This is a genomic window from Gillisella taibaishanensis (assembly GCF_001938985.1).
In the GTDB taxonomy this organism is placed as follows: Bacteria; Pseudomonadota; Alphaproteobacteria; order Rhizobiales; family Rhizobiaceae; genus Allorhizobium; species Allorhizobium taibaishanense.
The window spans coordinates 342236-399906 of record NZ_MKIN01000022.1; the positions used below are offsets into that span (position 1 = coordinate 342236).

Annotated in this window: 51 protein-coding genes and 1 pseudogene (2 of these 52 running past the window's edge); 20 read left to right on the plus strand and 32 right to left on the minus strand. The window is 60.4% G+C overall.

Annotation, left to right across the window (positions count from 1 at the left end; genetic code table 11):
- The 5 genes from BJF91_RS12810 to BJF91_RS12825 all read left to right on the plus strand — a co-directional run.
- On the plus strand, positions 1-42 hold the 3' portion of the coding sequence (locus BJF91_RS12810; protein ID WP_075614896.1) for an SspB family protein. Its footprint begins 465 nt before the window's first position; 42 of the gene's 507 nt are visible here — the last part of the coding sequence; the start codon falls outside the window, past its left edge; it ends in the stop codon at positions 40-42.
- A 63-nt stretch (positions 43-105) separates the two neighbouring features.
- Positions 106-327, plus strand: a complete 222-nt coding sequence (locus BJF91_RS12815; RefSeq protein ID WP_075614897.1) for a DUF4169 family protein — start codon at positions 106-108, stop codon at positions 325-327.
- A gap of 145 nt (positions 328-472) precedes the next feature.
- Positions 473-715, plus strand: coding sequence for a ribbon-helix-helix domain-containing protein (locus tag BJF91_RS12820; protein WP_075615613.1), 243 nt, complete (start codon positions 473-475; stop codon positions 713-715).
- Between the two features lie 91 nt (positions 716-806).
- The gene (locus BJF91_RS24775; protein WP_139310682.1) at positions 807-1106 is read left to right on the plus strand and encodes a hypothetical protein; all 300 of its coding nucleotides are present in this window, start codon (positions 807-809) and stop codon (positions 1104-1106) included.
- Positions 1087-1329 (plus strand): hypothetical protein, encoded by a 243-nt coding sequence (locus BJF91_RS12825; protein WP_139310683.1) that lies wholly within the window; start codon positions 1087-1089, stop codon positions 1327-1329. The genes BJF91_RS24775 and BJF91_RS12825 overlap by 20 nt, the downstream gene beginning before the upstream one ends.
- 107 nt (positions 1330-1436) lie before the next feature.
- Here the strand turns inward: BJF91_RS12825 and BJF91_RS12830 are convergent, their stop codons facing one another.
- The 6 genes from BJF91_RS12830 to pstS all read right to left on the minus strand — a co-directional run bounded on the left by BJF91_RS12830 (position 1437) and on the right by pstS (position 10727).
- A complete protein-coding gene (locus BJF91_RS12830) occupies positions 1437-5129 on the minus strand; it encodes an AsmA family protein (protein ID WP_075614899.1) in 3693 nt (1230 codons plus the stop codon).
- A gap of 69 nt (positions 5130-5198) precedes the next feature.
- Positions 5199-6608 (minus strand): FAD-binding oxidoreductase, encoded by a 1410-nt coding sequence (locus BJF91_RS12835; RefSeq protein WP_075614900.1) that lies wholly within the window; start codon positions 6606-6608, stop codon positions 5199-5201.
- A gap of 288 nt (positions 6609-6896) precedes the next feature.
- Positions 6897-7700 (minus strand): phosphate ABC transporter ATP-binding protein PstB, encoded by an 804-nt coding sequence (gene pstB / locus BJF91_RS12840; protein ID WP_139310730.1) that lies wholly within the window; start codon positions 7698-7700, stop codon positions 6897-6899.
- A 34-nt stretch (positions 7701-7734) separates the two neighbouring features.
- Positions 7735-8586 carry a phosphate ABC transporter permease PstA gene (gene pstA / locus BJF91_RS12845; RefSeq protein ID WP_075614901.1) on the minus strand — a complete coding sequence of 284 codons (852 nt, stop codon included), beginning with the start codon at positions 8584-8586 and terminating at the stop codon, positions 7735-7737.
- 7 nt (positions 8587-8593) lie between these two features.
- The gene (pstC, locus tag BJF91_RS12850; protein WP_075614902.1) at positions 8594-9571 is read right to left on the minus strand and encodes a phosphate ABC transporter permease subunit PstC; all 978 of its coding nucleotides are present in this window, start codon (positions 9569-9571) and stop codon (positions 8594-8596) included.
- 115 nt (positions 9572-9686) lie between these two features.
- Positions 9687-10727 (minus strand): phosphate ABC transporter substrate-binding protein PstS, encoded by a 1041-nt coding sequence (gene pstS / locus BJF91_RS12855; RefSeq protein ID WP_083943338.1) that lies wholly within the window; start codon positions 10725-10727, stop codon positions 9687-9689.
- A gap of 333 nt (positions 10728-11060) precedes the next feature.
- Here pstS and BJF91_RS12860 point away from each other — a divergent pair, with 333 nt between their 5' ends.
- Positions 11061-13589 carry an ATP-dependent helicase gene (locus tag BJF91_RS12860; RefSeq protein ID WP_075614904.1) on the plus strand — a complete coding sequence of 843 codons (2529 nt, stop codon included), beginning with the start codon at positions 11061-11063 and terminating at the stop codon, positions 13587-13589.
- 3 nt (positions 13590-13592) lie between these two features.
- Positions 13593-14342 carry an alpha/beta fold hydrolase gene (locus BJF91_RS12865; RefSeq protein ID WP_075614905.1) on the plus strand — a complete coding sequence of 250 codons (750 nt, stop codon included), beginning with the start codon at positions 13593-13595 and terminating at the stop codon, positions 14340-14342.
- 115 nt (positions 14343-14457) lie between these two features.
- Here BJF91_RS12865 and BJF91_RS25335 read toward each other — a convergent pair whose 3' ends face one another.
- The 5 genes from BJF91_RS25335 to BJF91_RS12890 form a co-directional block, all read right to left on the minus strand.
- Positions 14458-14739 carry a DUF6074 family protein gene (locus BJF91_RS25335; protein ID WP_075614906.1) on the minus strand — a complete coding sequence of 94 codons (282 nt, stop codon included), beginning with the start codon at positions 14737-14739 and terminating at the stop codon, positions 14458-14460.
- 151 nt (positions 14740-14890) lie between these two features.
- Positions 14891-15652 carry an amino acid ABC transporter ATP-binding protein gene (locus BJF91_RS12875; RefSeq protein ID WP_075614907.1) on the minus strand — a complete coding sequence of 254 codons (762 nt, stop codon included), beginning with the start codon at positions 15650-15652 and terminating at the stop codon, positions 14891-14893.
- Complete coding sequence (locus BJF91_RS12880) at positions 15649-16329, minus strand: amino acid ABC transporter permease (protein ID WP_075614908.1); 681 nt, start codon at positions 16327-16329, stop codon at positions 15649-15651. Before BJF91_RS12880 ends, BJF91_RS12875 begins: the two co-directional genes overlap by 4 nt.
- Before the next feature lie 183 nt (positions 16330-16512).
- Positions 16513-17280: an amino acid ABC transporter substrate-binding protein gene (locus BJF91_RS12885; RefSeq protein WP_407639889.1), complete on the minus strand. Its 768-nt coding sequence runs from the start codon at positions 17278-17280 to the stop codon at positions 16513-16515.
- A gap of 342 nt (positions 17281-17622) precedes the next feature.
- Entirely contained in the window at positions 17623-19956 is a 2334-nt protein-coding gene (locus BJF91_RS12890; RefSeq protein WP_075614910.1) for a glucose/quinate/shikimate family membrane-bound PQQ-dependent dehydrogenase, read from the minus strand.
- Positions 19957-20141: 185 nt separating this feature from the next.
- On the opposite strand from BJF91_RS12890, the gene pncA reads away from it, so the two are divergent.
- The 3 genes from pncA to panB all read left to right on the plus strand — a co-directional run bounded on the left by pncA (position 20142) and on the right by panB (position 22562).
- The gene (gene pncA / locus BJF91_RS12895; protein WP_075614911.1) at positions 20142-20774 is read left to right on the plus strand and encodes a bifunctional nicotinamidase/pyrazinamidase; all 633 of its coding nucleotides are present in this window, start codon (positions 20142-20144) and stop codon (positions 20772-20774) included.
- Positions 20775-20856: 82 nt separating this feature from the next.
- Entirely contained in the window at positions 20857-21738 is an 882-nt protein-coding gene (gene panC / locus BJF91_RS12900; protein WP_075614912.1) for a pantoate--beta-alanine ligase, read from the plus strand.
- Positions 21735-22562 (plus strand): 3-methyl-2-oxobutanoate hydroxymethyltransferase, encoded by an 828-nt coding sequence (panB, locus tag BJF91_RS12905; protein ID WP_075614913.1) that lies wholly within the window; start codon positions 21735-21737, stop codon positions 22560-22562. Before panC ends, panB begins: the two co-directional genes overlap by 4 nt.
- A 4-nt stretch (positions 22563-22566) precedes the next feature.
- Here the strand turns inward: panB and BJF91_RS12910 are convergent, their stop codons facing one another.
- The 3 genes from BJF91_RS12910 to BJF91_RS12920 are packed head-to-tail and all read right to left on the minus strand — an operon-like array spanning position 22567 to position 24766.
- The gene (locus tag BJF91_RS12910; protein ID WP_075614914.1) at positions 22567-22830 is read right to left on the minus strand and encodes a DUF2164 domain-containing protein; all 264 of its coding nucleotides are present in this window, start codon (positions 22828-22830) and stop codon (positions 22567-22569) included.
- Between the two features lie 59 nt (positions 22831-22889).
- Positions 22890-24002, minus strand: a complete 1113-nt coding sequence (locus tag BJF91_RS12915) for an aminotransferase class V-fold PLP-dependent enzyme (RefSeq protein ID WP_075614915.1) — start codon at positions 24000-24002, stop codon at positions 22890-22892.
- Positions 23999-24766 carry a tryptophan 2,3-dioxygenase family protein gene (locus BJF91_RS12920; RefSeq protein ID WP_083943294.1) on the minus strand — a complete coding sequence of 256 codons (768 nt, stop codon included), beginning with the start codon at positions 24764-24766 and terminating at the stop codon, positions 23999-24001. The genes BJF91_RS12915 and BJF91_RS12920 overlap by 4 nt, the downstream gene beginning before the upstream one ends.
- A gap of 141 nt (positions 24767-24907) precedes the next feature.
- Here BJF91_RS12920 and BJF91_RS12925 point away from each other — a divergent pair, with 141 nt between their 5' ends.
- The 4 genes from BJF91_RS12925 to BJF91_RS12940 all read left to right on the plus strand — a co-directional run bounded on the left by BJF91_RS12925 (position 24908) and on the right by BJF91_RS12940 (position 27101).
- A complete protein-coding gene (locus BJF91_RS12925; protein WP_075614916.1) occupies positions 24908-25372 on the plus strand; it encodes an Lrp/AsnC family transcriptional regulator in 465 nt (154 codons plus the stop codon).
- Positions 25373-25550: 178 nt separating this feature from the next.
- Positions 25551-26282 (plus strand): AzlC family ABC transporter permease, encoded by a 732-nt coding sequence (locus BJF91_RS12930; RefSeq protein WP_075614917.1) that lies wholly within the window; start codon positions 25551-25553, stop codon positions 26280-26282.
- Positions 26282-26584 (plus strand): AzlD family protein, encoded by a 303-nt coding sequence (locus BJF91_RS12935; RefSeq protein ID WP_075614918.1) that lies wholly within the window; start codon positions 26282-26284, stop codon positions 26582-26584. Before BJF91_RS12930 ends, BJF91_RS12935 begins: the two co-directional genes overlap by 1 nt.
- 316 nt (positions 26585-26900) lie before the next feature.
- The gene (locus BJF91_RS12940) at positions 26901-27101 is read left to right on the plus strand and encodes a hypothetical protein (RefSeq protein WP_139310684.1); all 201 of its coding nucleotides are present in this window, start codon (positions 26901-26903) and stop codon (positions 27099-27101) included.
- 27 nt (positions 27102-27128) lie between these two features.
- On the opposite strand, the gene BJF91_RS12945 is transcribed toward BJF91_RS12940, so the two are convergent.
- Entirely contained in the window at positions 27129-28964 is a 1836-nt protein-coding gene (locus tag BJF91_RS12945; protein ID WP_075614920.1) for an aminopeptidase P family protein, read from the minus strand.
- Between the two features lie 266 nt (positions 28965-29230).
- On the opposite strand from BJF91_RS12945, the gene BJF91_RS25020 reads away from it, so the two are divergent.
- On the plus strand, positions 29231-29395 hold the full coding sequence (locus tag BJF91_RS25020) for a hypothetical protein (RefSeq protein WP_156540976.1): 165 nt from the start codon (positions 29231-29233) through the stop codon (positions 29393-29395).
- A 216-nt stretch (positions 29396-29611) separates the two neighbouring features.
- Here BJF91_RS25020 and BJF91_RS12950 read toward each other — a convergent pair whose 3' ends face one another.
- The 3 genes from BJF91_RS12950 to BJF91_RS12960 form a co-directional block, all read right to left on the minus strand.
- Complete coding sequence (locus BJF91_RS12950) at positions 29612-30112, minus strand: GNAT family N-acetyltransferase (RefSeq protein WP_075615616.1); 501 nt, start codon at positions 30110-30112, stop codon at positions 29612-29614.
- 96 nt (positions 30113-30208) lie between these two features.
- Positions 30209-31081 (minus strand): 50S ribosomal protein L11 methyltransferase, encoded by an 873-nt coding sequence (locus tag BJF91_RS12955; RefSeq protein ID WP_075614921.1) that lies wholly within the window; start codon positions 31079-31081, stop codon positions 30209-30211.
- A 130-nt stretch (positions 31082-31211) separates the two neighbouring features.
- Positions 31212-31811, minus strand: a complete 600-nt coding sequence (locus BJF91_RS12960) for an SCO family protein (RefSeq protein ID WP_075614922.1) — start codon at positions 31809-31811, stop codon at positions 31212-31214.
- A gap of 487 nt (positions 31812-32298) precedes the next feature.
- On the opposite strand from BJF91_RS12960, the gene BJF91_RS12965 reads away from it, so the two are divergent.
- From BJF91_RS12965 to BJF91_RS12975, 3 genes are all read left to right on the plus strand, one after another.
- A complete protein-coding gene (locus BJF91_RS12965; RefSeq protein WP_075615617.1) occupies positions 32299-34308 on the plus strand; it encodes a methyl-accepting chemotaxis protein in 2010 nt (669 codons plus the stop codon).
- 1 nt (position 34309) lies between these two features.
- Positions 34310-34774 carry a chemotaxis protein CheW gene (locus tag BJF91_RS12970; RefSeq protein ID WP_015916481.1) on the plus strand — a complete coding sequence of 155 codons (465 nt, stop codon included), beginning with the start codon at positions 34310-34312 and terminating at the stop codon, positions 34772-34774.
- A gap of 480 nt (positions 34775-35254) precedes the next feature.
- Positions 35255-35596, plus strand: a complete 342-nt coding sequence (locus BJF91_RS12975; RefSeq protein WP_162843864.1) for a hypothetical protein — start codon at positions 35255-35257, stop codon at positions 35594-35596.
- Between the two features lie 333 nt (positions 35597-35929).
- Here the strand turns inward: BJF91_RS12975 and BJF91_RS12980 are convergent, their stop codons facing one another.
- From BJF91_RS12980 to BJF91_RS25570, 3 genes and pseudogenes are all read right to left on the minus strand, one after another.
- On the minus strand, positions 35930-36418 hold the full coding sequence (locus tag BJF91_RS12980) for a CreA family protein (protein ID WP_075614924.1): 489 nt from the start codon (positions 36416-36418) through the stop codon (positions 35930-35932).
- A gap of 66 nt (positions 36419-36484) precedes the next feature.
- The gene (locus tag BJF91_RS12985; protein ID WP_075614925.1) at positions 36485-37129 is read right to left on the minus strand and encodes a 3'-5' exonuclease; all 645 of its coding nucleotides are present in this window, start codon (positions 37127-37129) and stop codon (positions 36485-36487) included.
- Positions 37130-37315: 186 nt separating this feature from the next.
- Positions 37316-37900 (minus strand): annotated as a pseudogene (locus BJF91_RS25570) (methyl-accepting chemotaxis protein); the annotation flags it as partial.
- A 1650-nt stretch (positions 37901-39550) separates the two neighbouring features.
- Between BJF91_RS25570 and BJF91_RS12995 the strand changes: the two are divergent.
- A complete protein-coding gene (locus BJF91_RS12995; protein WP_075614927.1) occupies positions 39551-40141 on the plus strand; it encodes a GNAT family N-acetyltransferase in 591 nt (196 codons plus the stop codon).
- A gap of 173 nt (positions 40142-40314) precedes the next feature.
- Positions 40315-42339 (plus strand): DEAD/DEAH box helicase, encoded by a 2025-nt coding sequence (locus tag BJF91_RS13000; RefSeq protein WP_075614928.1) that lies wholly within the window; start codon positions 40315-40317, stop codon positions 42337-42339.
- Between the two features lie 77 nt (positions 42340-42416).
- Here BJF91_RS13000 and BJF91_RS13005 read toward each other — a convergent pair whose 3' ends face one another.
- The 11 genes from BJF91_RS13005 to BJF91_RS13055 form a co-directional block, all read right to left on the minus strand.
- A complete protein-coding gene (locus BJF91_RS13005) occupies positions 42417-43535 on the minus strand; it encodes a metallophosphoesterase (RefSeq protein ID WP_075614929.1) in 1119 nt (372 codons plus the stop codon).
- A gap of 326 nt (positions 43536-43861) precedes the next feature.
- On the minus strand, positions 43862-44155 hold the full coding sequence (locus BJF91_RS13010; RefSeq protein ID WP_075614930.1) for a hypothetical protein: 294 nt from the start codon (positions 44153-44155) through the stop codon (positions 43862-43864).
- Positions 44156-44547: 392 nt separating this feature from the next.
- Complete coding sequence (gene ligA / locus BJF91_RS13015; RefSeq protein ID WP_075614931.1) at positions 44548-46707, minus strand: NAD-dependent DNA ligase LigA; 2160 nt, start codon at positions 46705-46707, stop codon at positions 44548-44550.
- 58 nt (positions 46708-46765) lie between these two features.
- Positions 46766-47590, minus strand: a complete 825-nt coding sequence (locus BJF91_RS13020; RefSeq protein ID WP_075615618.1) for an endonuclease/exonuclease/phosphatase family protein — start codon at positions 47588-47590, stop codon at positions 46766-46768.
- 144 nt (positions 47591-47734) lie between these two features.
- A complete protein-coding gene (locus BJF91_RS13025) occupies positions 47735-49183 on the minus strand; it encodes a phospholipase D-like domain-containing protein (protein WP_075614932.1) in 1449 nt (482 codons plus the stop codon).
- 172 nt (positions 49184-49355) lie between these two features.
- Positions 49356-51029: a DNA repair protein RecN gene (recN, locus tag BJF91_RS13030; protein ID WP_075614933.1), complete on the minus strand. Its 1674-nt coding sequence runs from the start codon at positions 51027-51029 to the stop codon at positions 49356-49358.
- Between the two features lie 44 nt (positions 51030-51073).
- Positions 51074-51946, minus strand: coding sequence for an outer membrane protein assembly factor BamD (locus tag BJF91_RS13035; RefSeq protein ID WP_184412684.1), 873 nt, complete (start codon positions 51944-51946; stop codon positions 51074-51076).
- A gap of 468 nt (positions 51947-52414) precedes the next feature.
- The gene (gene lpxC, locus BJF91_RS13040) at positions 52415-53371 is read right to left on the minus strand and encodes a UDP-3-O-acyl-N-acetylglucosamine deacetylase (protein ID WP_075614934.1); all 957 of its coding nucleotides are present in this window, start codon (positions 53369-53371) and stop codon (positions 52415-52417) included.
- Positions 53372-53826: 455 nt separating this feature from the next.
- On the minus strand, positions 53827-55638 hold the full coding sequence (ftsZ, locus tag BJF91_RS13045; RefSeq protein WP_075614935.1) for a cell division protein FtsZ: 1812 nt from the start codon (positions 55636-55638) through the stop codon (positions 53827-53829).
- 105 nt (positions 55639-55743) lie between these two features.
- On the minus strand, positions 55744-57069 hold the full coding sequence (gene ftsA / locus BJF91_RS13050) for a cell division protein FtsA (RefSeq protein ID WP_075614936.1): 1326 nt from the start codon (positions 57067-57069) through the stop codon (positions 55744-55746).
- Positions 57066-57671, minus strand: the 3' portion of a protein-coding gene (locus tag BJF91_RS13055; RefSeq protein ID WP_075615620.1) for a cell division protein FtsQ/DivIB. The gene runs 315 nt beyond the window's last position; 606 of the gene's 921 nt are visible here — the last part of the coding sequence; its start codon lies beyond the right edge, outside the window; its stop codon occupies positions 57066-57068. The genes ftsA and BJF91_RS13055 overlap by 4 nt, the downstream gene beginning before the upstream one ends.

Consider the following 57671-nt stretch of genomic DNA (forward strand, 5'->3'; position numbering starts at 1 on the left):
GGCTCCGTCGTTTCGCTGGATGCTTTCCGCAAGAAGCACTAACTCTTTGTTTTTACGCATTTCCTGACTTAAACTCTGGAAATGCTTCAAGGCGGACCAGAAGCCATGAGCGCCGACGTCGTCAATCTTCGTCAGTTCAAGAAAGCCAAGGCGCGTGCCGACAAGGAAAAACAGGCGGATCAAAACCGCCTGACCTTCGGCCGCACCAAGGCGGAGAAAAAGCTGACAAGCGCCCTGAACGACAAGGCCCGCGCTGCTCTCGATCAGTCGAAACTGGAAGGCAAGCCTGCTGCTGAAGAGCGCGAAGCGGATGGCCAGGACAGCTAAGAACCGGGACGTATGCGCGCAAATCTGCCGGTGAACGCGGACTGCCCTCTTCAGGGTCTTAGTCACCTGTAGTCGAAATCACCGTGAAGCCGAGCAATCGCGCGGCACCATTGCTCCCTCTCCCAACCAGACGACCACGATGCCGCTGATCCGCAAACACTCCGTTTCTCTCAATGGCCACCGCACCAGTTTCTCGCTCGAAGACGCGTTCTGGCAGGAAATTCGTGACATCGCGGAGCATAGGACCATTCCAGTGGCCGCTTTGATCGCCGAAATCGACAGCAAGCGGTCAGCCGATTGCAATCTCTCCTCGGCCCTGCGACTGCACGTTCTGGACTGGATCCGGGGCAGACCCGTGCTGAGACATGATCCTTCAAATCCGGCATAGCCGAAAATATTATAGATTTCAGTAAATTGCAGACATTTCCATGCGTTTGAGACGTCGGTCTCGTCGCGTTTGACGGCATAGACGATCAAGCTTGGCAGCTCTTGTTGCCGATCGGAACATCGGCGGCACAGCAACCAATATAGATATAAAACATAAACAACTTGCCGTGAATGTTATAGGTAATAACGTTTCATTAGGAAACAATCGCTACGTTCAAGGCAGCGCTGAATGCTGCAGGACGCCCGGGATTGGTGCAGGTTTCCACCCGACACGCCCCCTCCAACAGCGCGGTATTCGTTTGAAAAAGGATTTCAAAGATGACAAGCGCAGTTTCCAACCAGATGCCTATGATGCCATTCATGATGGGCCGCATGCAGCATCGGCCGACTGAAGATGCGGCCAACTCCGGTTCTTCGACCTCGACCGCCTCCACCACGTCGACCAGCACGACCGCATCCGCCTCTTCGACCGATGCCAGCGCGGACGCAAGCGGCGCTGATGGTGCTGCTCCCCAGGGTTTTGAAGGCTTTGAGGGCAAGTTCCCGAATTTCGGCGGCGGCAACATGGGCGGCGGCTTCATGCCTCCTTTCGGCCAGCGCGAAGCCTTCATGTAATTTCAGATTTCGATCTCGATCAATCTGCAGCACCGCTCTGCCATGATGGCATAGCGGTTCTTTTTTGTCCTGATGCTACCAGCTGAGCCATTCAAAGCCGAAGCCGATCAGTGGACGCCGGGCAGCCCCTTGAACTCGAGCTTCAACCCGCCATCCCGCTCATCGGGCGACGTCTGTGGCGCAGGATTGGCCGCACCGCGGTCCGCCGCTCTTGCAGCCGCCTCCGCGGCCCGCGCTGCCGCGTCGGATGCCGCAGCCGCCTTGGCGCGCGCCGCAGCCCGCTCAGCGGCCAGCGCTTGATAGTAAACCACCTCACGGCGCAACCGCTGCTTTTCCAAGATCGCTGCCTGCAGCATCTCCACCCGGCGCCGCTCCCGCTCCAAAGCCTGCTGCGAGAAGTAGCTGGCGAGTTCATGTACATCTGTCTTTACGTCAGGTGCCGCAAGCGATCCGCCAAGCTGAAGATGCATGGCAGGAGCCGAATCGTCGCCCTTGTCTGGGGCTGGTTGACCCGCATCGGTCTTGCCACCTGCATCGGCGGGTTCCGGGGTAAAGGCAACACGGATGTCGCCGTCCAATGCACCAGAATCAAGAGCCACGCCGCCGCTGCCATCCAGCACCGCGCCATCGAGCTTGGACTGGAGGTCCTGCAACCGCAGTTTTCCATCACTGACGCCGAAGCCGGCTGTAAGGTCGCCTATCCGGGCCGGAGCCCGCGCCAGCAGCGGCTTCAGCGCCGCCATGACCTGTGCAGATGTGATTTCGCCGGTTGCTGCCTCAAAACCGGACGCGAGCGCCGGATATCCGCTGAGGTCGAAGCGCGGCACGACCAGCCCTCTAAGATCAATTTTGCCTGAACCGTTCAGGGAGGCGAGCAGTCCCTCAGGGCTCGTGCCGCTTCCCTCCGTCGTCAGGTGGAGCTTACCGCGACCGGAGACGTCGGGCCATACCGCCGAGAGATCGGCATCGGACACATCGAGCGCGCTGCGTAGGAAGGCGGTGCCCTGGTTGTTGGCAAGCGACACGCGGCCGGCCAGCTTGCCACCGACCCAGCCTGAGGAGAGATCCTCAAGCGCCATGGCGCCATCAACCAGTGTCAGACGGCTGGAAAAATCGCTCGCTGCCGGCAGCGGTGCGAGTTCGGCACGTTGCGCCTTGAGGCCCAGGTTCATCTGCAAATCGCCCCAGACGGAGGCTGGCAGCTTTGCTGCAGAAACGCCACCAGAGGGATCGTCCAGCTGGCCGATCAACGTCGAGGCCAGCCAGTCGAGGTCGAGTGTGTTAAAGGCGAGCGTGCCGCTGAGCTTGGCGGAGGACGCGGTCGGCTCCAGGGTCAGCGCACCCGAAAGATCGTCGCCGGCGATCTTGCCCTTGATGTCGGCAATCTCGGTTTTGCCGGCAGTGCGATCGATGGCACCAGTCAGCGCCACCGGCAGGCCGGTATCGACGCCGGGGAGGCTCACGGCATTCATGATCAGCAGTGGCCCGATGTCGTCGCTGGTCAGCTCAACCTGGCCTTTGCCTTGCAGGAACAGATCAGCGCCGAGGTTGACGATCCCGTCCAAGTCAAGATGGGTGGCACCAGCATCCAGCGATGCCTGTCCTTCGGCCGGGGCCGCGCCCTTCTGCTTCAATTGCACGCCAAGCTTGGCGCCGCCATCCATGGGAACCGGCAGCGGGTCGAAACCGATCTGGCCGAGAAGTGCCGAGGGCTCATCATTAGTAGCGCTCAGAGAAAAGCTCTTCTCAGCATCGTCGAACACATCGAACAGGCTATCCTGCCGATAACGGGCGTCAAACGCCGTGCCATTGGATTTGCCCTGCAGGCCGATCTCCAACCCACCATATTTGGCGTCGCCGAACTGGGCGTTTGCCACCAGATCGGTATCGGAGAACCAGTGCCCGCTCGCAGCAAGCCTTGCCAGCAGCGGATGATCAGGCAACTGCTTGTGCAACATGGCAAGGACGCCGCTCATATCGCCGGCATGCATAATGACTTGCGCCTTGCCGTTATAGTCGGCCAGCGAGCCGGTGGCCTCGCCCGTTGCCTTCAGGCTGGCGCCGGCGAGATTGCCGATATCGAGTTTGCGAACCGAAAACCCGCCGTCCTTGTAAGTAAACAATCCATCGACATCGCGTGCTGTCACGCCGAAAGCCGAGAAGGCATCGACCTTGATCTTGCCGGCGATCTGATGGTCGAGCAGGGCATCGTCGGTCGCTTCGCCCGAGACCAGGGAGGCCAGCGCCCGCGTTGCATCGAAGTCGAAGGCATTGCCGGAGAGGTCAAAGGACAGGCTCGGCATGGCGCCATCGACCGACTGGCGCTCAAGACGACCATGGAGGCTGGCGGGACCGACGGCCAATTCCAGCTTATCGAAGCGCTGCAAGTCCGAGGTCAACGAGACATTGGCCGAGAAGCCTGCCGTGCGCAATTGCCGGATCGCCGGATCGACATCGCCGGATAGCCAGGAGGCTAGGCCCGAGGGTTGGCTAGAGGCAACGAGCAGAGATCCATTAAACGAAGCCTGACCCTTGAGCTGCAATCGGCCAGAGGCTTCCGCCTGGGTGCGGCCGGGCAGAATGGCCACGGCTTTGTCCACCTGCCAGCCGGTCCCGGCCGGGCGCAGGTCGAGGGTAATATCGCGGATCACGGTGTCGCCGGCAACGATGGCCGGCAGCTTCAGGCTGGCGCGACCGGGCACGTCGGGGATAGGGATCTGGTCTGCGAGCGCAATCAACGACTGGATACGCTGGCGTGCGGAATTCTGCACCTGCCGGCCGGTCTTGCCCTTCGGCAGATTGGGGGTCAGCTTGTCCACATCGATCTGCTGGCCCTCGGCGGTCAACAGGAATTCCGGCGCCTTGCCGGTATCCAGCGTCGCCTCGCCGGTGATGACATAGGGCTGATCGGTGGCACCGACTTCCATGCGATATTCGGCGATCCGCACCCGGTCGTCCGACAGCTCGAACTTGCCCTTGATGCGCGGCGGCGGCACCGGCTTAGTTGCGGCGGGTGTGACTATCCCGGCATTGGCCTGATCGTCTTCGCCGGCGGGTTGGGGGCGCAAGGCGGCCATGAACGTGCCCTGCAAGGTCGGGCGCTTGTCCACCAGGGCCAGATCGCCGGACAGATCGACATCGACGGGCGTGGCGTCCGGCAGAACACGGATCTTGATCGGCACAGTGCCCTTGGCGGCATCCGGCTGCAGGCTAGACAGCGAAAAGCGACCGGATTGGCCATCCAGTGCGCCCTGCCCCATCACCGTCCAGGGGCCAGCCAGCGACCGCGCAGCCATATCGGCATCGAGCCCGGTGATCTGCCGCGTGCGGCCGGTCTGTTGATCGACGATGGTGACGGCACCGCCGACCACAGCCACCTTTTCCAGAACCACCGTGCGGCCCGGCAGGCTCGGGCGGCTGCCTTGCAGCCAGTCCAGCGAGCCGTCAGGCAGGATACGGATGCGCACGCTCGGCTGCTCCACCCGCATGGCAAAGATCCGCGCCTCGCCGGACAGGAAGGGTGCAAGCTCCGCATCCATCGAGAAACGCGCTACATGCGCCAGTTCCTTGCCATCGGTGCCGGGACCGACCGTCACGTCATTCATGGTCACAGAGGGAAAGGGCAGGATGCGGGCCTCGACAGCGCCATGCACCACAACTTTCTTGCCGAGCAAGCGGCTCGCCTGATCCTCGAATTCCCGCCGGAAATCCGTCCAGTTGACGAAGAGCGGCGCCAGAAGCGCTGCAAACAGCGCCACCACAACCAAACCGCCAAGCGCAATGAACAGCCTGCCTAGCACTGAAACTCCATTCCTCGTTTGCCAACCATCAGGGTAACGGCCTGATGGTCATAACTTGGGGCGCCGGCATCAAAGCCGAAAGATCTTGCCCGGGTTGAAAAGATTGTCGGGATCCAGTCCCCGCTTCACCTGACGCATAACGTCAAGCGCGCCGCCAAGTTCGGCTTCGAGATAGGACATCTTGCCCTGGCCGACGCCGTGCTCGCCGGTGCAGGTGCCATCCATGGCGAGCGCCCGCGTATTCAGCCGCGCCATGAAGGCCTCGACCTTGTCGACATTATCGGCATCCTTATCGTCAAACAGGATCAGCAGATGGAAATTGCCATCGCCGACATGACCAACAATAGGCGCGAGTAGCCCGGTCTCGGCGATATCGGCTTGCGTCTCGGCTACGCATTCCGCAAGCCTTGAGATCGGCACGCAGACATCGGTGGACAGGCCCGCGAGATCAGGTGCCAAGGCCCTGCCCGCCCAATAGGCATTGTGCCGCGCCTTCCACAGTTGCGCGCGCTCCTGCGGATCTGACGTGAAGCGCAGGTCTTCGGCGCCGTATTCCTCGGCAATCGCCGCAAACTGCTCCGCTTGCAGGGCAACGGTCTGTTCGGTGCCGTGAAACTCCAGAAACAGCGTCGGCTTTTCGGCCAGACTCAAGTTGGAATAGGCATTGCAGGCCCTGACCTGCATGGCATCAAGCAGCTCGATCCGCGCCACCGGAATGCCCATCTGGATGGTCATGATCACGGCGTCGCAGGCCGATTTCACGTCCGCAAAGGCGCCGACACCGCCACCGATCTTTTCAGGAATGCCCTGAAGCTTGACCGTAACAGAGGTGATCACCCCAAGCGTGCCTTCCGACCCCACGAATAGCCGCGTGAGATCATAGCCCGCCGAGGACTTGCGCGCCCTATGCGCAGTGCGGATCTCTTCGCCATTGGCGGTAACAACCGTCAGCGCCAGCACATTGTCCTTCATCGTACCGTAGCGCACCGCATTGGTGCCCGATGCCCGCGTCGAGGCCATGCCGCCCAGCGTCGCATTGGCACCGGGGTCGATCGGGAAAAACAGGCCGGTATCGCGCAGATAGGTATTCAGCGCCTCACGCGTCACGCCCGGCTGTACAGTGCAGTCGAGATCCTCGGCATTGACCTCAAGCACCTTGTCCATCCGAGAAAAATCGATGGAAATGCCGCCATGGGCCGCATTTACCTGCCCCTCCAGCGAGGAGCCGATGCCGAAGGGCACCATCGGCACCTTATGGGTGGCGCAGGTCTGCACCACCGTCTTCACATCCTCGGCGCTTTCGACGAAGACGACACCGTCAGGCAATTGCGCCGGCAGATAGGTGGTGGTGTGGGCATGCTGCTCGCGAAAGGATTGGCCAGTCTGTAGCCGCTCGCCGAACTGCTGTTTCAGCAGATCGAGAACAAGCGCAATGCCCGCCTCGTTGCGCGCGCCCGCGACCACATCCTTCCTGCTCATGCCTATCTCCTGCCTTACGACGACGCAACGTTAGAGTATTTAGTCGTTTCACGGAAACGCCTAAATACTCTAACGTTTTGTTTTAACGCATTTCCAGACGCAAAACCGCTAAACACTTTTGCTGGAAATACATTGTTTCAACGCATTTCCGAACGCAAAACCGCTAAACACTTTTGCTGGAAATGCTCTAGCCGTGTGCAGGTATGGCCAGCGCGCGCCGGCTTGTCCAGCCATGGCACGCGAATTCCCCGTCCTGTTCCTCGTGCTCAGCCGTCCTGTTCCTCGTGCTCAGCCAAAGCGGCCGGTGACATAGTCGCCGGTGCGCTGGTCGCGTGGGGCGCTGAAAATTGTCTCGGTGCTGTCGAATTCAACGAGTTCGCCGAGATACATGAAGGCGGTGTACTGCGAGATGCGCGCCGCCTGGTGCAGGTTGTGGGTGACGATGGCGATGCAATAGGTCGCCCGCAGCGTCTCGATCAGCTCTTCCAGCTTGCTGGTCGAGATCGGATCAAGCGCAGAGGCCGGCTCGTCGAGCAGCAATACCGAGGGCTTCACGGCAATTGCGCGGGCAATGCATAGGCGCTGCTGCTGTCCGCCGGACAGGCCAAGCCCGCTCTGATGCAGCTTGTCCTTCACCTCGTTCCACAAGGCGGCTTCGCGCAATGCCGCCTCGACGCGGTCGTTCATCTCGGCCTTGGAAATCTTTTCGTAAAGCCGGATGCCAAACGCAATGTTCTCATAGATCGACATCGGAAACGGCGTCGGCTTCTGGAACACCATGCCGATCTTCGCCCGCAGCCGGTTTAGATCTTCGGAAGGATTGAGAATGTTGCGCCCGTCCAGTAGCACTTCGCCCGTGACCTTCTGGCCCGGATAGAGATCATACATCCGGTTGAAGATCCGCAGCAGCGTCGATTTTCCGCAACCCGAAGGGCCGATGAAGGCGGTTACGGTGCGGTCGCGCAAGCTGATATCGACCTCTTTGATCGCCTGATAGCCGTTCTGGTAGAAGAACGACAGCTGCCGGGCCTCCACCTTCACGGGGCGATCGAGATCATCAGGATTGAAAGCCTGCAGCGGTTTGCGGGTCATCACATCGCCCATTCCAGCGCTCGACATTTGCATTTTATCGTTCCTTCCGTTGGAAGAGCCGGCCCGCAGACAAGGTGCGTGCCAGGATATTCAGGATGAGGATCGTCACCGTGATCAACAGCGCACCGCCCCAGGCCAGCCGCTGCCAATCCTCGTAAGGGCTCATGGCGAACTGGAAAATCACCACAGGCAGGTTGGCGATCGGCTGGCTGAGATCGGATGTCCAATATTGGTTGTTGAGCGAGGTAAACAGCAGAGGCGCGGTCTCACCGCTGATGCGGGCAACAGCCAGCAGCACGCCGGTCAGCATGCCCGAGCGGGCGCTGCGCCAGATCACCGAAGTCATGATCTTCCAGCGCGGCGTGCCGAGCGCGGCTGCCGCCTCGCGCATGGCATCCGGCACCAGCAGCAGCATGTCCTGCGTGGTGCGGTTGATGACAGGAATAGCGATCAGCGCCAGCGCGGCGGCCCCGGCATAGCCGGAGAAATGCTTGAACGGCACGACCAGCAGCGCGTAGACGAACAGGCCGATGATGATCGAGGGTGCAGCTAGCAGGATGTCGTTGATGAAGATCGCCACCATACCGAGCCTGGTGCCGCGGCCATATTCCGACAGATAGGTGCCGGCGAGAATGCCGATTGGCGTTGCCACAACCGTTGCCAGCAACGTCATCATGACGGAGCCGTAGATCGCATTGGCAAGGCCGCCATCCGATCCAGGCGGCGGCGTCATCTTGGTGAAAAGGTCGAGTGTTATCGCGGCAAGGCCGTTGCTGAACAGGGTCCAGAGAATGGCGGCCAGCACGGCAAGACCCACCATGGCCGAGGCAAAGGACAGGCCAAGGGCAATGCGATTGACGAGATAGCGGCGGGAGATGATCGACATGGGCGCCTCAGAAGCTCTCGCTGCGCCCGATCAGCCATTTGGCCAGGGCGAGCACCACGAAGGTGATGAAAAACAGGATGAGGCCGAGCGCCACCAGGCTGGATGTGTAGAGATCCGATGTCGCCTCCGAAAATTCATTGGCGATGGAGGCTGAAATCGTCGTGGCCGGTGCCAGCAGCGAGGTGGCGATCCGGTGCGAATTGCCGATGACGAAGGTTACCGCCATGGTTTCGCCCAGCGCCCGGCCAAGACCGAGCATGACGCCGCCGATCAGCCCGCGCCGCGTATAGGGCATGATGATGTGATAGACCACTTCCCAGGTGGTCATGCCCATGCCATAGGCCGATTCCCTGAGCAGGACAGGCACCGTGCCGAAGACGTCGCGCGTGACAGAGGTGATGAAGGGGATAATCATGATCGCCAGCACCAGGCCAGCTGTCAGAACGCCGATGCCATAGGGCGCGCCGCTGAACAATTGGCCGATCACAGGCAGATGGCCGAAGCTTGAGATCAGCGCCGGCTGGACGATCGACTGCATGATCGGCGTCAGCACGAAGAAGCCCCAGAGGCCGTAGATGATGCTGGGAATGCCGGCCAGAAGCTCGATGGCGGTGCCGATCGGCCTTTGCAGCACGGGCGGGCACATTTCGGTCAGGAAAATCGCGATGCCGAAGCTGACGGGAACACCGATCAGCAGACCGATGACAGAGGTGACCAGCGTGCCATAGATCGGGGCCAAGGCGCCGTAGATATCCTTGGCCGGGCTCCAGCGCTCGTTCCACAGAAAGTCGATGCCGAATTCACGCCAGGTCGGCAGGCTCTCGATCAAGAGCGAGGCGAAGACGCCGAGCAGCGCGATCATCACAAGCATGGCGCAGAGCCAGGTGGCACGAATGAAGATCGCATCGGCCAGGCGCACCCGCCGGGCGGCGGCAGCGGCCTTGTCGTCCTCGCGCAGCACGGTCGGCGATTGGATGGCGGTCATAGAGAACCCATTTTGGCGAAACCACTTGAAAGAAGCGAACGGTGCCGGTCTTCAACATACGGAGACAGCGGGCGACGATGGCCCGCTGCTCTTAACAGGTTGAAAAGGCGGGCAATTACATTGCCTTGAAGACCGGCTTGCCGTCCTTCTGGATCTCGTCCCAGGACTTTTCGATCAGGGTCACGACCGGCTTCGGAATAGCGACATATTCCAGGGCCTTAGCCTGCTCGCTACCGTCCTTGTAAGCCCAGGCGAAGAACTTCAAGGCCGCTTCGGTTGCGTCCTTGTCGACCGGATCCTTGTGGATCAGCACCCAGGTCGAGGCAGCAATCGGCCAGCTCTTGTCGCCCGGCTGATTAGTGATGACGAGGTTGAAATTCTTGGCATGCGCCCAGTCGGCATTGGCGGCTGCGGCAGCAAAGCTGTCGAGCGAAGGTTCGACAACCTTGCCGGCCTCGTTCTTCATCTTGGCATAGCCAAGCTTGTTCTGGATTACATAGGCATATTCGTTATAGCCGATAGCGCCAGCGGTCTGCTTGACCGTGTTGGCGACGCCTTCAGAACCCTTGGCACCAACGCCAACCGGCCATTCGACGGCGGTATCCGAGCCGATCTTGCTCTTCCACTCAGGCGAAACCTTGCTCAGGTAATCGGTGAAATTGAAGGTGGTGCCGGAACCGTCAGCGCGATGCACGACGACGATTGCCTGTTCAGGCAGCTTCACGCCCTTGTTGAGCGCAGCGATGGCCGGATCGTTCCACTTGGTGATCTCACCCATGTAGATGCCCTCGAGCACCTTGCCGTCGAGCACCAGTTCGCCCGGCTTGACGCCTTCGATATTGTACATCGGCACGATGCCGCCCATGACCATCGGGAACTGGGTCAGGCCGTTCTTGGTGAGTTCCTCGTCGCTCAGCGGCTTGTCGGTGGCGCCGAAGGTCACGGTCTTGGCTTCCACCTGCTTGATACCGCCGCCCGAGCCGATCGACTGGTAGTTCAGGGCAACGCCGGTCTTGGCCTTGTAGGCTTCGCCCCACTTGGAGAAGACGGGATAGATGAAGCTCGAGCCGGCGCCGGCGATATCGGCAGCGTATGCGGTGCCGGTGAAGGCAACCGAAAGGGCGGCGAGCGCGACGCCGGTGGCGATGTTTTTCATGAAATTCATCGGAATAATCCCCGTTTTGAAGAGCGGTCGCTCCAGCCCCAGCGGCTTTTCAAGCGATTGCTTCTTGGGGTTAAGTGCGTTCCGTGAAGCTTTCGTGACAGGGGCTCCAGTCCCACCTGTGATCACGCGGCTGTGATCAGGCGAGATCGACCGCCTGTCGGTCTCCCATCTCGGCGCACTCGGCTTTACCGCCGTAGTCGGAGCCGCGTTTTCATGAGGTCCAGCAAATATTGATGGGTAAACAGTCGGGAATCGACCAGAAAACAGAATGAAACAAGAACGTTTCTTCTGGCCTTTCGGGGTAGAATCACTACATTGGAGGCCATGACCAGTGGATTTGACGATATTCCCTTCTTCGACGAAGAGCCTTTGCCTCGCAATCCGGGGCCTCGCAATCCGGCGCCGGGCCAGCAGGCGAGCCCGGCAGCAGGACAGACGAAGGAAGGTGACGCGAAGGCTCCCCCACCCGGGCTTGGCGCGGGACTCGGTATTGCCGCACGCGCCATGGCTGCGCGCGACCAGCACCGTGCGCCGGATTATCTCGCCGGTCTGAACCCGGAACAGCGCGAGGCGGTGGAATCGCTCGATGGTCCCGTCCTGGTTCTCGCTGGCGCCGGCACCGGCAAGACGCGGGTGCTGACGACCCGCATCGCCCATATCCTGGCAACCAACCGGGCCTTTCCAAGCCAGATCCTGGCGGTGACCTTCACCAACAAGGCGGCGCGCGAGATGAAGGAGCGCGTCGGGCATCTCGTTGGCGGTGCCGTCGAAGGCATGCCCTGGCTCGGCACTTTCCACTCCATCGGCGTCAAGCTGCTGCGCCGTCATGCCGAGCTGGTGGGCCTGACCTCCGACTTCACGATTCTCGACACCGACGACGTGGTGCGGCTGATCAAGCAGCTGATCCAGGCCGAGGGGCTGGACGACAAGCGCTGGCCGGCCAAACAGTTTGCCGCCATGATCGACGGCTGGAAGAACAAGGGCCTCGACCCCGCACAGATCCCCGAGGGCGACGCCCGCGCCTTTGCCAATGGTCGCGGCCGCGAGCTCTACACCGCCTACCAGAACAGGCTGAAAAGCCTGAATGCCTGCGATTTCGGCGATCTGCTGCTGCACCCGATCCGCATGTTCCGCGCTAATCCTGATGTGCTCAAGGATTATCACCAGCGGTTCCGCTATATCCTGGTCGACGAGTATCAGGACACCAACACCGCCCAATATATGTGGCTGCGGCTTTTGGCACAGCGCGCCGCAGGCCCGGTCAATGTCTGCTGCGTCGGTGATGACGATCAGTCGATCTATGGCTGGCGTGGGGCGGAAGTGGACAATATTCTGCGCTTCGAAAAGGATTTTCCAGGCGCGAAGGTTATCAAGCTGGAGCGCAACTATCGCTCGACCGAGCATATTCTGGGGGCCGCCGGCTTCCTGATTGCCCATAACGAGGGACGGCTCGGCAAGACCCTGTTTACCGACCGGGTCGATCCCAATGATGAAAAGGTAGTGGTGCATGCCGCCTGGGATTCGGAAGAGGAAGCCCGCGCCGTTGGCGAGGAAATCGAGCAGCTTCAGCGCAAGCAACACAAGCTGAACGACATGGCCATCCTGGTCCGCGCCTCCTTCCAGATGCGCGAATTCGAAGATCGGTTCGTGACGCTTGGCCTCAATTACCGCGTCATCGGCGGCCCGCGCTTCTATGAGCGGCTCGAAATCCGCGATGCCATGGCCTATTTTCGCATGGTCTGCCAGCCCGCCGACGACCTCGCGTTCGAGCGGATCGTCAACACGCCGAAGCGCGGTCTGGGCGACACCACCGTGCGCACCCTGCACGACTATGCCCGCGCCCGCGATATTCCCATGCTGGCAGCGGCCTCCGAGATCATCGAGACCGACGAGCTGAAGCCGAAGGCGCGCAAGGCGCTGTTTGATGTCGTCACGGATTTCCGCCGCTGGCAGGACCTGCTCGAAACCACACCGCATACCGAACTTGCCGAGCAGATCCTCGACGACAGCGGCTATACGGCGATGTGGCAGAACGACAAATCGGCGGAAGCGCCGGGCCGGCTGGAAAACTTGAAGGAACTCATCCGCTCGATGGAAGCCTTCGAGAGCATGCGCAGCTTCCTTGAGCATGTGTCGCTGGTTATGGATGCCGAGACCAACGAAAATCTCGACGCCGTCTCGATCATGACGCTGCATTCGGCAAAGGGCTTGGAGTTTGAGACGGTGTTCCTGCCCGGCTGGGAGGAAGGACTATTTCCACACCAGCGCGCGCTGGACGAAGGCGGCCGCGCGGCGCTTGAGGAAGAGCGCCGGCTTGCCTATGTCGGCATCACCCGCGCCAAGCGCCGCTGCCATCTCTGGTTCGTCTCCAACAGGCGCATCCACGGCCTCTGGCAATCTACCATGCCCTCGCGCTTCCTCGACGAGCTGCCGCCCGCCCATGTGGAAGTGGCCGAAGCCGAAACCAGCTATGGCGGCTATGGACGTGGCGGCTACGGCCAATCGCGCTTCGACAAGCAGGAACCGTTTGCCAATTCCTATTCCACTCCCGGCTGGAAACGCGCCCAGGCCAACAAGACCGACGCCACCCGCGACAACTGGGGCTCGCGCTCCGGCCACGCCGTGGAACGGATCGGATACGGCGAAAGCGGCCCACGCGGCCAGACCATCGAAGGTCAGCTTGTAGCGAAATCCACCAGCAACGAACCTTCAAAATTCACCGTCGGTGACCGGGTCTTCCATATCAAGTTCGGCAACGGCAACGTCGCCGTCGTTGAGGGCAACAAGCTGACGATCGATTTCGACCGGGCCGGTCAGAAGCGCGTACTGGATGGGTTTGTGGAGCGGGCTTGAGCTATGAAATTTGCTACTGTTACGGATAATGGCGCCCGCATCGGCTATGTCGAGCTTGCGGGGCTAGAACCGGTTCGCCTCTTCATTCATGGCCTCGGAAGCTCGGCGCTCGCTTATTTCACGTCAATCGCGGCTGATCCTTTGCTCTTCGGCAGTCGAAGCCTGCTCGTCGATCTGCTCGGTTTCGGCATTAGCGACCGTCCTCAGGACTACGACTACACAATCGATCGGCAGGCCGAAAGTCTGGCACGTTTGCTCGATAGCCTTCGCCTGTCGAATGTCGACGTGATTGCTCATAGCATGGGTGGTTCGATTGCCGTTGCGCTCGCGGCCTCACGGCCCGATCTTGTCGGACGTCTGGTTCTGTGCGAGCCAAGCCTAAAGCCGACGTCCCGGCTAAGGGTGGAGGCTTATACGGAACAGGCTTTCATAGAAGAGGGCTTTGCCACTGCCCTGGCTTCTGTCGGAGATATCTGGCCAGCAACGATGCGGATCGCCGACCCGGTCGCCATGTATCGCAGTGAGCATTCGCTTGGAAAAAACATGCCGGTCGATCTTTGCGAACGGCTGCTTGGCCTGACAATGCCGAGGCTGATCATTGTTGGCGCCAGAACGCCGGAACCGCATTGCCTGAACCAAATCCGCGCCGCCGGCTTGCCCATCGTCACCATCGCAGACGCCGGCCACAACATGATGCTAGACAACCACGCGGCCTTCGTCGCAGCGTTGCAGGATTTTTTTGGGCAGGATTGATGGACTAAGATCCAAACATGGAGTTCTGGATCCGTATTGGCCTTTCAAGGGTCAGGCATAATCCTGAAATACGCATATGGCAGGCGTTACCCTAACTGCCGCCATCGCAGCAATTTCAGCCGCGGGCTTCCTTGTCGCGGTTGAGCCACATCAGTTCCATCTGAACGGCGTCCTGGAAGCTCATGATTTCGTCGCGCATCACGTCTTCGGGGCAGCCGAGGTCGAGGAGTTCGGCACCGAGCTGGCGGCAGGTGGCGCGCCAGTAGACGGTGGCGTCATTGCCCTGCAGCCGATCCAGCGTCACGGCGGCGCTGCGCACCAGGTCGCGGCGGCTTGCCAGCGGGAAGAAGGCCAGCGTCGAGGCAACGGGCTCAAGCTTGGCGGCAGTGTTGGGCATACGAACCATCCTTTGTACTGATGATTCGTTTTACGACCTCATGGTTAAGGTTTGGTTGCCGTAGCGAAAGTGCATTTGAATCGATTGTCTCAAAAGAAGACCCTCCCGGCCGGAGCCGGAAGGGCTATCACTGCATTTTCAAGGCTCGTTTTCAGATGTCGTAGCTGTAACCGGCGCTCAGCGAAGCAATAAATTTCTTCGTGCGCTCCTGTTCCGGGGTCTGGAAAATACGGCTCGGCGCGCCACGCTCGACAATGAGGCCCCCATCGAGAAACAGGACATGCTCTGCCACGCGCGAAGCAAGACGCAGATCATGGGTCGCCATCACCATGGTCGTACCTTCGCGGGCGAGCCGTGTCAGCACATCGACGACCTCCTCGGCCAATTCAGGATCGAGCGCCGAGGTCGGTTCGTCGCATAAAAGCACGCGCGGAGACGGCGCCAGAGCGCGGGCGATCGCCACGCGCTGCTGTTGACCGCCAGACAGTGTTGCCGGCCAGGCATCCGCTTTATGCGCCATCCCGACCTTTTCCAGAAGAGCGAGCGCGCGCGTGCGCGCCTCGTCCTTGCGCCACTTCAGCACGGTAACCAGGCCCTCCATCACGTTGTCGATCACAGTCTGATGGGGGAAAAGTTGAAAGTTCTGAAAGACCATGCCCGTCTGGCGCCGCACGGGCTGGATCTGGCTCCAGCCGAGTTTCTTTCCCGGCTGAAAACTGATGGAGGCTTCGCCGATGCGCACCGTCCCCGATGTCGGAATTTCCAAAAGATTGATACAGCGCAGCAGGGTGCTCTTTCCTCCGCCGGACGGACCGACCAGCGCCGTCACGGTACCTTCCGCCAGCGTCATGCTCACATCTTTCAGCACGACATTATCGCCGAAGCGCTTTTCGATATGGGAAACTTCGATCATGTCCGCGCCTCCAGGAAACCGCCATAGCGCGCGAAGCGCCTCTCGAGCCGAGATTGCAGCAGCGACAGGACCGAACTCATGGCAAGATAGATCAACGCCGCCTCGATATAGAGGATCAGCGGCTCGTAGGTCGTGGCGACGATACGCTGCGCAGTCTGAAACAGTTCAGGCACTGTGATGGCCGCCGCCAAGGACGTGTCCTTGACGAGCGAGATAAAGGTATTGGAGAGCGGCGGCACCGCAACGCGTGTCGCCTGCGGCAGAATGGTGCGAAGCATTGCCTGGCGCCAGTTCATGCCGATCGAATAGGCTGCCTCCCATTGCCCGCGTGGCACCGAAGCGATCACCGCCCGGATGATCTCCGAGGTATAGGCGCCGATATTGAGCGTGAAGCCAATGAGAGCGGCTGGAAAGGCTGAGAGAAGAATGCCGGCGCTCGGCAGGCCGTAGAAGATAACGAAGAGCTGGACGAGCAGCGGCGTTCCCCGGATGATCCAGACGTAGAAACGGGCAATACCGGCGACCGGCGCCGGCCCGAACAGCCGAGCAATCGCGGTGACGAGGCCAAGGGCCAGACCAAGCACGAAGGACAGGAGCGTAAGCGGCACCGTGAAGATGAGGCCGGCCCACAGAAGCGGCTGGAGCGAATCCAGCATGAGTTGAAGCCATGACGGCAAGACGGCACCTCTAGAGTCTGTCGGGGAAAAGCGAAACCCAGCCTTCCCAAAAGACAAACGAAAACAGGAGAATGAGAGTGCCAGGTTTCAATCTGAACCTGTCACTCTTAACAATGATCCGCTCCGGCAGGGCCGGTGCGGATCGGAAGATAACACAGAAAAGGGCGGAGCAGGCCGCAGTGATTATTTCGAAACGTCTTCGCCGAAATATTTCTGCGAGATGGCTTGATAGGTGCCATCGGTCTTGATCTCGGCAAGCGCCTTGTTGATCGCCTCCAGAAGCTCCGGCTCACCCTTGCGAATGATAACGCCGGAATAATCAGCGTCGGCTTGCGCGTCGACGATTTTGACCGGCGCGTCCGGCTTATGCTTCTTGAAATCCAGGAAAGACAGGCTGTCGTTGACCGTCGCGTCCGCCCGTCCGGTCAGGACAAGCTGGATCGACTGGTCGAACCCGTCAGTGCCGACAAGCTCCGCACCATTGGTCTCGGCAAGCTTGCCGAAGTTGCTGGTCAGCGATTGCGCGGCCTTCTTGCCCTTCAGATCCTTGAAGGACTTGATGTCGTCATTGTTGCTTTTGACGATCAGCACGGCCTTTGAGGCGATGTAAGGCTCGGAAAAATCGTACTTCTTCTTGCGGGCGTCGGTGATACCGACTTCGTTGATGACGGCATCGTAGCGCTTGGCATCGAGGCCGGCGATCAGGCCATCCCACTTGCCTTCGACGAATTCAGCCTTAACGCCGATCTTCTTGGCGATAGCCTCGCCGATCTCCACGTCGAAGCCGACCAGTTTGCCGGATGCGTCGTGATAGGTGAAGGGCGCGTAGGTTCCCTCAGTCCCGATCTTCAACGTCGACGCCGCCTTCACATCGGAAAGATTCGAGCCGGCGAAAGCCGCTCCCGAAAGCGCAACCTGCGCCAGAATGACAGTCGTGGCGAACGTTCTCATCAAACTCATGTGGAATTCCCGATCCTGTAGACACCAATTTTGCGGCAAGCTATCCCAAGTGGGACCGGCTCACCACGTACCGAACGCGCAAAAAATCGTCGTAATCGGCAAAACTTTTTCTATTTCCGAATGATCTGCGAAATTCTCCGCAGACCTTCAATCCTGAACGCTGCCGCCCTCCTCTCCGTTGCGCAGAGATGGCGGCGGTCGGATTACGGGAATGACCCCGTCATCCCCTCGCGTATGTCAGGTTCAAATTGAACCAGTCATACGCGAGGTGCTTTTGATTGCGTTTGTCTTTTCGGGAAAACCGGGTTCCACTTTTCCCTGACAAACGCTCACTCATGGCAGCGTATAGGCGATCACGTAGTCGCCCGGCTTGGTGCCGATCGAGCCGTGGCCGCCGGCGACCATCACCACATATTGCTTGCCGTTCAAGTCATAGGTCATTGGCGTTGCCTGACCGCCGGCGGGCAGCCGGCCTTCCCAGAGAACCTTGCCGGAGGCGAGGTCATAGGCACGCAGATAGTTATCGACGGCAGCGCCCAGGAAAACGACGCCGCCCTTGGTGATCATGGGACCGCCGATGCCGGGCACGCCGACCTTGAAGGGCAGCGGCAGCGGCGTCATGTCGTGGACGGTGCCGTTGCGGTGCTGATAGGCGATCTTGCCTGTCTTGAGGTCGGCAGCGGCAACCGTGCCCCATGGCGGCGCCTGGCAGGGAATGCCGAGCGGCGACAGGAACGGCCCCATCTTCACGGCGTAAGGCGCACCGTCATTGCGGTTGAGGCCCTGCTCCGAACCTTTGTCATCCTGCTTTTTCGGCGGCACCTGATCGCGCGGCACTAGCTGCGAGGTGAAGGCGAGATAGGTCGGCATGCCGAACATCACCTGGCGTTCCGGATCGACCGCGACCGAGCCCCAGTTGAACGTGCCGAAATTGCCGGGATAGATGATCGAACCCTGCAGCGACGGCGGCGTATACTGGCCATCATAGCGCAGCTGATGGAACTTGATGCGGCAGGCGAGCTGATCGAGCAGCGTTACGCCCCACATGTTGCGCTCTTCAAGCCGCGGCGGACGGAAGCTCAGGCCAGAGATCGGCTGCATCGGCGACGCATGGTCTTCGGGAATGGTTCCACCTGGAGCCGGCAGATCCTTGATCGGGATGATCGGCTGGCCGGTGCGCCGGTCAAGCACATAGACATCGCCCTGCTTGGTGGAAGCCACCAGCGCCGGCACCGTTTTGCCTTCGTGGGTAATGTCGAGCAGCACCGGCTGAGCCGGCACGTCCATGTCCCAGAGATCGTGATGGACGAATTGCTGTACCCAGCGGTCGGCACCGGTGTTGATATCGAGTGCCACGACCGAAGACGAGTATTTCTCAACATTGGCGCTTCGGTTCATGCCGAGCTGGTCCGGCACCTGATTGCCAAGCGGGATGTAGACGAGGCCGAGCTGCTCATCGACGGAAAATACCGACCAGCTATTGGGCGAGTTGGCGGTATATTTCTGCCCTGCCGGCAGCGGCTGGGTCTGGCTCGGATTGCCACTGTCCCAGTTCCATACCAAAGCACCGGTCTGCACATCAAAGGCGCGGATCACGCCGGACTGTTCGTGGATGGAATAATTGTCGTTGACGGCACCGCCAATGATGATCTTGCCAGCGGCAATGACAGGCGGCGAGGTCGAGTAGTAATAGCCGGCCGGGTCATAGGGCATGCCCTGTTCCAGATGCAGCACACCCTTGTCGGCGAAGCTCTCGCAGACCTTGCCATTGGTGGCATCGAGCGCGATCAACCGGGCATCAGAAGTCGGCAAGTAGACGCGGGTCGCGCAAGGCGCGCCGGCCGTTGCGGCGGGATCGGCATAATAGGTCACGCCACGGCAGGTCTGGTGCTGCCGGTCGGGGTTGAGGCCGACATTCGGATCGTATTTCCATTTCTCCTTGCCGGTGGCAGCATCAATGGCGATCGCCCAATTGTGCGGCGTGCAGAGATAAAGCGTATCGCCCACTTTCAGCGGCGTCACCTGATAGGTGGTTTCGCCGACATCGCCCGGCTGCTTCACATCGCCGGTCTGATAGGTCCAGGCAGTCTTCAGGTTCTTGACATTGTCCGTGGTGATCTGGTTCAGCGGCGAATAGCGCTGGCCATAGGGCGTGCGGCCATATTGATGCCATTCACCATCGGCGACATCGCCCCCGTAGGATGGCGTGGCGCTGGCGACGTCCATCGGCAGCATGCCCGGCTTGTCATAGGGGTCCTGCGTTATCGAATAGCCTGCGACGACCAGCGCCACAAGCACAGGCAGGGCAACCGGCCAGGCGCTGGCGGAAATGCCGCCTTCGCGGCGATGCTTCGGCCCGAGATGACGGCGGATCGCCGGCAGAAGCAGCACAAAGCCAAGCACGATCACCAAACCGCCACGAGTACCGAGCTGCCACCAGTCGAAACCCACTTCCGAAATTGCCCAGGCCAGGCAACCGAGAATGAACAGGCCGTAGACCCAAAGCGCCGCCGTCTTACGCATGACCAGCAGCAGGGCGGTGACGAGGAAAGCGAAGCCCGCGATCAAATAAAACGGGCTGCCGCCCAGCGACAGGAGGTAGCCGCCGCCGCCACCGAGCACGAGCCCGAGAATGGCAAAGACGACAGCAGTAAGGGTGAGGACCATGAGGCAAATCCGATACAGTTGAAAAGAATGCCAGCGCCTTTTGAAAAAAGCGCAAATACAACCTGCGAACGCGCCAGCGTTGGATTTGTTCCTGAAAAAACCGACTCCCGGAAACCGACCGACAGCCCTTGCACGGCGGCCTCCTCCTTGCCATCTTCGCAGGCAAACGACCAGGAGAATGGACAATGACCAAGGCGCTGCTGCTCATCGATATCCAGAACGGTTTTTGCCCCGGTGGCAATCTGCCGGTTGCCGAGGGCGATCAGGTCGTGGCGGTGGCCAACGCATTGATGGAGAGCGGCCATTACGATCTGGTCGTGGCCTCGCAGGATTGGCATCCCGCCAATCACGGCAGCTTCGCCTCGCAGCATCCCGGTCGCAAGATGTTCGAACTCGGCGAACTCTCGGGCAAGCCGCAGATGATGTGGCCGGACCATTGCATTCAGGGCACTGATGACGCCGAGTTTCACCCCGATCTCGACCTTGCCCGCATCGATCATATCCAGAAAAAGGGCCTCAATCCTGAAGTCGACAGCTATTCTGCCTTCCGCGACAATGATCAGGCGGCGCTGACCGGCCTGTCCGACTGGCTTAAGGACAAGGGTGTCACCCAGCTGGACGTCATGGGTCTTGCCACCGATTACTGCGTCAAGTTCTCAGTCATCGACGCTCTGGAAATGCTGCCGGGCGTGGAGGTTCGGCTGGTTGCCGACGGCTCCCGTGGCATCGATCCACAGACTGTCCAGGCCGCACTGTCGGACATGCAGGCCCATGGTGCGCGACTGATCACCAGCGCCAGTGTGCTGGGGAACGCTTGAGCGAAACCCGGCCTAGGAACTTCCCGGCATTGACGGCTCTGTGAAAAACCGACAATAGCAGACCCGGTTTGGGAGGGCTGCCATGGAAATCGTCACAACCATCGCGACGCTGCGGGCGCGGCTGGCGCTGAGCCGCAAGGCCGGCCAGTCCATCGGCTTCGTGCCGACCATGGGCTATCTGCACAAGGGGCATCTGACGCTGGTCGAGCGTTCCAGAGCCGAAAATCCTGTGAATGTCGTATCGATCTTCGTCAATCCGCTGCAATTCGGCCGGGGCGAGGATCTGGAAAAATACCCCCGCGACCTAGAGCGCGATGCAGCGCTGCTGGACGCTGCCGGCGTCGATGTCCTGTTTGCCCCTGAGGTCAAGGAAATGTATCCGCGACCGATGCAGACCGTGGTCGATCTGCCGGAACTCGGTGGCGAGCTGGAAGGCGCTGCCCGGCCCGGGCATTTCGCCGGCGTTGCCACCGTCGTGTCGAAGCTATTCAACATCGTCCAGCCGGATGCCGCTTATTTCGGGCTGAAGGATTATCAGCAGGTGGCAATTATCCGCCGCATGGTCGAGGACATGGCGATCCCCGTGCGGATCGTGCCTGTCGAGACCGTGCGCGAAGTTGACGGCCTCGCCTTCTCCTCCCGCAATGTCTATCTCTCACGTGAAGAGCGCGCCGCCGCCGTGATCGTGCCACGGGCGCTTGATGAAGCCGAGCGGCTGCACCGCGCAGGTCTGAACGATCCCGAAGAGATGGAAACCACGCTCACCGCCTTCATCGCCAGCGAACCGCTCGCCCGTCCCGGCGTCATTTCTGTGCGGCACCCCGATACGCTGGCGCCATTGCAGCGCCTGGATCAATCGTTCCTCGTGTTGCTCTATGTCGAAATTGGCACCACGAAACTGCTGGACAACCGGGTGATTGAGGTCGCCGCAAACCCAGGCAGCCAGAAGGAAATCATCGCATGAGCGCCCCGCCCCGCCAGAAACGCCTAACTCCGTCAGATATCGCCGCCCTCAAAAACCAGCGCCCGATCGTGTCGCTGACAGCCTATACAACGCCGATGGCGCGGCTGATGGACGCCCATTGCGACCTGCTACTGGTTGGCGACAGTCTCGGCATGGTGCTCTATGGCCTCGACACGACCGTCGGCGTGACGCTTGAGATGATGATTGCCCATGGGCAAGCGGTGTTACGCGGAGTCACGAGAGCTTGCGTGATCGTCGACATGCCCTTCGGCTCCTATCAGGAGTCCCGGGAGCAGGCCTTCCGCAACGCTGCGCGGATCATGAAGGAAACCGGCTGCGACGGCGTCAAGCTCGAAGGCGGCACCGAAATGGCCGATACGGTCGCGTTTCTGGTGGAGCGCGGCATCCCCGTGCTCGGTCATGTCGGGCTGATGCCGCAGCAGGTCAACACGTCGGGCGGCTACCGTTCCAAGGGCCATGACGATGCAGAAGCCGACAAGGTCCGCCGTGACGCCTCCGCCATCGCGCAGGCAGGTGCCTTTGCGCTGGTCATCGAGGGCACGGTGGAGCCATTGGCACGGGAGATTTCGCAGAGGCTCGCCTGCCCCACCATCGGCATCGGCGCCTCGCCAGCCTGCGATGGCCAGATCCTAGTATCGGATGACATGCTCGGCCTGTTCAACGATTTCAAGCCGCGCTTCGTCAAGCACTATGCCGAACTGGCCAACGTGATCTCAAAAGCCATCGAGACCTATGCGTCCGAGGTAAAGGCGCGGCAGTTTCCGGGGCCGGAGCACACGTTCAAGCCACGCGGTAGGTCCTGAGGGCTCACGTCTCCCTGGCCCGCTCCAGCTGATAAATGCCGTCGTTGAAGCGATCGACCTGTTCGGCCAGCAAGGTCTGGGCGTCCGCCAGGCCGCGATTGTAGAAATGCGTGCCGAGCGTGCCCGCCAGAAAATCGATCAGGCTTTCGACCTCGAACCGGCCAAGCTCCAGCCCGTGCTCTCCCGCCAGGTGGCCCTGGATCCGCGCGACAAGATCGGCAAGCTCTTCCTTGGAGAAGTCAGCCTTGCCGCTTTCGGGTTTTCGCATCGCCTGTTCTCCCTGCTGATTTCGGGCCGCAGATCAACGGATCATGCGGCACATGTCAATCAGGCAGCGTAAGAACCGATCAGGTCCGGCAGGCGCGCCAGATCGGCTTCGCTGGTGACGATTCCGGGTGAAAAGCGCAGAGTCTCGCCGCGATGATCGACAAAGATCTGCTGCGATTTCAGATGGGCCACCAGCACCTTCGCCCGCTCTACGCTCTGAGCCTTCAGCATGACGCTGCCGCCGCGCCGATCCTCCTGCACGGGCGAGGCCAGCACCAGGCCGAGATCGGGCGCCATGGCGATCAATTGACGCGTCAGCCGCAGATTATGGGCACGCAAGACCTCGACGCCGGTGTCGAGCACGAAGTCCAGACCGGGCTGCGAGGCAACCGCCGCCAGCACCGCCGGTGTGCCGTGATCGAAGCGCCGAGCGTCAGGCGCATAAGAGAAGCTGTCGAGCGCCCAGGAAAACGGGTTGGGTTGGCTGAACCAGCCGCGCAGTTCCGGCTCGCACCGATCCAAAAGCGCGGTACGGACATAGAGCATGCCTGCACCTGAGAAGCCGCACAGCCATTTCAAAGAGGAGCCGATCACCACATCGAAATCGCCGACCGCGAAGGGCAGAATGCCAACGCCTTGCGTAATATCGACGACGGTCAAGGCTCTGGTTTCCCGCGCGCGGGCGGCAAGCGCGGAGAGATCGGCGCGCTTCGAAGCCGTCGATGTGACCCAGGTGATCACGGCAAGGCCGACATCCTCGCCCCAATGCTCGAGGTAATCCTCATCCTCGACATAGGCCTGGCCCTGGCGCAGCGGCACCGTGTCGAGCCGAAAGCCGAAGCGCTCCTCAAGGCCCGCGAGCAGGAAGTGTAGGCTCGGAAAACAGTCCTCTGCAATAAGAACACGCTTTCCCCGCAGATATTCTCCGGGCAGCGCGCCGATCAGGCTGGACAGCGCCACAGTGACGTTTTCCACCGTGGTCATTGTGCCCTCGGGCGCTCGGATCAGCCGCTCCCAGCTGCGGATGAACCGGTCTCTGGCGCCAAGCGCTTGCGGCCATTGATTGTCGTCTTCGCGGGACCAGATCTCGGCAAACTGCGCCAGAGCCTGCGCCGTGTCCGCCTGCTTGGCCGGATAGGTGCCGATCGAATGGTAGAGACAATAGCCGCTCATTTGGCGCTCGTCGCGGCCGCTTCAGTCGGCTTGTCATGGATCGCCTCGCGCACGACGCCATAGGACGCGCCCCAGGCATCGGTCATGTCGCATCTGATATCCCAGAGCTCCGGAAAGAAGCGATGCCGCGCACCGGCCTGCAACAGATCGACCGGCCGGCCTTTCAGCGACTTTGAGCCGAGGCCGATCGAGCGATGGATGAGGTAGACATGGTTGGCGCGGAATTTCTGGAACAGCTCGTCGAACTCGATCAACGCTTCAGCCACGACATAGCTGTCGTCGTGGCTGTATTTCTCGTCGTAGATATCGGCAACCGTTAGGCCGCGCCCGTCGAGATAGGAGGCCTTGAACGCGTCCCAGAGATCATAGGGCATGCGCAGCAGCAGCTTGAAGCCCGGCGATTCCTGGCCGCTGCCATTGCCAAGCTGCAGCCGGATCTGCTGGTATTCCTTGGGCGACATGGTTTCGAGCACGTCGAGCTGCGCCGTCATCAGCCGCATCAGCCGATGCACCCGGCCCATCAGGGTGACGATACGGTTGGTATCTGCCTTTTCGAGATAATCAATCACGTCGACCAGCGTATAGGCCATGAGCTTCATCCAGAGCTCTTCCACCTGATGGACGATCTGGAACTGTAGCTCGTCGGCATTGGCGAGGTCGGCCAGCGGCTTTTGACAGGTCAGCAGCTTATCGCAGTTCAGATAGACGCCGTAGTCGAGCATCTGCGGCGTTTCGATCCGGTCGTAATAGGCTTTCTTGTCCATGATCCACTCCGGGTCAGCTGCGCTTTCATTGTGCTTCGAGGATAGCGATGTTTGGGGCGAACATTGTTTTGAGTTGATGGGCAAACTGAGAAATTTGCAGTATTTTGTTCTGCAAGATTTTTAAATGGCGGGACGTTCGTAATGGATCAGCTCGATCGAAAGATCATTCGCGCATTGGAGCGTGATGCGCGCATCTCCTATGCGGCGCTTTCGGAAGAAGTGTCGCTCAGCAAGTCACCTTGCTGGGCAAGGGTAAAGGCAATGGAGGAACAAGGCGTAATCCGCGGCTACCGCACCGAACTGGACCCTGCCCGCCTTGGCTTCGGGCTGGAAGCCTTCGTGCAGGTCTCGATCGATTTCGAACAATCCGAAGCCTTCGAGGCCGCCGTTCGAAACCATCCACTGATCCGCCGCTGTCATGCAACCACAGGCGAAGCCGATTATCTGCTGCATATCCTCGCCAGGGACATGAGCGGGATGGATAAGCTATTGCGGGAGGAAATTTGCCGGCTGCCGGGCGTGAAGCGCTCGATCACCGCCATGGTCACCCGCGAAATCAAGGCGGAGACAGCGCTTGCCGTTGCCGCGCAAGCCATCGGCTCCTGATCCTTTTCTACAAGAAAGTTCGTCCAGGATAGGGCATCAATCCGCTGACGCATCAATGAAAATCGACGCAGAATCAGTTCTATTGATTTGCCCGGTTCTCAATGATGCTCTAATTCAGCCTGCGGCTCGCCATGTCGGGACGATGCCGTTCATGGCCGTGCAATCCTAGGAAAGAACGATGTCGGACTTTATCGATGGCGCGCGGCAAAGCACCGCCATCACGCTCTCCACCCTGCCCTTTGCCGCACTGTTCGGCGCTGTCGCTGCCGCCCATGGCCAAACGATCGCCGAGGCGGTGCTGATGAGTGCGACGATCTTTGCCGGCGCAAGCCAACTCGTCGGTATCGAGCTTTTTGGCCATGACGTACCGGCTTGGCTGATCGTGCTGTCGGTCTTTGCCGTCAATTTTCGCCACATCCTCTATTCGGCAGCCATCGGCCCCTATTTTCGCCGGCTGAATGGCCCGCAAAAAGCTTTCGCCTTCTTCTTCATGACCGATCCGCAATTTGCCGAAACCGTCAAGCATGATGAAAACGGTAAGGCCGTCACCTTCGGCTGGTACATGGGCTTTGCGCTGGCCATCTACATTCCCTGGGTCGGCTTTACCGCCATCGGCGCGATGTTTTCCAGCCTGATCGGCGACCCGAAATCGGTCGGCCTAGACGTGCTTTTGCCGGTCTATTTCATGGCCAGCGTGCTGAGCTTTCGCAAGCGTCCCAATTTTCTCGTCGTCGTTGGCGTCAGCGCCGTGGCATCCGTGATCGCCATGCAGACCGTTGGCTCCCCCTGGCATGTGAGCCTCGGCGCGCTCGCCGGCATCATTACCGCCGCCCTGCTACCGCCACCAAAAACGCCGGACGAGGAGAATGCCTCGACCACTCCTGAACCTGTAGCGGAGGCCGCTCGGTGATGAACATCGACCCCACGATGATGGCGATCATTCTCGCCGCTGCCGTCGCCACCTATCTCACCCGCGCCGGCGGCTATCTCGTCATCAGCCGCTTCAAGGCCCTGCCGCCGCGTGTCGATGCGGCGCTGAACGCCGTTCCGGCCGCCGTGCTGACCACCCTCGTCGCCCCGGCTTTCTATGCTGGAGGTCCGGAAGTGAAAATTGCCATGGTTATCGGCCTTCTCGCCGGCCTGCGTTTTTCGCTGATCCCGATGCTGCTCTGCGGCTGGGGCGCCGCCATAGTGCTGCGGCATATGATCTGAGGTTACAACCTCCCGTCGCACAGCCATTGACGCGACACAGCGACAGCAAAACGCATCCTTGCCGTTGCTGTAGCTGCCATGTCCACCGCCAAAGCGACCCATAAAATCACGATAACTTATTCAGCTATATTTAATATAAAAAACCTATGGTAGAATACTATCGACGCAGCCGCTTGCCTTGCTGATTCTCGCCTACCTGGCACATTCCCGGACATTCGATAGGGAGAAGCCGGGTTTGGTGCCGATGTCTCCCGGCGGCAAGGCTCGCGGTAGCATGGGGCAAAGAGCAGATCGCATCGATAAGGGGGTTTTCGTCATGGTTCAAAATCGTCAACGGCTGGAACTTATCGCTGGAGGCAAGGACGCCGCTCCTTCCATCAATCCGATCCATCAGATTGCCGAGGATCTGCAAAAGCTGATCAAAGCCTCGGAAGCCGCCCGTTGCGAAATGCTGAGCTACTTGCTCGATGTCGCCCTGGACGAGGCGCTACGCGAAAGCCAGGAAAGAGAGCGGTAATCCGCTCTCCTCCCGTCCTTATCAATTTTAACGCGTCAGCGGTTCTGTTGCCCGGACGAGCCAGTTTCGGGCATCATCATTGTCCAGCAGAGGCAGCAGTTGCTCGCGGGTGCGGGCGTGGTAGGCATCCAGCCAGCGCAGTTCCTCGCGGGTCAGCATGTCCTCGACGATCAGATAGCGATCAATAGGCACGAAGGTCAGCGTCTCGAAGCTCATCATCTCCATGTCGCCACCCTCGACCGGCTCGAGGTCCCTGACATAGACCAGGTTCTCGATGCGGATGCCGAAATGGCCCGGGCGATAATAGCCCGGCTCGTTGGAGAGGATCATGCCCGGCAACAATTCTTGAGTGGAAAGCCGGGAAATCCGCTGCGGCCCTTCATGCACTGACAGGAACGAGCCGACGCCATGGCCGGTGCCATGGGCGAAATCCGCACCAGCCTTCCACAGATTGATGCGGGCCAGCGGATCGAGATCGCAGCCGCGCGTGCCCTTGGGAAACCGCGCCGTGCTGATCGCAATCATGCCCTTCAGCACAAGGGTAAAGAACCGCTTCTGCTCGTCCGACACCGCGCCGACGGCCAGAGTGCGGGTGATATCGGTGGTACCGTTGACATATTGCGCACCAGAATCGACCAGGAACATTTCCCCGGCCTTGATCGGCCGGTCGCTATCGGTTGTTACCCGGTAGTGCATGATCGCCGCGTGCTCGCCGGCCCCGGCAATCGTATCGAAGGAAATATCCTTCAACGGATTCTGCATCCGCTCGCCGACCTTGGCGCGGGCAGCTTCCAGCGCCTGCGTCGCGCCAATCTCGGTGATCGAACCGGCGGGCTGCCGGTCGAGCCAACTCAGAAATTCCACAACGGCAACGCCATCCTGCACATGGGCGACAGCAGACCCGTTCAACTCCACCAGGTTCTTCACGGCACGACCAAGTTTGGCCGGATCTGACCCATCGACCATCTTGCCACCCTGGCTGACGATCAGCAGCGCAAGCGCCGCCGGCGCCAGTTCCGGGTCCATCATGATGCGGGCACCGGTTCCGGCAAGTTGAGCCAACCGGCCGGCAAATTCCCTCGGGTCACGGCGGGTGACGAGCGGCTCGAGATAGGCTTCGACTTCAAGGCTGGTCTTGCGCCGGTCGAGAAACAGGTCGGCCTTGCCATCGGCATGAATGATCGCCCGCGACAGCGGATGCGGCGTGTGCGGCACATCGCTGCCGCGGATGTTGAAGATCCAAGCCACCGAAGACGGATCGGTGATCACGACGGCGGCAAGCTCCTTGGCGGCAAGATCGGCGGCAATCGTCGCGATCTTTTCAGCTGCCTCGACGCCCGCAGCCGAGATCGGCTGGATGGAGACTGTACCGAGCGGCTCGGCGGGCCGATCCGCCCAGACCGTGTCGAGCGGATTTTCCGGCACGAGCACCAGCGTTCCGCCGATTTCGGCAAGCGCCTTTTCCAGCCGCGACACCTGCGAGACCGTATGCATCCAGGGATCGATGCCGAGCTTGAACCCCTTCGGCGCATGGGCCGGGATCCACTTTGCCGGTGGCTCACCGACGAGATCGCCGGGCGTGAACACATCGAGATCCACCTGCTGGCGCACCTGCGTTACATAGCGACCGTCGACAAACACCACCGCCTGGCTCTGCGTAACCAGCACTTCACCGGCAGACCCGGTAAAGCCTGTCAGCCAGGACAGCCGCTCGGCCGAAGCCGGCACGTATTCACCCTGGTATTCATCAGCGCGCGGCACGAGAAAACCGTCGATACCGAGGATCGAGAACTGGCCGCGCAGGGCTTCGACCCGCTCCCGACCCAATTGCGGCGTGGATGTGACTTCAAACGATTGCAACATAAATTCTGTCCGACACTGCCAAAACTGCTGGTACCCTATAACAGCCGCGCATAAATGCCACCCCTGCCCGGCCGTTGCCCCGCGTTTTCGAACGAGCACTCTGTCCTGCGGCAAATATGACGGTTTTTTGACCACCATGCGCCAATCTGCCGACAAATCAATGCGTCCAGCGCATGGCTCCCATGTAGGGAAACCGCTGTCGCAAATCGAATGAACCGATTAGAAGCACCGCAACGCAACATAATTCGAACCCGAAGAGAATTCCGATGACCAGCCCAATTCGCACCTCTGCTCCGACCCGCGCTATGCCGCTCGGCCGTCAGATTGGCCGTAACGGACTGACGGGTGCCTCTTCGCTTTCGCGTGATATCCTGGCCGGCGAAACCCGGACCGGCACTGTCCGTAACGGCTCGGTTCGCGCCGCGATCTAATTCAACTAGACAGTCTTGCAGCACATCCAACGCCGGTTCGGCGGACGCTAGCTGCTGGTCTGTCATACTAGCCCGGTTACGGGACCCGCTTGAGCCTCTCCTCCCAGGGTTCGCGGGTTTGATCAGGGAGACCTGATCGAAAAAGGCGGCATGGCGGTGCCGCCTTTTTTATTGCCTGCATTTCGCAGCATTGCTGCAAAGCAGGCGCCACATCCATTATTTCTGCTCGAAAGCATCCGCAAAATGCAGTTCGCCCACAGGCGGCGCCCCTGTAAACACGATTCTCTGAACCAAGCGTGTGGCAAGGCTCCCGTAGGTCAAGCGACCGTCGCTTTCAAAGCCGTAGCGGCTGTAAATCGTAGGATTGCCGATCAAGACCACGCCTTTTGCGCCCGCCTGTCGCAGGGCATCGAGCCCGGTCTGCACCAGCGCTCGGCCGATGCCCACCCTTTGCCTGATCGGCTCGACGGAAATTGGCCCGAGGCCGAACCAGCCCTCTTCCATCGTCTCGCCTATCGTGACTGACGAAAAGGCGACATGGCCGACAACAGTGCCTTCCTCTTCTGCGACAAGCGACAAGGCAAGCCTCCCGGTCTGGCGCAAAGCCTTGATAATCGTCGCTTCCGTGCCGCTACTGAAGGCCATCGGCGCGAAAGCCCGTTCGGTTAGCGTATCGATCGCCGCCACATCGGATGGCTGCTCCTTGCGGATCATCATCGTGATATCCTGATTGCGATCACCGACGCCGGGTTCTGACGTTTCGATGCCATGCATCCAGGGCACTGCTGCACCGCACGCGTCAAGGCAGGCCTATCACTGCAGATGGATCGTCACCCAGCCATTGCGCCAGAGCGTGCGGACATGCTTGAGACCGGCGCCGTTATAGGCGGCGATGACTTTCCAGCGTTGTGAGGCGAGAATGCCTGACAGGATCACCGAGCCACCGGGGGCGAGATGATTGACCAGTTGCGGCGCCATCTTCATCAACGGCCGGGCGAGAATATTGGCAATGATGAGATCGAAAGGACCGTATTCGGCAAAGGCGGTGGAGTGAAAGCCCGGCGCCGTGCGCCATTCGATGCCAGCGGGCACACCGTTTCGACGGCCATTGTCACGCGCGACCCGCACCGCAACTGGATCGATATCGGTGGCGAGAACCGGCACGTTGACGAGCTTGCGCACGGCAATGGCCAATACGCCGCTGCCGGTGCCAAGATCGAGCGCATTGCGCGGCTGCTTCGCCCGCACGACGCTGTCAATCATCTCAAGGCAGCCGGCGGTAGTGCCGTGATGGCCGGTACCGAAGGCCTGGCCGGCGTCGATTTCGATGGCAAGATCGTGGGGACGCACCTTGTCGCGGTCGTGGGAGCCGTGCACCAGGAACCGCCCTGCCCGAACCGGCGTGAGGCCTTCGAGCGACTTGGCGATCCAGTCGATGTCGGGGATGATTTCGCGTTCGATGGCAAGATCGGGATAGTCCTCGGCGATGGCGCGCGCCACCCGAGCCCGGATCTCGTCTTCCTCATAAAGCATCAGATAGACCGAGGCCTGCCAGATATCGTTCTTCTCGTCCACCTCAGTGGTCGCGATGGCATAGTCCTCTTCCCCGAATTCAAAACTCAAGAGGTCGAGGATATGATTGGCCTGCACTTCGGTCGTGGTGGTGAAAAGACGAACTTCGCTCACGGTCGATCTTCCTGATGGGGCGGCCCGGCGCTGCTAATGGGCGGCCAGGCACGGGCGGTTTTGCCGTTTCCGGTACAATGCCTGACCCGCCGTTGCAATGCCAAACCGGCCAATCAGACGGCGGCACTGCTTAGCCCTTCATCAGCTTCTGCAGCTTTTGCACCGCCGTATCGGGGCTTTCGCCATAGGCGATCGTTCCCTTGAACCGGCCATCGGCATCCAAAAGGAAAACGGACGCCGTATGATCCATCGTGTAATCGCCACCCGGATTCTTCTCGTCAACAGGCACTTTCTTGGCGTAAACGCGAAAGCCCTTGACCATATCCATGACCTTGTCGGGCTGACCGCCGATGCCGATGATCCGGTCGGAGACATTGGAGACATAGGTGTTGAGCATTTCAGGCGTATCACGCTCAGGATCGACGGTGACGAAATAGGCGTTGAGATGGCCTCCGTCAGGATCGACCTTCTTCAACCAGGCATCGAGTTCGAACAGCGTTGTCGGGCAGACCTCCGGACAATGGGTGAAGCCGAAAAACACCGCGCTCGGCTTGCCGCGCAGCGCCTGCTCGCTGACGGGCTTGCCGTGCTGATCGACAAGCTGGAATGGCACGCCATAGGCTGCCTCGCCAATAATCTGCTTCGATTGGCCGATTTCCATCGAGAGGTAACCGAGAATACCGGCCATACCTGCAACCAGCACCCAAAGCCCGATCCGCAGTTTCTTCATCGTCGTTCTACGTCCTGCAATTCCCGGCGTCCAAGCGCTGCAGCCATATGGCCACCTCAGACATGCCGCTCCACGCGTCTATCCTTACAAGCCGTCGGACCGGCAAGGCAAATCAAACAAGCGGCAATCGAGCAGAATGACCGGGACATAGTGTCGCTCGCCGGCTTGCTGCAAAACACCCTGTTATGTCTTCTGCGTGAAGCAGCACGGGTCCTTATCTGCAATCTCACATAGTATTAGTGAATACTTAATATTAATAAGCCACAGTCTGCGGACATGTCGGCCATGCGCCGTCAGGACATGACGTCCTCGGAGGACTGACTAAAGCCTTGCCATCCGAATGATGGGCGCCGGGCGCAGTCAGGATTGTCAGTCACGCAGGACGCGTTCATCACGGCGCTCATGCCCGTTACTCCGCACATCATGTTGCAGAATCCGACCGGTCAGAGCGACCGGTCCACTCAATTGAGCCATTGCGGGGATGTTCATGAGCGATGTAATTTCCGGCCGAGGCCTTTCCGTCGGACAGCGCCTGATGACCTTGGGAGGCGCAGCCATATGCGCCATCGCGGCCATGCTGGCCGTCGGCTATTACAAGAGCAGCCAACTCGACATTTCGCTCAACCGGGCAATCGAGCTGAAGAATCGGTTGGAAACGGTAAATGAGATGCGGCTGGCCAATGGCGCCATCACCCTCGCCGCCATGGACACCATCATCGACCGTGACGAAGGCAAGGTCCAGCCGGATCGCCAGAAGATTTTCGAGGACAATGGCAATACGCTGGCCGATGGGGCAGCCACCGTAAAGAAGGTCGCCGAAGATGTCGGCATGACCTCCAGCGTTACAAGTTTCGACGCCGATGTCGCCAAGATCCGTCAGGAAACCGCTGTGGAGTTGAAGCGCCTGGTTGAAACCAAGGCGCCTGAAGAAGACTATGCGCGGATCGACGACGTCATTGACGGCGCCGGCGGCAAGCTCAACGATGCACTGTCCAACCTCTCCGAAGCCGCGGGCAAACTAGTCGAGCAGCGCGTTGCCGAGGCGACAGCCGCTTCCAAAAGCTCGATGACCATGCAGATCACCATTGGCCTGATCGCCTTTTTCATCGTGCTTGGCCTGCAGATGGTCCACGCCCGCTCGGTCGTATCGGGCATTCGCGGCGTGCGCACCAACCTCAAGGACATCATCGAGGGCAATTACGACAGCGAGATCACCGGCCTGACGCGCGGCGACGAAATCGGCGATATCGCCCGGTCCGCCAATATCTTCCGCCAGGCCGTCATCGACAAACGGACCCTCGAATCCGAGGCCGAAGACAGCCGAAAGAGCCGCGAGGCCGAACTGCGCGAGCGCGAGGCGACTGCCGCCGCCGAACGCGACCGGATGAAGGCTGCCGTTGACGCCCTTGGTCGGGGCCTCAACCGGCTTGCCGAGGGGGATTTGCAGGCCGTGGTCGAGGAATCCTTCCCGCAGGAAATCGAGCGCCTTCGTGCCGACTTCAACCTGGTGACCACCCATCTGCGCAATGTCATGGGCGAAATTTCCGTCAATTCCAGTTCAATCCAGGCCAACGCTAACCAGATGCGCGCCGCCGCCGACGACCTGGCGCGACGCACCGAACAGCAGGCCGCCTCGCTGGAAGAGACCTCGGCAGCACTCGCCGAAATTACCGAGACGGTTCGCACCAGCACCCAGCGGGCCGAAGACGCCAGCCATATGGTCGACAATGCCAAGACCTATGCAGAACAGTCGGGCACCGTGGTGTCCGATGCCATGGCCGCGATGGAGCGCATTGAAAGCGCCACCGGTGAAATCGGCAAGATCATCAATGTCGTCGACGAAATCGCCTTCCAGACAAACCTTCTTGCCTTGAACGCTGGTGTCGAGGCGGCCCGGGCTGGTGAAGCCGGCAAGGGCTTTGCCGTCGTCGCGCAGGAAGTGCGCGCGCTGGCCGGTCGCGCCGCAGATGCGGCACGTACGATCAAGGACCTCGTCACCAAATCCAGCGTCGAAGTGAAGACCGGGGTCGAGCTTGTGACCGCCACCGGTGAGGCTTTGCATAAAATAGGTGAAGATGTGCTTCGAATTAACGACCACGTTAAGTCGATCGTAACCTCGGCGCGCGAACAATCAGTTGGTCTGAGTGAAATCAATTCCGCCGTCGGACAAATGGATCAGGTTACCCAGCAGAATGCCGCAATGGTCGAGCAGACGAATGCGGCAAGTCATACGCTCGCCAGCGACGCGGACAGTCTCGGACAGCTTGTCGGACAGTTCAAGATTGGTGGCAATGCAGTGCGGGCCGGGTCCAGTCAGACGCATGCGACAGTACACAAGCCTGCACCGGCCAGCCCGGTAACGGCTCCGAAACCCTCTCCCGCACGCCAGCTCATGGGCAAGGTCGCGGGGGCTTTCAGCAAAGGCGGCGGCGCCTCGGCAGCCCGAGCAACGGCACCGAACGCCGCAGCGTCAACCGATCAATGGGAAGAGTTCTAACATGTCCAATGCCATCAAGCAGTCCGGAGCATACCTCGAAATCGTTTCCTTCCACTTGGGCGACCAAGAATTTTGTATCGACATCATGGCGATCCGCGAAATTCGCGGCTGGGCGCCAGTCACGCCGATGCCGCACACGCCGCCTTACGTGCTGGGCCTGATCAACCTGCGCGGCGCAGTCATCCCCGTTATCGACATGGCTTGCCGCCTGGGCATGTCCATGACCGAGCCTTCCGAGCGGTCTGCGATCATCGTCACCGATATCGCCGGCAAGCTGGTTGGCCTGCTGGTCGAACAGGTCTCCGACATGATGACCATTCGCGGTGAAGACCTGCAGCCGGCACCGGAAATCATTCCGGAAATGCAGCGCGCCTTCTGCCGCGGCATCGTGGCACTCGAAAAGTCCATGGTCTGCTTCCTCAACCTCGACACTGTCATCGCCGACGAGCTGGCCAACGCCGCCTGATCGGCAACGCCAGCAGCTGTCGCATCGTGATAGACATGATGACCACCGGTTCGGACGTGATGGCGCCGAACCGGTGGCTTCTTGCGTCTTGTGAACGGCATTGCCCAGCTGGCCGGGAATGTGGCCCGTAAAAGCTGCAAAAGATCATCGGCAGCCCCTGACATCGCCCGGCGGTTATCCTATATAAACATCAAAACACGGCTTCTGAACGCATCGATCAAGCGCATGTTCAAAACGCCGCTACAGGCGGCAGAGACAATAGCGGCGCGCCGCGAGGATGGCCGTGTTTCAGCGGGGTTTTCGGGATGGCTAAGGCGCTATCGAGAACGCCGATATGAAGACAAAAATCTGTCAGGGAAGAGTGGAAACCAGTTTTCCCGACCAGACGAAAATAAAGAAGTCCGGAGTTGTCTGGTCCAATCAGAACCTGAGACGCTCTGGAACTCATGCCGCTGCGAGATGGCGGTGGTGAACAGGAGAATGATGATGAAAATGCAGATTTCGGTACTGCTGGCTGCAACAATGCTAGCGCTTTCCCTACCGGCCGCCGGCAATGCCACGGCCCTGCCGGAGATCCTGTTCGGCAAGCGCTATAATGACGGCGTCTCGGTCGAGCAGGTCTCGCAGCATCCGCCCGGCCATGGCAGCGATCTGCCGGTATCGGTGAAATATGCTCTTCGCCCGGCAATCCAGGCGGCGCAGGCCGAAGTCAATGCCGATCCGAAGTTGCGCGAGGCACTACAGGCGCGCGGCCTTCGGGTGAAGAACGTTATCAAGGTGGAAACAGCTGCCAATGGCGGCAAGATCATCTGGGTCAAGTAACCCAGTTCACTTAGACCTTTGGTGAGAGACCTGTCCGCCCTGAAGAGCGGACAGGTCTTTTGCTTTTGGAAAACTGCCCCGGTGGCATAAGGGCGGTTTTCACTCTCTCGGTCCCACGATCCCCAGGAGCAGAGATCGCCCGGCACGGAGACAGGCGGGCGGGCCGCCGGTCGTGCTGGAATTAACCATCTAACCTCTTGGTCCCCCAACGCCCCCACGCCGCGGCAATCTGCACCATGACGTTGCGGCACGGAAGCCGTGACGAGATCAAATATGGCGACAAATAATCTAAAAGCTGACCTTTTTTGGTATCAGGACACCACAAATATCGCCTTACGGCTTTCCCTTCGTCCAGTTGACGCTCTGGTTGAACAGAGGCACCGTCGAAATTGCCATTTTAGCGGAGCCATCAACGACCTGGCGGGAGTGGATCAGGTAGACGAGCGTATCGTTTTCCTTATCGTAGATGCGGTTGACCACCAGTGACTTCCAGATCAACGACTGCCCCTGACGGAACACTTCCTCGCCGCCCTTTGACAAGTTGATGTCGCCGATCTCGATCGCCCCTGTCTGGCGGCAGGCGATAGAGCTGTTAGACGGGTTTTCGAACCAATTACCCTTATGCAATCTATCGATGAGCGAGCGGTCGAAATAGGTGACATGACAAGTCACACCCTTGACGCCTGGGTCCGGAAAAGCCTCGACCACGATATCGTTGCCGACCCAGTCGACCCCGACTTTGCCGACGACACCGGCCACGGCAGGCACCGACAGCAGAACGGCACCGGCGACAGCTGCCCAAAATCCACGTCTCTTCAACATTCTTCCCTCCAGCATCACAGTCGACAAGACATATGGCTTGCCGCACCGGTTACAAGAGCAGGAGGCTTACACCGCGACGGAGACGGGAATAGCGGGTTTGGCTTTACCCGGCCTGCGGAATGAGCAGGACTGGTAGCCGCCCGGAAACAACCGACCGATCGAAAGGTCGAGCAGAGCCGCAAGCTCCTCAACACTCTCGGCCTGCTTGTGCTCCAGCATGGCGATCACCGCCCGGGCGCAGATATCGGCATCCTCGGCGGCATTGTGATGACGGAAGCTGAGGCCGAGATAATTGGCCAGCACATTCAACCGATGCGATGGCAGATGCGGCCAGGCCTTCTGCGCCAGCTTGACGCTACAGGCGTAGGAAAAGCTCGGATAGAGCTGCTGGTAAAGGTCGGCCGAGGCACGCCAGACCGAAAAGTCGAAGGCGGCATTGTGGGCAATCATCATCGCGCCGGCAAAATCGTCGGCAAATTCATCCATCACTTCAGGAAATTCACCGGCATCCTCGACATCTTCAGGACGGATGCCGTGAATGGCAATGTTGAAGGAGGAAAATCGCATCGTCTTCGGCCGGATCAACCGTTCCTCGACCCGCACGACCCGTCCGCCCTCGATGAAGGCCAGTCCAACGGAGCAGGCACTGCCGCGCTCTTCATTGGCGGTCTCGAAGTCTACGGCAATAATTCTGGGCGCAAGTGCTGACATTGATCCGGCATAAGCCGTTGACGTGATTCGGGCAATCCGGGCACCGGCAGACCACGGCCTCTGCCGCGGCAAATGAACTAAAAGACAAAGCGTCCCAGCGTCGACCAGACACTGAGACGCTCCAGGGCGTCGCTCTTACCTGGCCCGCGCGAGCCGACCCCCTACCCCTACAAAAACGCGCGCTACTCAGGCGGCCCGGTTCCGGCCCCCTGCGGATTGCCCGATCCTGACATCGGCGAGCAGGAAGCGGTCCACCAGGCTCTTCAGACCCTCGGCACCGTCGCTCATCACATGCGCAACGTCGCTGCAGGCTTTGGAAAGATCGGCATTCTGCTGAGTCATATGGTCCATCTGACCAACCATCTCGGTCATATCCTTGAGGCTTGCCGACTGCGCCGCCGAACTATCGGCGATCGCTTCGATGCCTGCGGCAATACCGGTCATTCGGTTTTGAATCTCGCCTAGCGAATCGCCGGTGCGACGCACCAGGTCGACACCCTGTGTCACTTCCTGATTGGAGGTCGAGATCAGGCTTTCGATTTCCTTGGCGGCATTGGCCGAACGCTGCGCAAGATCGCGCACTTCCTGAGCAACCACCGCGAAGCCCTTGCCCGCTTCACCAGCACGCGCCGCCTCTACGCCGGCATTCAGCGCCAGGAGATTGGTCTGGAAGGCGATCTCGTCGATCACCCCGGTAATGGAAGCGATCTTGCCGGAAGCGTCTTCGATGCGCGACATCGCTGCCACCGCCTGCTGCACTACTGAAGCCGAACGCTCGACCACACCGCGCACTTCCATCGTCTGCCCCTTGGTTTCGGCGCTGCGCGAGGAATTGACATCGACATTGCCACTGATCTGATTGATGGCCACAGCCGCCTGTTTCAGAGCAACGGCCTGGCTTTCCGTGCGCTCGGCAATCGACGTGACCTGACCATAGAGATCGGCGGCACTGCCTTTGACCTGCTCCACCTTAGTCATGATGTCGGCCATGGTCGCCTGAAACAGGCCGAGCGATTTGTTGAGATTGAGACGCAACGGCTCGAAATCCGCAGCAAAGGGATGGTCCAGGGTCATGCGCAGGTCGAATTGCGCAAGCCGGTCGAGCGCCGCACCGAGGTCGCCCACGACCTGCTGAAGAGCCGCGGCCTGGGCCGCCTGCTGGGCCAATCGCTGAGCGCCCTGCTGCATTTCAATTTCGTCGCGGCTGCGTTCTGCCTCGCGCATCCGCCGCCGCTCGATCGCCGCTTCGCGCAGCACCGCGCCGGCCTTTGCCATCTTGCCAACTTCGTCATGGCGATTGAGGAAAGGAACCGTCAGATCGAAATTGCCTTCCGCAAGTCCGGTCATAAAGCGCTGAAAATCCTGCATGGGGCCGATGGCGGAGCGGCGGAAGCCATAAAGCCCGACGCAGAGGATGAGAGCGGAAACCCCGGCTGCCGCAACCGCAAAACCTTGCAGAATGGCTGATGTCGAGGCGGCTGCTGTTTCGATTGAGTGAAGATCCTCATTAGAGGCCGCAACCAGCTTTTCGACGGCGGCCTTCTGGGCGAGGTAAAGATCACGCAGGCGTGTCAGGCTCTTTTCGCTATCCGCGCTACGCCCCGCCTTAAGCGCTGGCAGCAATACTGTTTCCACTTCCTGCCAGAAGATGGCGCTGGCCGGCTCCACCCCGTCCCTCAGCAGATGATCGAGTTTCGACGGCAGTTCGACGCCATGCCAGAAGGCAATCCTCTCATTGAAGCTGCGACGCAGTCGCGCCAGTTCTTCGGCATTGGCCTGAAGCCGCGCCGGCTCCGAACCCGCGTCCGTGGCGGCAACGTAAGCCTCGATCACAAACAGCGGCGGCGGCAGAATATCGGCAATTACGTCCTTGGCGTAGACGATCCGCTCATAAACCGGCCCGTTTACCTTCAGCCGCGTCAGGGCATAGAACATGATGCCACTCGACAGGACCAACCCGACGAACAAACTTGCCCCGAATAAGGCGAGGCTTCTAGAAAGGCTCAGTTTGCCCATGCCGCAATACTCCTTAACCATCACATGAGTGCGCCTGCCGTATCAATGACGCCGCAATCTGCGCGCCAACTGAAGAGGACAGCCCCGGAAACTCAATGAGTGTTCGCTGATATTAATTTAAATAATACTAAAAAATAAGTATTTCAGATTGCAATTTCCGGAATATCGCGTCGCCACGCTGCATTGCAGCATCACACTTGACTTCGGCCCGATCCTCGGGAAAACTTACGCACATGATCGCACTTTGCTCGACCCATCTCATGACCACCGTCACCACCGTTCCGCAGGGAACGTGGGGCTTTGGTCGTGTCGTCGTGAACTAGACGCGATCATCCCTGCAAACCCTGCCATGAAGAGCAGGGTTTGAACGCACCGCTGCTCTCTTGACTGATAAGGAGAACAGCCATGCCTGATAAACCCGCCCCGTCCATCGCAGCCGCCAGCCCTGTTGCCGCCAATGCCCGCTGGCCTGATGGGCTCGTCATCCGCGCCCAGCATCCCGACGATGCCGCCGATATTGCCGCTCTTCAAAGCCTGCCGGGCGTGCGCGCCGGAACGTTGCGGCCGCCCTACCCTGTTGAAGCCAATGTGCGAAAATATATCGAGGACCGCCAGTCCCAGGGCATGTCGCTTGTGGCCATCATGGATGGGCGAGTGGTCGGCAATGCCGGGTTGACCCAGGCGATTGGCCGCCGCAGCCACGCGGGCAGCCTCGGCATTGCCGTTCACGACGCCTATCACGGCCGTGGTATCGGTCGGGCGCTGATTGGCGAGCTTGTGGCAATCGCCGACGACTGGCTGAACATCGTCAGGCTTGAACTGACGGTATTTGTCGACAATGCCGCGGCCATCGCGCTTTACGAGAGCTTCGGCTTTACCGTCGAAGGCACGCATCGCGCCTTTGCACTACGCGCCGGCGCCTTTGTCGACGCCTACGCCATGGCGCGCGTCAGTGCTCTGAGCACGCGTTCATGCCAGGCAGAAGGGACTTCCTAAGGACCGGGCAAAGAAGAGACAGCCCGGTCCTTTCACCTTGTTGGGCGCTTTTTGAGGTTCACCCCTGTACTTTCCGAGGTTTGGAGGGTAGGAACAGCCCAAACATGCCCGCAATCGGCGGGCGTTGCGCTTTGTGCGCGACCCGATGATAGACATTTTCGAGAGATGACCCCATGACTGATTATGACGGCATCGTCCCGGCGATTGCCGAGGCCTTGCGCAAACGTGGCTATGCCACCCTCACCCCGGTCCAGCAGGCGATGATCGATAGCGATCTCGAAGGCCGGGATGCGCTGGTTTCGGCTCAGACAGGTTCCGGCAAGACAGTGGCCTTTGGTCTCGCACTTGCACCGACCCTGCTCGGAAGCGAGAATCGTTTCGACCGCGCCGTCAAGCCTTTGGCGCTGTGCATCGCCCCGACCCGCGAACTGGCCTTGCAGGTGCAGCGTGAGCTAGAATGGCTCTATGAAAACACCGGCGCGATATTCGCCACCTGCGTCGGCGGCATGGATATCAGAAACGAGCGCCGGGCGCTGGAACGCGGCGCGCATATCGTCGTTGGCACCCCGGGCCGCTTGCGCGACCATATTACCCGCCGCGCCCTCGACCTTTCGGGCCTTCGCGCCGTCGTCATGGACGAAGCCGATGAAATGCTGGATCTCGGCTTCCGCGAAGACCTGGAATTCATCCTGAAGGAATCGCCGGACGAGCGTCGCACGCTGATGTTCTCGGCCACTGTGCCGCGCTCCATCGCCGATCTCGCCCGCAGCTATCAGCGCAATGCCAAGCGCATCGAGACCGTGTCGGAACAGAAGCAGCATGTCGATATCGAATATCGCGCCATGTTGACCGTACCGGCCGACAAGGAAAATTCGATCATCAACGCGCTGCGCTACTACGAAGCGCGCAATGCTATCGTGTTCTGCTCGACCCGCGCCAACGTCAATCACCTGACCGCCCGCCTGCACAATCGCGGCTTCTCGGTCGTGGCGCTCTCAGGCGAGTTGTCGCAAAGCGAGCGTACCCATGCGCTTCAGGCCATGCGTGACGGCCGCGCCCGTGTCTGCGTGGCCACCGACGTTGCGGCCCGAGGCATCGACCTGCCCGGCCTGGAACTGGTTATCCATGCCGATCTGCCGACCAATTCCGAAACCCTGCTGCACCGCTCAGGCCGCACCGGGCGCGCCGGCAACAAGGGCGTTTCAGCCCTGATCGTGCCGATGAGCCAGCGCCGCAAGGCAGAACGCATTCTCGGCGGCGCCAATGTTCAGGCTGCCTGGGTCAAGCCTCCGTCTGCCGACGAAGTTATCGCCCGCGACGACGAGCGGCTGCTGGCCGATCCTGTTTTCAGCGAGACCATCACCGAGGAAGAAGGCGCGACTATTGCCCGGTTGCTTGAGGCACACGGCGCCGAAAAGATTGCCGCCGCCTATCTGCGCGCCTATCGCAGCACCCGCTCGGCCCCTGAAGACCTGATGGATGTGAAAATCCAGCCGGAGCGCCCCCGCCGCGAAAACGACGACTTCCAGCCCAACACGCCGCCGCGCCCGCGCAGCGAATTCGGCCCCAGCGTCTGGTTTTCGCTGTCGGTCGGCCGCCGGCAGAGCGCCGAGCCGCGCTGGCTGATCCCGATGCTTTGCCGCAACGGCAACATCACCAAGAATGAAATTGGCGCTATCAAGATGCAGCCGGAAGAGACTTTCGTGGAAATCGCGCAAGCCAATCTCGACCAGTTCCTGACAGCGCTTGGCCCCAACAAGACGCTGGAACGCGGCATTGTCGTCAAGCAATTGCCCGGCATGCCCGATTTCAATGCCCCGCCAAAGGAACGCGCTGCGCGCCCACCGCGCGACGACAGCGACTTTGCCGAACGCAAGCCGCGCGCCGCCTATGGCGACAAGAAGCCCTATGCCGCCAAGAGCGAAGCCCCGGAACGCCGCGTCTACAAGGACGACATGGCCAAGGCCGATGCCGACGTCTGGGGTGATTCCAAGCCAGCCTCGTCCAAGAAAAAGTCCAATGCTTCGGGCGACAGCAAAAGCTGGGACAAGCCTAAGACAGACTGGTCTGGCAAGCCGAAGGGCGACAAGCCCGCCTATGCCGGCAAAAGCGGCAAGCCATCTTATGGCGACAAGCCGAAGGCCAAGTTCGACGGTCCGGCCGGCGCCAAGAAGAAGAGCTTCAAACCGAAGGGCTGAGGTGAGAATTCAAAGCCCGGGCACGCGAAAGCATGTCCGGGCTTTTTCTATTACCGCGAACAGAACTGGCCGCCCCGTCAATCGCTCCGCCTCAACGTAATGCGCGTCAGCTCCGACGGCTTGCCGAGCCGCAGGGCAAAGCCCGGCCAGAGGGCGGTGCCGTTGTTGACATAAAGCTGCATGGCGCCGACCTGATAAAGGCCAGAGACGAAGCCGTTGTTGGCACGGGCAAACAACCGGTCGAAGCCGACGATCATTCCACCATGGGTATGGCCTGAGAGCTGCAGGGCGACACCCGCGGCGGCCGATCTTTCAGCCTGCATCGGCTGGTGATCGAGGAGAATGATCGGCGCATCGGCGGGCGCATTCCTGATGGCAAGAGGCAGATCCGACACGGGAGAGCCTGCCCGGGCGGCGGAAAGATCGTTGACCCCGGCCAAGGTCAGCCGCTGACCTTGGCGCTCGATCACGACATGGGCGTTTTCGAGCATCGTCAGCCCAAGTCCCTTGAAGTGAGCCATCCAGGCGCCCTGATCGAAGAAATATTCGTGATTGCCGGGAATGGCATAGACACCATCACGCGCCCTGAGCTTCGCCAGCGGCTCGACATCTGCACGGCGATGATCGAGATCGCCATCGATGAGGTCACCGCTAATCACGATCATGTCGGCGTCAAGTTCGTTTGCCTTGGAGATGACAGCCGCGGCCCACGGTGCCGGAAACAAGCGGCTGATATGCAGATCGGTCAGTTGGATGAGCTGATAACCGTCAAAAGCCGGCGGCAGCCTGGGAATGGCAATCTCTATGTCCTTTAAGGGCGGCACGCGAATGGCCTGCCCGACACCGATGGCAGACAGCGCAAGCGCAACGCCTCCAATGATATAACGCAGGACCGGAGGCACCAGCGGAAAATGGCCCTTCACCGCCATAAGCATAAGGGAGACCAGATCGAGAGCAATTTGAAACAGAGCCAGAAGGAAGAGTGCCCCGAGCAGAAAATTAAACGCAATGATCGCCGGCCTGGGCAATTCGGGCGAGAAGACAGAGCCGGAGCTGATCCGGCTGATCAAATGATACTGAGAGGCGAGCAGGAGAATGATCGCCACAATCGTTTTCACGGACCATAGCCACGGCAAGGGCTCGATGAAGCGCACAAGCACAATCAACCACGGAAGACCGAAAATTACATGAAACATCAATTACATCCTTGACCTGTTCCCCTGCATACGGGCCGCATCCGACAATGGATCACTGCCGAAAACCACAAAGATGCCAGTTCATGGACATCGGCAGGAGACAAGCTAAAGACTGAGAAGAAATTATGGGGCAACCTGCCTGCGGCCGCCATCTGACATTCGAATTGAGAAACTGTGCTTCCGGTTCCGCCATGCGCTCGGAAAGTCTTGGACAAATTCTGGGCGGTGGTCAGCCGGCGGCGGAACGGGAGGCATCGTCAAGGGATAACCGCCCACTCCAAACGCACCGGCTCACTCACCTTCATTTGAGATAAACGCCCCTAGGCTTACTTGCCTCGCAGCGTAAACTGACCGAGATTGCAAAGATCGGCTTTGCTCATCAGGTCATAATAGCCGGAATCCTGCTCCATCTCTCCCAGCACGCCATATTTGCAGGTGCCGTCATTCGGCACGGTAACGATGCGGCTTTGGTTCTTGCCGACACTATGGCCATTCAAAACTTCCACCTTGCCGCCCTTGCCGTCTATGGAACGGAAGGTCAGCCGGATGATTGCCGAGTTGGTCTTGTTGACGAATAGAAAACGGTGGCTACCGGATGCAGCAGAAACGGTTGAAGCCATGGTAAGAGCGGCCACGCCGCATATAAAACTTGTCAGTAAACGCATAATGTCCCCACGATATCGATGCCGAAAAAGACGTCGAGCGACGTGACAAACCCGGCATGAACAAGATCAAAACCGCAAGGTGCTCCGCCTCGATATCCCTCGGCGCAAACAGCCCTGGCCCAGATTTCCTCTGCGCATTGAAAGACATGCGCCCGCACTATTGCATAATTCCTTAAACCGGAATCGATTCAGAAAAAAAATTATGCAGCAGATTTTTATTGAGGCCGCAGTCCATATGCGTTTGACAAACTGCATGACGCCGCAGGGCATTACATTACGCCCGGCTGAAATTTGAGAGCCTCTACCAACGCGGCGATTGCCTCATCAAGGCGTCAGAAACGCATTAATCAACCGCCGATCAGGTCCAGCCATTCATCCTCGGTCATCACGGCAACACCAAGCTCGCGCGCCTTGTCCAGCTTGGAGCCGGCGCCGGGACCTGCCACCACGTAATCGGTCTTTTTCGACACCGACCCCGCCACCTTGGCACCGAGACCTTCGGCACGGGCCTTGGCCTCGTCACGGGTGAAGCGCTCCAGCGAGCCGGTGAAAACCACCGTCTTGCCGGCAACGGGACTATCACCGGCCACCACCGCTTCCGCATCAAGCGGCGTCACTTCTTCCAGCAGCCGTGAGACCACGTCGAGATTGCGGGGTTCCTTGAAGAACTCGACAATCGAGGCGGCGACGACTTCGCCGATGCCCTCGATGCTGTTCAACTCGTTCCATGCCTCCCCGAATTTCGGGGCTGCCTGCTGCATTGCCTCGGCAAAGGCCTTGTAGGAGCCGTAGGAGCGGGCCAGCAGCTTGGCAGTGGTTTCGCCGACATGACGGATGCCAAGCGCGAAGATGAAGCGATTAAGGGCGATGTCGCGCCTTGCATCGATTGCGTCGAACAGCTTGCGCACGCTGACCCGTCCGAAACCTTCGATGTTTTCCAGCTTGGTCAGCGTCGAGCCTTCCTGCCGCTTCTTCAGCGTGAAAATCTCGGGCGCGGTGCGGATCTGCAGCGCCGGATCTTCGCTGTCGAAGAAGAAGTCCACCTGCTTGGTGCCGAGACCCTCAATGTCAAAGGCATTGCGGGAGACGAAGTGCTTGATATGCTCCTTGGCCTGAGCCGAGCAGACGAAGCCGCCAGTGCAGCGCGTCACCGAATCGAGCTTGCCGGTCTTCTCGTTTTTTTCGCGCACCGCATGGCTGCCGCAGACCGGGCAGGTCTTGGGAAACTCGTATTTAACAGCGGTCTCGGGACGCTTCTCCGGCACAATGTCCAGAACTTGCGGAATGACATCGCCGGCCCGCTGCACGATCACGGTATCGCCGATGCGGATATCATGGCCCTCTTCGCGGATGCGTTCGCCGCCATTGCCAATGCCTTCGATATAGTCGGCATTGTGCAGCGTCGCATTGGTCACGACAACACCGCCGACGGTGATCGGCTCCAGCCGCGCCACCGGCGTCAATGCGCCGGTGCGACCCACCTGGATGTCGATGGCCTCGACCTTGGTAAAGGCTTGTTCGGCCGGAAACTTATGCGCCGTCGCCCAGCGCGGCGAGCGCGAGCGAAAGCCGAGCCGTGCCTGCAGGTCCAGCCGGTCGACCTTGTAGACCACGCCATCGATGTCGTAATCCAGATCGGCACGCTGCAAGCCGATCTCACGGTAATGGGCAATGATCTCCTCGACGGAAGACAGCCTGCGTGTCAGCGGATTGACCGGAAAACCCCAGCGCTTGAAGGCCTCAACCATGCCCGATTGCGTCTCGGCTGGCATGGTGCTGATCTCGCCCCAGGCATAGGCAAAGAATTTCAGCTTGCGGCTGGCCGTCACCTTGGGATCAAGCTGGCGCAGCGAGCCTGCTGCCGTGTTGCGCGGATTGACGTAGGTTTGCTTGCCCTCTGCCTCCATTTGCGCGTTGAGCGCCAGGAAGTCGCTTTTCGCCATATAGACTTCACCGCGCACTTCCACCACGTCAGGCGCGTCAGCGGGAAGCTCGGTCGGGATTTCCTTGATGGTCAGGATATTGGCCGTGACATTCTCGCCGGTCGCACCGTCACCGCGCGTCGCCGCCGTCTTGAGCTTGCGGTTCTCGTAGCGGATCGACATCGACAAGCCGTCGATCTTAGGTTCGGCGGTAAACGCGATGGAATTGTCAGGCATGACGCCGAGAAACCGATAGACGGAAGCGACGAAATCCGTGACGTCCTCATCGGAAAACACGTTGTCCAGCGACAGCATCGGTCGGGCATGGGTGACCTGAGAGAAGATGCCGACGGGTGCAGCACCCACGCGCTGCGAGGGGCTATCGGTGCGCACCAGCGTCGGGAACCGCGCCTCAATCGCGTCATTGCGGCGTTTCAGTGCATCGTAGTCGGCGTCGGAAATCTCCGGCTGGTCCTTGCCGTGATAGAGCGCGTCGTGATGGGCAATGGCGGCGGCCAGCCGGGTCAATTCCGCCCTCGCCTGCTCTTCGCTCAAATCCTCGACCGCGATCAATGCATCCGCCATGGCTGTCTCCCTGATAACGCGTTCAGGTCTTACCCGAAATTACCTGAAAAAAAAGAGCTCATGCGGTCGGCATGGTCGCCTTGTCGAGATCGATCCACGCTTTCAGCGGCAGATGGTCGGACGCGAGCCGGGCGAGCGGGCTGTCATGCACCTGCATCTCGGCGATCAACCCGGGGCGGTTGGTCATGATCCTGTCCAGCGCCAGCACCGGCAGCCTCGCCGGAAAGCTTGGGACCGGCGGCGGCAACGGGCCGAACATCGGCTCCAGCCGGTTGAGCGCAGAACCCGGCCCGACCCGCCATTCGTTGAAATCGCCCATCAGCACGGTCGGGCAATCCGCCCGCTCGCGCATCAGGCCGAGAATGAAATCTGCCTGCTGGCGGCGCGCCCAGCGCAACAGACCGAGATGCGCGGCGATGATCCTGAGTTCGCGCCCGCCGCTGAGCTCGATTTCCGCCACCACCGCGCCGCGCGGCTCCAGCCCCGGCAGCACGAAAGGATGCACATTGCGCACCACGCCTTCGCGAAACAGCAGCACATTGCCGCGCCAGCCATGGCTTTTTGCAAGACCCGACACGGCGACCCGACTAAGGCCCGTCTCCCCCTGCAGCCGCTGCAAATCTAGCAGCCCAAGCCGCTCGCCGAATCGCTGATCGGCCTCCTGCAGCGCGATCACGTCGGGGCCGATCTCGCGGATTACATGGGCGATCCGCTCCGGATCGAATTTGCCGTCAATGCCAACGCATTTGTGGACATTGTAGGAAGCAACCAGCAGGCCTGGCCGTTCCTTTGCCGCGTTGTCCATGCCAGCCGACGGCCGGCTGCGGCGATTGCGCAGCGAAGTCAGCATTTGCCGGCGAAGGGAGTGAGGCTTTTTCGTCATGACCATCTAGGAGCCTGTCAGGTTCAGATCGAACCTGCCGGCTCTAACCTCTTTTGATTTCGCTTGTCTCTTCGGGAAAACCGGTTTCCACTTTTCCCTGACAAGCTCTGGGAAATAAGTTTCAGACTTTGCATGTCCACCGTTTCACAGCATCAACGACCCTAGCCACAGCACCCGCTGCATCAGTTTCAGCAGGAACGGCCTGTTATGCAGCGCCTCCAGCGTCACCTCCTCGGCGCCCTCGCGGCTCTCATCCATGCGGGCAGCAACGAAGCCGGCAAATTCTTCATCATAGACTTCCAGATCGATCTCGAAATTCAACCGCAGCGACCGGGCGTCGAGATTGGAAGAGCCGACAAAGGCCCATTTGTCATCGACGACCAAAAGCTTGGAATGATCGAACGGTCCAGCCGAGCGAAAGATCCGGCAGCCGTCGCGGATGATTTGCTCGAATTGAGCATTCATCGCATGGCTGACGACGGCGAGATTGTTTTTGGAGGGTACGATGATCTCCACCGCCACGCCACGGCGCGCTGCGGTCGCCAAGGCGGAAAGGAAAATACCATCGGGCAGGAAATAGGGAGACATGATGCGGATCGAATGCTCGGCCACCGAAAAGGCGCCGATCAGCATGCGGTGATTGCTTTCCAGATGCGCATCCGGCCCTGACACGACGGCACGGGCGAATGGCGTTGCCCCCGCCTCGCCTGCAGCGAGATGCAATTGCCAGGCCTCGCTATTGAGCGCCTCCTCCGTCTCGAAATGCCAGTCGTCAGCGGCCACGGAAAACAGTTCAGCGACGACAGGCCCGGTGACATGGAAATGCGTGTCTCGCGCTGCATGCGGCCCGGCAAAGGCCTCGCGAATATTCATGCCTCCCATGAAGCCGACAGCACCGTCCACAACCAAGATCTTGCGATGGGTGCGCAGATTGGCATAGGGCAGCCGGAGGCCAACGATGACCTTGCCGTTGAACGACGCGACCAGCACGCCACCTTCCTCGAGATAGCCGACAATGCTCGGCACGCTGTAGCGGGCCCCGACGGCGTCGATCAGCACCCGCACCTCGACGCCGCGCCGCCGCGCCGCGATCAGGCAATCGGCAACCCGCAATCCGATGGAATCGCGATCGAAAATATAGGTCTCCAGCAACACGCTGTGCTGAGCGGCATCGATTGCCGCGCACATGGCGTCATAGGCCGCGTCGCCACTCGCAAGGGGCACCAACCGGTTACCTGACGTCAGCGGATGACGGGTGACCCGCTCGCCCAGATGCCGCAGCGCCTCGAGCCTACCGCCGAATTGCGCGCTAACCTCGCCTTCCGCAACGGCGTAATGCGACAGCACGCCTTCCATCTGGCTGCGACGCAACGCCCTGCGCGCCATATAGGAGGCGCGGCGCATGCGGTTGACGCCGGCCATCGCGTAGATCAGCGCGCCGATGACCGGCGAGAGGATGATCACCCCAACCCAGGAAATCGCCGATCGCACGTCGCGCTTGGTCATGGCCGCATGCACGGCCGCAACCGTGCCCATCACCGTCGACAGGATGAATAGAAGATGCGGCCAGTAGTGGGAAATCAGGTCGAGCATCAAGGACCGGGGGAACGGAGGCAGGAGAATGCGGCAAGACGCAGCACGGACTTGAGGTAGATGGGCGCAAACGTCTGGCACATGGCTTTGTTCCCCTCATCGCGCCCGCCGCCGAAGAGCCGAGCGACTGAACGCGGATTGTTGCGAGCAACGCCCACCGCGTCAATATCTGTCAGTGATCGCCGGCCAGCAACTTCGCCGCAGCCGCCCTCGCCTCGTCGGTGACGGAGGCGCCGGCCAGCATGCGGGCGATTTCTTCGCGACGGTGGTCGGGTCCGATCATCGCCACACGGGTGGCGATCTTCTCGCTGCCGTCGCTTGCCGGTCCCTTGGAGATGAGGAGATGCGTGGCGGCCCGCGCTGCCACCTGCGGCGCATGGGTAACGGAGAGCACCTGCACCCGCTCCGAGAGCCGTTTCAGCCGCTGGCCGATAGCGTCGGCCACAGCACCACCAACGCCGGTGTCGATCTCGTCAAACACCAGGGTCGGCGCCGAGCCACGATCGGCGAGCGCTACTTTCAAAGCCAGCAGGAATCTGGACAATTCACCGCCGGAGGCGACCTTCATGATCGGGCCGGGCCGCGTGCCAGGATTGGTCTGGACATGGAATTCCACGACATCGATGCCATCGGCCGTCGCATTGTCGCCGTCCGCAGTCACTTCGACCATAAAGCGGGCGCGCTCCAGCTTCAGGGCGGGCAATTCCTGCATAACGGCATCGGCAAGCGAGGCCGCAGCATTGCTGCGCTTGTCGGACAGGGACTTGGCGGCGGAGAAATAGGCGGCCTTGGTCTCGGTCACAGCCTTTTCCAGTTTGCCGAGTTTTTCCTCGCCGGCATCGAGATCAGCGAGATCGGTGATCATCTTTTCGGCAAGCGCGGGAAGGTCAGCGACCATGACGGAATATTTGCGACCGGCAGCACGCAGCGCAAACAGACGCTCCTCGACACGCTCCAGTTCTCGCGGATCGAATTCAGTACGCCTGAGCGCCGATTCAACCTCCATCTGCGCGCTCGACAACGTATCGAGGGCGGTTTCCAGCAGGCTGACCGTATCCTCCAACAAACCGGGCGCCTCGGCGCTCTTGCGCTCCAGCCGCCGCATCAGCGAAGCGATCATCGGCACGGGCGAGCCATTGCCGTTCAGGAATTCGCTAGCCTCGGCAATGTCACCGGCGATTCGCTCGGATTTCTGCATGCGCGAGCGGCGTTCGGCCAGATCCTCTTCCTCACCGTCCTGCGGGCTGAGACCCTCCAGCTCCTCGACGGAGGCGCGCAGATAGTCGGCCTCGCGGGCGGCGGCTTCAACCTTGGCTTTGTGGGTCTTGAAGCTCCGTTCGGCCTCGCGCCAGCGGCGATAGCTCTCGCCAAGCGCCTGTGCCTCTTCGGTCAGGCCGGCAAAAGCATCGAGCAGCAGCCGGTGAGCGCCGGTATCGACCAGGGCGCGATCGTCATGTTGGCCGTGAATTTCAACGAGATATTGGCCCGCCTGGCGCATCAACTGGACGCTGACCGGCTGGTCGTTGACATAGGCGCGGGTACGGCCATCCGCCGACTGCACCCGGCGGAAAATCAGGTCGCCATCGTCATCGATGCCGTTTTCGCGCAGCATCAGCCGAGCCGGATGGGTCATGGCCACGTCGAACACGGCGGTCACCTGCCCCTTGTCCTCGCCATGGCGCACCAGCGAGCCATCGCCGCGCCCACCGAGGGCCAGCGACAAGCTGTCGAGCAATATGGATTTCCCTGCCCCGGTTTCACCGGTGAGCACGGAAAGACCGGCCGAGAAGCCGAGGTCGAGCCGCTCGATCAAGACGATGTCACGGATCGAAAGCTGGACGAGCATGGGTGTTTACATCTCTCGCAAGACGACGGAGGAACCGTCTATGATCAGGACGAGCCGAGCAGCAGTTTCTTGCCGGCCTTGGAAATCCAGCTTTCCTGCGATTCCTGCGGCGAGACGCCGCCGTTCTTCAGCAGATCGAAGCTGTCCTTGTACCACTTGCTGTCAGGATAATTGTGACCGAGAACCGCTGCCGCCGTCTGCGCTTCCTGCACCACGCCCATGGCATAATAGGCTTCGACGAGACGCGCCAGCGCTTCCTCGATCTGGTTTGTGGTCGGATACTGCTCAACGACATTACGGAAGCGCTGGATCGAAGCGAGATATTCCTTACGCTCCAGATAGTAGCGACCGATCTGCATTTCCTTGCCGGCCAGCTGGTCACGGGCAAAACGCATCTTTTCCTGAGCATCCGAAACATATTCGGAGGTCGGATAAGTCTTCACCAGCTTGTCCATCGCCTCAAGCGTACGGGCAGAATATTTCTGGTCCTGCGTGACGTTCGGGATCTGGCGCCAGTTGGACAGGCCGATCAGATACTGAACATAGGCCGAATCCTTGGTCGACGGATAGAGCGTCATGTAGCGCGTACCGGTTGCGATCGCCTCGGTATACTTGCCCTGGCGATATTTGACGAAAGTGCTCATGACAAGCGCCTTCTGCGACCAATCCGAGAACGGGTTCTGCTTGTCGACGGCGTCAAACTTACGCGACGCTTCGGCGAGATTTCCAGCCTTGATATTGGCGAGACCCTGATCGTAAAGCTGTTCCGGAGGATCGGTCTCAGCACTGAGCTTGGTAATATCGATGTCCTTGTCGGTGTTGCAGGCGCTCAAAAGAGGCGCAACACTGACGACGGACAAGCAAATGGCAAGCATCCGTGCTGACTGGTTGATCATGGAAGGCTTCACTTCACTCATACGACAGATCCCAATTGCAGCGGCGCTTCAAAAGCCATCGCGTCCGCATGGCGTTTTAGCCATAAAGATAACGGCAGGGCAACGCAATGGTGATGATTTAACGCATTTTTATGGCGCTCCGCCATAATCCCTCGTTTTCTCCCGCCATCATCACACCCGACTTGCCGTGAAAGGCAAACTGGCAGATGAAAAGCGCCTCCTCTACAGCGCCACGCGTCTTATAAAACGCGCAGAGGACGCTGTAAAACTTTAAATCCCCGGCACAATGCTTGAGTCGATTCCGATTTAAGGATTATGCCGTCGCGATCATTCTTGCGAAACCTCGTCCGGTCCAGCCCATTTCGCGCCGTTAGTCGTCCCGTCCCCAGAAAACGTGAGGACAGAAGCAGAAGCACATATGCAAAACGGCGCCTCACGGCGCCGTCTGTGATTTGTCGACGAATGCCGACTGGATCGTTTTTTGGCGACTTACGCCGTCCAGGGCGCAAAGCCAGGAGCGTTGATCGCAACGAATTCGCGAGCGCGGGCCTTGCCGCCGCGGGCGCCGGGAGCCTCAACCACTTCATAGGCCGAAGCGTCGGACAACAGAGCCTTGAGAGCCATGGAATTCATCTTGTGGCCACCGCGATAGGAACGGTAGCAGCCAATGAACTGTGCGCCAGCGAGAGCCAAGTCACCAACGGCGTCCAGAGTCTTGTGGCGGGCGAATTCGTCCGGATAGCGCAGGCCTTCGATATTGACGACCTTATCATCGTCAGAGATGACGACGGAATTTTCCAGCGACGAGCCGAGCGCGAGACCAGCAGCCCAGAGACGCTCGACATCACGCATGAAGCCGAAGGTGCGGGCGCGCGACAATTCCTGCTTGAAGGTCTGAGCCGTCAAATCGCCCTGCCAGGACTGGCGACCGATCAGCGGGCAATCGAAGTCGATTTCGACTTCGAAGCGCGTACCTTCATAGGGACGGAACTCCGCCCAGGACGCACCGTTGTCGACGCGAACAGGCTTCATCACGCGGATATAACGGCGCTTTACACCGAGGCTAACAATGCCGGCCTGTTCGATGGCGTCGATATAAACAGCAGAGCTGCCGTCCATGACAGGCGTTTCCGGACCATCAACCTCAACGACCAGGTTGTCGATGCCGAGCGAATAAATAGCGGCCATCACGTGTTCGACGGTGGCAACCCAATGGGTCGGCGAAGAGCCGAGAACGGTGGAAAGATCGGTATTGCCGACCTGCGAGGCGACTGCTTTCAATTCGGTGACGGAACCATTGGCGTGCTGGCGGTGGAAAACCACGCCGGTTCCGGCTTCAGCCGGCAGAAAGCTCATGGTGACGGGCTGACCGGAATGCACGCCGATACCCTTCAGGGTGACCGGCTGAGCGATAGTGGTCTGAAAGCTCAACAACCCGATTGCCATAAAAATTCACCCTTTCAAGTCTTCAATTCCCGCGCCAGCCGCCTTGCCTTGGACCCGGCTCCGTTCGCGGTTGCCTGATCACGCCCGGCCGCCGCTCGTCTGCTGGTTCTTTCGGCCGGATACCGGCCCGTCTCGCGCTCTTCGTTATCCGGGATATACGTTTGGAAACGCAACAATCCAAATCAATGTTTCTTTCCGATTGTTACGAAACCGAATCTTTGAAAAGGCCTTGGAAAACTGTGGATTACCGGTGCTGTCTCACCAAAAAAACCGGGTGACGAAACAGGCAAGCCCGGGTCTCGTGACCCGGGCTCCCCAGAAATTTACGTAAAAACGAACCGATCGGTTCGAAATCGATCGGTTTGCCCTCTGGAATCACCTGAGAGGAAGAAGCGGGTCGGAAAACCGGGGACACCGATTCTCCGACCTCATCCTTAATCTCAGTCGATCTGACCTCAGTTGGACTGGCGGCGCAGGAAGGCCGGGATTTCCAGCTGATCGTCATCGTGAGCAGCACGGCTCTGCGGCACCTGACGGCCTTGGTCGTCAAGATTGCCGCGACGCGGCGCGTAGAGGCTTGCTTCCGGCGACAGCGGACGGCGCTGCTGGGACGCAGCAGCCGGAGCCGGCGTGGTCATGTCAGCCGAGACATTATCTTCTTGGCGGCCAAGCGAGTTGGTGATGCGGCGCAGAAGGCCCATCGGACCACGATCCTCGGAAGCCTGCTGGGCGGCTGGCTGGCTGCGGTGATCGAGTTCTGCCTGCACGACCGGCGGGAAATCTTCCATCTTCGGCATGCGGGACTGTTCGGCCTGACGCATGACCGGAGCGGCCGGTTCCTGACGAACCACAGGCGCAACGGGCTCTTGGCGGAACGTCGGCTGCGGAGCAGGAGCGGCAGGCTGCATGGCTGGTGCTGGCTGCGGTGCGCGGGCAACCGGCTGTTCCGGAGCTGCGAAGGAGGCAAACAGCTTGCTCTGCGGGCGGAAATCGTCAGCGGCCGGAGCAGCAGCGACTGGAGCCTGTGCGGCAACAGGCTGAGCCGACATGGCAGCCTGACGGGCGACGGCGATTTCGAGCTCGCGTTCCATTTCAGCTTCGGCATTGCGGATCTGCTCGGCGACCGGGTCGAGCGGACGTGTTGCGAAGATCGATGGTGCAGGAGCAGCCGGTGCGACCGGTGCAGCAGCGACCGGTGCCGGCTGCGGAGCAGGAGCGGCCTGCGGGATGGCGGCCGAAGGACGGATCATCGGCTTGGAAATCGTGCGCATTTCAGCGCCGCGGGCTTCCAGAGCATTGGCGGCGCGGTCGATGCCTGTCGCAACGACGGAGACGCGGATCAGGCCTTCCAGCGCTTCGTCGAAGGTCGCGCCGAGGATGATGTTGGCGTCGGCATCGACTTCTTCGCGGATGCGGGTTGCGGCTTCGTCGACTTCGAACAGGGTCAGGTCACGACCACCGGTGATCGAGATCAGCAGGCCCTGGGCGCCCTTCATCGAGGTTTCGTCGAGCAGCGGGTTGGCGATGGCAGCTTCGGCAGCCTGAAGCGCACGGCCTGGGCCGGAAGCCTCGCCGGTGCCCATCATGGCGCGGCCCATCTCGCGCATCACAGAACGGACGTCTGCGAAGTCGAGGTTGATCAGGCCTTCCTTGACCATCAGGTCGGTGATGCAGGCAACGCCGGAATAAAGAACCTGGTCGGCCATGGCGAAGGCATCGGCAAAGGTCGTGCGATCGTTGGCGATGCGGAACAGGTTCTGGTTCGGGATGACGATCAGCGTGTCGACCGACTTCTGCAGGGCGTCGATGCCGGCTTCAGCCAGACGCATGCGGCGCGCGCCTTCGAAATGGAACGGCTTGGTGACGACGCCGACGGTCAGGATGCCCTTGTTGCGGGCGGCCTGGGCCACGACGGGAGCTGCACCCGTGCCGGTGCCGCCGCCCATGCCGGCGGTGACGAAGCACATGTGAGTGCCATTCAGGTGATCGATGATCTCATCAATGCATTCCTCGGCAGCGGCGCGGCCAACTTCCGGCTGCGAGCCTGCGCCGAGACCTTCGGTGACATTGGCGCCGAGCTGGATGATCCGCTCTGCCTTAGTCATGGTCAGGGCCTGGGCATCGGTATTGGCAACAACGAAATCCACGCCCTGAAGACCGGCGGTGATCATGTTGTTGACGGCATTGCCGCCGCCACCGCCAACGCCGAATACGGTGATGCGCGGCTTCAGTTCGGTAATATCCGGCTTGTTCAGATTGATGGTCATGTTACCCGTTCCTTCTTTCCCTGGCCGCATCGCCACGCTGGCCATGTCTTGTCTCTATTGCTGATCGCGCCTCGAATCGGTCTTCCGCCCGCAAGGCGCAGGTCCTCAAAAACTCTCTTTCAACCATTGTCCCACGCGCATCATGCGGCTGTTGCCGGAGCCAGAGGAGAACAAGCCTCCCTGCCCCACAGCGATCTCCTGATCGGCCACCTGCGGGTAGATCATCAGACCTACCGCGGTGGAGAAGGCCGGTCCCTTGGCTGCCACAGGCAGACCAGAAACGCCCATCGGCCGTCCGATCCGAACGTTGCGGGCGAGCATCCGCCGCGCGACTTCCGGAAGACCGGTCAATTGGCTTGCGCCGCCGGTCAGGACCAATCGCTTACCGACCACGGGGCTAAAGCCCGATGCGTGGATCCGGTCGCGAATCATCTCCAGAGTCTCTTCAATACGCGCTTGAATGATTCGCGTCAGCAAAGAACGTGGAACTTGGATCGGTAAATCGCGATCGTCTTCGCCGATTGGCGGAATTGCAACAACATCACGCTCTTCCGAGCCGTTGGCGAAGGCCGAACCATGCACCACCTTCAGCCGCTCGGCATCTTCGATCCGGGTCGAAAGACCACGGGCAAGATCGGTGGTGACGTGATGGCCGCCAATGGCGATCGCATCCGTATGGATCAGCTTACCTTCGGCAAACACCGAGATAGTCGTCGTGCCGCCGCCCATGTCAATTGCGGCACAGCCGAGCTCGACTTCGTCGTCGACCAGGGCGGCAAGACCGCTGGCATAGGGCGTTGCTACCAGACCTTCGACGGTCAGGTGAGCGCGATTGATGCAAAGCTCGAGATTCTTCAGCGCCGGACGCTCGGCCGTCACCACATGCATGTCGACACCAAGCGTATCGCCGAACATGCCGAGCGGATCGCGGATGCCGCGCTCGCCGTCGAGCGAAAAGCCCGTGGCCAGCGAATGCAGGAGAACCCGGTCGCGCCGCTGCGACTGATGGCTGGCGGCGGACAGAACCCGCTTCAGGTCGGCGCCTTCGACTTCCTGGCCGCCAAGATCGATGGTGGCGGTATAGACGTCGGAGCCGATCCGGCCGGCCGAAACGTTGACGATAAGGCTATCGACAGTCAGCCCGGCCATGCGCTCGGCGGCATCGACGGCGAGCCGCACGACGCTTTCCACCGATTCGATGTCGGAGATGACGCCGGACTTCATGCCGCGCGACCGCTGATGGCCGATGCCGATCACCTCGACATTGTGGGTGCGGCCCGGCAGCACGTCGCTTTCCTTGCGCGGCGTCAGCCGGCCGATCATGCAGACGACCTTGGTGGAGCCGATATCGAGAACCGATACGACGTGGCTACGCTTGTGCGACAATGGCTTCATGCGGGGCAATCCGAAAGAGGAACCGAATACGCTCATGTCTCCTTCTCCGCCTTTGCCAGCGCCTTGGCGCGGGCCGTCACGGCTGCCTGTCGGCGCGCAAGCGCCTCGGGGGTCAGCTGTACGGTCATCCGGTCGGAGAGCCTGAGATCGACGGCAGCGATGTCGCGATCCAGCAATTGTTGATCTGCATCCATCTTGGCGAGGCGCGCCATGGCGGCATCGACATCGTCTTCAGGCAGTTTCACCACGACGCCGTTGTCGAGATAGAGATCCCAGCGGCGGCTGGCGACGCGGACATAGGCCTTGACGCGGCCGGTGATCTTCGGCCAGGCGGCAAATTCACCCGCGATATCCTGGGCAGCGGCCTCGGCATCGCGACCAACGAACAGCGGCAGAGTTGCAAACTTGTTGTCACGCAGCGGCGCGATGATGCTGCCGTCCTTCTCGATCAGCGAGAGGTCGGAACCGTGCTGCCAGATGCCGTAAGCCTCGCGTTCCTTGATGTTCACTTCGATGGTGCGAGGATAAATCTTGCGCACTTCGACCTGCTCGACCCACGGCAACGCCGCGACCTTACGGCGGGCATCGTCAGCATTGATCGCGACAAGCGAGGTAGCGCCATCAAGGCCGAGCGACTG

Bases quoted from the DNA above. Each gene is read 5' to 3' on its own strand.
- BJF91_RS12860 (WP_075614904.1), top strand. From the start codon at position 11,061: ATGACCAGTGGATTTGACGATATTCCCTTCTTCGACGAAGAGCCTTTG.
- BJF91_RS12835 (WP_075614900.1), bottom strand. From the start codon at position 6,608: ATGAGCAGGAAGGATGTGGTCGCGGGCGCGCGCAACGAGGCGGGCATT.
- BJF91_RS12960 (WP_075614922.1), bottom strand. From the start codon at position 31,811: ATGAAGAAACTGCGGATCGGGCTTTGGGTGCTGGTTGCAGGTATGGCC.
- ligA (WP_075614931.1), bottom strand. From the start codon at position 46,707: ATGGCGGATGCATTGATCGCGGTCGAGGATTTGAGCGAAGAGCAGGCG.
- BJF91_RS25335 (WP_075614906.1), bottom strand. From the start codon at position 14,739: ATGCCCAACACTGCCGCCAAGCTTGAGCCCGTTGCCTCGACGCTGGCC.
- BJF91_RS12815 (WP_075614897.1), top strand. From the start codon at position 106: ATGAGCGCCGACGTCGTCAATCTTCGTCAGTTCAAGAAAGCCAAGGCG.
- BJF91_RS13020 (WP_075615618.1), bottom strand. From the start codon at position 47,590: ATGACGAAAAAGCCTCACTCCCTTCGCCGGCAAATGCTGACTTCGCTG.
- BJF91_RS12910 (WP_075614914.1), bottom strand. From the start codon at position 22,830: ATGCGAAAACCCGAAAGCGGCAAGGCTGACTTCTCCAAGGAAGAGCTT.
- BJF91_RS12965 (WP_075615617.1), top strand. From the start codon at position 32,299: ATGAGCGATGTAATTTCCGGCCGAGGCCTTTCCGTCGGACAGCGCCTG.
- ftsZ (WP_075614935.1), bottom strand. From the start codon at position 55,638: ATGACCATCAATCTGAACAAGCCGGATATTACCGAACTGAAGCCGCGC.
- BJF91_RS13005 (WP_075614929.1), bottom strand. From the start codon at position 43,535: ATGTTTCATGTAATTTTCGGTCTTCCGTGGTTGATTGTGCTTGTGCGC.
- BJF91_RS12975 (WP_162843864.1), top strand. From the start codon at position 35,255: ATGATGATGAAAATGCAGATTTCGGTACTGCTGGCTGCAACAATGCTA.
- pncA (WP_075614911.1), top strand. From the start codon at position 20,142: ATGACCAAGGCGCTGCTGCTCATCGATATCCAGAACGGTTTTTGCCCC.
- BJF91_RS12865 (WP_075614905.1), top strand. From the start codon at position 13,593: ATGAAATTTGCTACTGTTACGGATAATGGCGCCCGCATCGGCTATGTC.
- BJF91_RS12875 (WP_075614907.1), bottom strand. From the start codon at position 15,652: ATGATCGAAGTTTCCCATATCGAAAAGCGCTTCGGCGATAATGTCGTG.
- BJF91_RS12985 (WP_075614925.1), bottom strand. From the start codon at position 37,129: ATGTCAGCACTTGCGCCCAGAATTATTGCCGTAGACTTCGAGACCGCC.
- BJF91_RS13010 (WP_075614930.1), bottom strand. From the start codon at position 44,155: ATGGCTTCAACCGTTTCTGCTGCATCCGGTAGCCACCGTTTTCTATTC.
- BJF91_RS12885 (WP_407639889.1), bottom strand. From the start codon at position 17,280: ATGAGAACGTTCGCCACGACTGTCATTCTGGCGCAGGTTGCGCTTTCG.
- ftsA (WP_075614936.1), bottom strand. From the start codon at position 57,069: ATGAGCGTATTCGGTTCCTCTTTCGGATTGCCCCGCATGAAGCCATTG.
- BJF91_RS12950 (WP_075615616.1), bottom strand. From the start codon at position 30,112: ATGATGATCCGCAAGGAGCAGCCATCCGATGTGGCGGCGATCGATACG.
- pstB (WP_139310730.1), bottom strand. From the start codon at position 7,700: ATGACCCGCAAACCGCTGCAGGCTTTCAATCCTGATGATCTCGATCGC.
- BJF91_RS12920 (WP_083943294.1), bottom strand. From the start codon at position 24,766: ATGGACAAGAAAGCCTATTACGACCGGATCGAAACGCCGCAGATGCTC.
- BJF91_RS25020 (WP_156540976.1), top strand. From the start codon at position 29,231: ATGACCAGCCCAATTCGCACCTCTGCTCCGACCCGCGCTATGCCGCTC.
- lpxC (WP_075614934.1), bottom strand. From the start codon at position 53,371: ATGGCAATCGGGTTGTTGAGCTTTCAGACCACTATCGCTCAGCCGGTC.
- pstC (WP_075614902.1), bottom strand. From the start codon at position 9,571: ATGACCGCCATCCAATCGCCGACCGTGCTGCGCGAGGACGACAAGGCC.
- BJF91_RS12925 (WP_075614916.1), top strand. From the start codon at position 24,908: ATGGATCAGCTCGATCGAAAGATCATTCGCGCATTGGAGCGTGATGCG.
- panC (WP_075614912.1), top strand. From the start codon at position 20,857: ATGGAAATCGTCACAACCATCGCGACGCTGCGGGCGCGGCTGGCGCTG.
- pstA (WP_075614901.1), bottom strand. From the start codon at position 8,586: ATGTCGATCATCTCCCGCCGCTATCTCGTCAATCGCATTGCCCTTGGC.
- BJF91_RS12940 (WP_139310684.1), top strand. From the start codon at position 26,901: ATGGTTCAAAATCGTCAACGGCTGGAACTTATCGCTGGAGGCAAGGAC.
- BJF91_RS12980 (WP_075614924.1), bottom strand. From the start codon at position 36,418: ATGTTGAAGAGACGTGGATTTTGGGCAGCTGTCGCCGGTGCCGTTCTG.
- BJF91_RS12995 (WP_075614927.1), top strand. From the start codon at position 39,551: ATGCCTGATAAACCCGCCCCGTCCATCGCAGCCGCCAGCCCTGTTGCC.
- BJF91_RS12970 (WP_015916481.1), top strand. From the start codon at position 34,310: ATGTCCAATGCCATCAAGCAGTCCGGAGCATACCTCGAAATCGTTTCC.
- BJF91_RS12935 (WP_075614918.1), top strand. From the start codon at position 26,282: ATGAACATCGACCCCACGATGATGGCGATCATTCTCGCCGCTGCCGTC.
- panB (WP_075614913.1), top strand. From the start codon at position 21,735: ATGAGCGCCCCGCCCCGCCAGAAACGCCTAACTCCGTCAGATATCGCC.
- BJF91_RS13025 (WP_075614932.1), bottom strand. From the start codon at position 49,183: ATGCTCGACCTGATTTCCCACTACTGGCCGCATCTTCTATTCATCCTG.
- BJF91_RS12915 (WP_075614915.1), bottom strand. From the start codon at position 24,002: ATGAGCGGCTATTGTCTCTACCATTCGATCGGCACCTATCCGGCCAAG.
- BJF91_RS12930 (WP_075614917.1), top strand. From the start codon at position 25,551: ATGTCGGACTTTATCGATGGCGCGCGGCAAAGCACCGCCATCACGCTC.
- BJF91_RS13000 (WP_075614928.1), top strand. From the start codon at position 40,315: ATGACTGATTATGACGGCATCGTCCCGGCGATTGCCGAGGCCTTGCGC.
- BJF91_RS12825 (WP_139310683.1), top strand. From the start codon at position 1,087: ATGCAGCATCGGCCGACTGAAGATGCGGCCAACTCCGGTTCTTCGACC.
- recN (WP_075614933.1), bottom strand. From the start codon at position 51,029: ATGCTCGTCCAGCTTTCGATCCGTGACATCGTCTTGATCGAGCGGCTC.
- pstS (WP_083943338.1), bottom strand. From the start codon at position 10,727: ATGAAAAACATCGCCACCGGCGTCGCGCTCGCCGCCCTTTCGGTTGCC.
- BJF91_RS12945 (WP_075614920.1), bottom strand. From the start codon at position 28,964: ATGTTGCAATCGTTTGAAGTCACATCCACGCCGCAATTGGGTCGGGAG.
- BJF91_RS13035 (WP_184412684.1), bottom strand. From the start codon at position 51,946: ATGAGTGAAGTGAAGCCTTCCATGATCAACCAGTCAGCACGGATGCTT.
- BJF91_RS12890 (WP_075614910.1), bottom strand. From the start codon at position 19,956: ATGGTCCTCACCCTTACTGCTGTCGTCTTTGCCATTCTCGGGCTCGTG.